The organism is Streptomyces sp. AK02-01A, from assembly GCF_033795305.1.
GTDB lineage: Bacteria > Actinomycetota > Actinomycetes > Streptomycetales > Streptomycetaceae > Streptomyces.
On record NZ_JARBAE010000043.1, the window covers coordinates 1 to 56,029 of the forward strand.

Consider the following 56,029-nt stretch of genomic DNA (forward strand, 5'->3'; position numbering starts at 1 on the left):
GCGCCCACCCGCACCCGCGTCCCGCGCGCCCCGCGCGCCCCCGTCCTACATTGGATGACAAGCCACCCGCTTCCCAGGCCCGGAGACAGCGATGCCGGTCGTCACCGAAACATCACGCGCGCCCTACGCACTGGAGCCCGACGCCCTGCTCCGGCAGGATCCCGAGATGGCCGAGATCATCCTCGGCGAGGTGCGCCGGCAGTCCGACAGTCTTCAGCTCATCGCCGCGGAGAACTTCAACTCGCCCGCCGTCCTCGCCGCTCTCGGCTCTCCGCTCGCCAACAAATACGCCGAGGGCTATCCCGGCGCCCGTCACCACGGCGGCTGCGAGCTGGTCGACGCCGCCGAGCGGATCGCCGTCGACCGCGCGAAGGCCCTCTTCGGCGCCGAGCACGCCAATGTGCAGCCCCACTCCGGCTCCTCCGCCGTCCTCGCCGCGTACGCCGCGCTGCTGCGGCCCGGTGACACGGTCCTCGCCATGGGCCTGCCGTACGGCGGCCATCTCACCCATGGCGCGCGCGTCAACTTCTCCGGGCGCTGGTTCGACTTCGTCGGCTACGGCGTCGACGAGGCGACCGGCCTGATCGACTACGCGCAGGTGCGGAGCCTGGCGCGCACGCACCGGCCCAAGGCCATCGTCTGCGGCTCGATCTCCTATCCGCGTCACATCGACTACGGCGCGTTCCGCGAGATCGCCGACGAGACCGGTGCCTATCTGATCGCCGACGCCGCCCATCCGATCGGTCTGGTCGCCGGGGGAGCGGCGCCCAATCCGGTGCCGTACGCCGATGTGGTGTGTGCGACAACACACAAGGTGCTGCGCGGGCCCCGCGGCGGGATGATCCTCTGCGGCGCGGAGTACGCCGAGCGCGTCGACCGCGCGGTCTTCCCGTTCACCCAGGGCGGCGCGCAGATGAACGCCGTCGCGGCCAAGGCCGTGGCCTTCGGCGAGGCGGCCGGGCCCGCCTTCACGGCGTACGCGCACCAGGTCGTCGCCAACGCGCGCATGCTCGCCGAGGCGCTGGCCGCGGAGGGCTGTCTGATCACCACGGACGGTACGGACACGCATCTGATCACCGCCGATCCCTCGCCACTCGGCGTGGACGCCAGGACGGCTCGTGGCAGGTTCGCGGCAGCGGGCATCGTGCTGGACACCTGTGCGCTGCCGTACGCCGGCGCGCGCGGAGTGCGTCTCGGCACGGCCGCCGTGACCACTCAGGGCATGGCAGAGGCGCAAATGGCGAGGATCGCGGTGCTCATGACCTCGGCGCTGCATGAGGGCGGCAGAAAGGCTCCTGCGGTCCGTGGCGAGGTACGGGAGCTGGTGGAGCGTTTTCCGCCGTATCGGACGCTTTCCTGAGTGAAACGCACGGCGGCGGGAATCCGTGCAACCATCTCGCTCGTCCCTCTGTCCTGGCTCATATGGTGACTCGGTATCCAACGGTGGGTCCGGCGCGGGCTAGTGTGTGGGGCTGAGATGGCCAGCGATTCCTGTGGGGCAGCCCGTGCGTGATTACCTGCTGACGCTCTGTGTGACGGCGGCGGTGACATACCTGCTGACCGGCCCGGTGCGGAAGTTCGCCATCGCGACCGGAGCGATGCCGGAGATCCGCGCTCGCGACGTTCACCGCGAGCCCACGCCGAGGCTCGGCGGCATCGCCATGTTCTTCGGGCTGTGCGCCGGACTGCTCGTCGCCGACAACCTGCAGAACCTCAACGGTGTCTTCGAGTTGTCCAACGAGCCGCGCGCGCTGCTCTCCGGTGCCGCTCTGATCTGGCTGATCGGCGTCCTGGACGACAAGTTCGAGATCGACGCACTGATCAAGCTCGGCGCGCAGATGATCGCCGCCGGTGTGATGGTGATGCAGGGTCTGACGATCCTGTGGATCCCGGTCCCCGGTGTCGGTACGGTCTCGCTGACCTCCTGGCAGGGCACTCTGCTCACGGTCGCGCTGGTCGTGATCACCATCAACGCGGTCAACTTCGTCGACGGTCTGGACGGCCTCGCGGCCGGCATGGTCTGCATCGCCGCCGCGGCGTTCTTCCTCTACACGTACCGGATCTGGTACGGGTACGGCATCGAGGCGGCCGCTCCGGCCACTCTCTTCGCCGCGATCCTGATGGGCATGTGCGTGGGTTTCCTGCCGCACAACATGCATCCCGCGCGGATCTTCATGGGCGACTCGGGATCGATGCTGATCGGCCTGGTGCTCGCCACGGCCGCGATCTCGGTGACGGGCCAGGTCGACCCCGACGCCCTGAAGATCTTCGAGGGCAGCACCCGGCAGGCCACGCACGCGGCGCTGCCCGTGTTCATCCCGCTGCTGCTGCCGCTGACGATCATCGCGATCCCGGTGGCGGACCTGGTGCTGGCGATCGTGCGCCGTACCTGGAACGGCCAGTCGCCGTTCGCCGCCGACCGCGGTCATCTCCACCACCGGCTGATGGAGATCGGGCATTCGCACAGCAGGTCCGTCCTGATCATGTACTTCTGGTCGGCGCTGATCGCGTTCGGTGTGGTCGCGTACTCGGTGCACTCGGCGTCGATGTGGATCGTGCTGATCGTCGTCGGGCTCAGCGCCGTCGGGCTGGTGCTTCTGCTGCTGCCGCGCTTCACTCCGCGGATCCCGCGCTGGGCGGAGTCGTTCGTGCCGCCGCGCTACCGGCGCCGCAGGCAGCCGCGGGAGACATACGAGGAGACCGTGTCCGGGCTCGGCGATGAGTCACACGAGCCCCAGCAGCCCCACGGAATCCCCGTCGAGCGCACGCCTGTTCCCGCCGGCGTCAACGGAGCGACGGCGCTCGGCGCTCGTTCGCGTTTTCCCGACCGCCGTAAGGCCGGTTCGAGGAACTGATTGTCAGGCCAATCTGCTCATTGAGGCCCAATACCAGACAAGAGCTACTGTTGTCTTGCACACGCGCGCGGAGTAACTCGCATGTGTGACAGTCAGCACACCTCCATGGTAAAGACCTCATCAAATAGTTTGTGATACTGTTCACGAGACCCGGCGACAGAGCCGAAGGACCGTAGTGCGACGGTTCGTTGGCCCGAGAAACCTTCTCTCGGACCGGGCCTACGCTCGTCCATGACGACACCATCTGCCCCACCCAGTCAGCGGAGCTGCCGCCATGCCGTCCAACGACGTCCGGAACCTCCTTCACGCCGCCGTGCCCACCGCTGCCGCCGGCGCGATCGCCGCTGCGGTCAGCGGAGTGGTCGCGGGTGGCAAGGGAGCTCTGGGAGCCGCCGTCGGTGCGCTGGTGGTCATGCTCTTCATGGGCATCGGGTTCGTGGTGCTCCAGCGAACGGCGCGGTCACTCCCGCAGTTGTTCCAGGCGATGGGGCTGATGCTCTACACCGCCCAGCTGTTGCTGCTCTTCGTCTTCGTGGCCCTGTTCAAGGACACCACGTTGTTCCATCCGAAAGCCTTCGCCATCACGCTCGTTGCGGCGACTCTCGTCTGGATCGCCGCTCAGACGCGCGCTCATATGAAGGCCAAGATCCTCTACGTCGAGCCCGAGTCCTCGAAGGCCGGTACGGCCGAGAAGACGGGGTCGTCAACGTGAGGAGTAGGGCCGGGATAAGTAGGCGTTCGAGATCCTGCTATCGTCCGGTGCCAACTGCGGCATTGCGGACGCGGGCATCCGAGCTGACGCCTGTCCTCACGCGAGGCTCAACGCCCGGCCGCCGTCCCCACATCCGTCACACCAGTCCAGTGCCGAACCGCGGCCGTGCGCCGCGCCGACACAACGAGGTTGCCGTACCTATGCGCCATGCTGAAGGAGCCCGCGGTGAGTGCTGACCCGACGCAGGTGCTCGCCTTCGAGACCGACTGTCACATCTTCGACGGGTGTGGCTTCCCGGCACCCGGCCTGCACTCGTTCCTGTTCGAGCCGTTGTTGGGCAACGCGGACAGCAATGTGTATTTCAACAAGCCGATGCTGCTGGCCCTGCTGGGCTCCGTCATCGTCGTGGGCTTCTTCTGGGCCGCTTTCCGTAAGCCGAAGGTGGTCCCGGGCAAGCTGCAGACGGTCGCCGAGATCGGCTACGACTTCGTCCGGCGCGGCATCGTCTACGAGACGATCGGCAAGCGCGAGGGCGAGAAGTATGTCCCGCTGGTGGTCTCACTGTTCTTCTTCGTCTGGATGATGAACCTCTGGTCGATCGTCCCGGTCGCCCAGTTCCCGGTGACGTCGATCATCGCCTACCCGGCGGTACTGGCGGCGATCGTCTATGTGCTCTGGGTCAGCCTGACCTTCAAGCGGCACGGCTTCGTCGGTGCCTTCAAGAACTTCACCGGTTACGACAAGACGCTGGGCCCGGTTCTGCCGCTGGCCATGACGATCGAGTTCTTCTCGAACCTCGTCGTCCGGCCCTTCACCCACGCGGTGCGACTCTTCGCGAACATGTTCGCGGGCCACACACTGCTGCTGCTGTTCACGCTGGCGAGCTGGTACCTGCTGAACGGCATCGGAATCGCGTACGCCGGCGTCTCGTTTGTGATGGTCATCGTGATGACCGCCTTCGAGCTCTTCATCCAGGCTCTTCAGGCGTACGTGTTCGTGCTCCTGACCTGCACCTTCATCCAGGGCGCGCTCGCCGAGCACCACTGATCGCTCCCGCTCCAGACCCCCAAGTCGTCCGGTGGCCAACCCCCATCGGTCCGTGAAAGAGAAGGAAGTTCCGGCATGTCCGCTGTCTCGAACCTCGCCGCTGTCACCGGTGACCTCAAGGCTCTCGGCTCCATCGGCTACGGTCTCGCCGCGATCGGTCCCGGCGTCGGCGTCGGCATCATCTTCGGTAACGGCACCCAGGCCCTGGCCCGGCAGCCCGAGGCCGCCGGTCTGATCCGCGCCAACCAGATCCTCGGCTTCGCCTTCTGTGAGGCGCTCGCCCTCATCGGTCTGGTCATGCCGTTCGTCTACGGCTCGTGATCACACGCCCAGCCCACTAGACGAAAGGCACTGATGTGAACCCCATGGTTCAGCTCGCGGCGGAGGCGGAGTTGGAAAACCCCCTCATCCCGCCGATTCCCGAGCTTGTCATCGGCCTGCTCGCCTTCGTCATCGTCTTCGGCTTCCTTGCCAAGAAGCTCCTCCCGAACATCAACAAGGTTCTGGATGAGCGTCGCGAGGCCATCGAGGGCGGTATGGAGAAGGCCGACGCCGCCAAGACCGAGGCCGAGAGCGTCCTTGAGCAGTACAAGGCTCAGCTCGCCGAGGCCCGTCACGAGGCCGCCCGGCTCCGCCAGGAGGCGACCGAGCAGGGCACCGCGATCATCCAGGAGATGAAGGCGGAAGGCCAGCGACAGCGCGAAGAGATCATCGCCGCCGGTCACACCCAGATCGAGGCGGACCGCAAGGCCGCGGCCAGCGCACTGCGCAGGGACGTGGGCAAGCTCGCCACCGAGCTGGCCGGCAAACTGGTCGGTGAGTCCCTTGAGGAGCACGCCCGCCAGAGCCGCACCGTCGACCGCTTCCTCGACGAGCTTGAGGACGGCGCTTCGAAGGCCGAGGCCACGCGATGAACGGTGCGAGCCGCGAGGCACTGGCCGCGGCGCGTGAGCGCCTCGACGCGCTGACCGACAGCCGTTCGGTCGACGCGGCGAAGCTCGCCGAAGAGCTGGCCGCCGTGACCGCGCTGCTCCACCGTGAGGTGTCGCTGCGTCGGGTCCTGACCGACCCGGCGCAGTCCGGCGAGGCCAAGGCCGATCTGGCCCGGCGCCTGCTGAGCGGCCAGGTGAGCGATGCGACCGCGGACCTGGTCTCCGGCATGGTGCGGTCCCGCTGGTCGCAGCCGCGCGACCTGGTCGACTCGGTGGAGGAGCTTTCCTCCCTCGCCGAGCTGACCGCCGCGCAGCGGTCCGGCGCGCTCGACGACGTCGAGGACGAGCTGTTCCGGTTCGGCCGGATCGTCGAGTCCAGCACCGAACTGCGGGCCGCGCTGACGGACCGGTCGGCAACGGCCGCCGCCAAGACCGCGCTGCTCCGGAGCCTGCTCGGCGGCCGGGCCAATCCGGCCACGGAACGCCTTGTAGTGCGTCTTGTGACACAGCCCCGGGGACGTAGCCTGGAAGCGGGTCTGGAGACCCTGTCCCGGCTCGCCGCGGCGCGCCGGGACCGCATGGTCGCCGTCGTGACCTCGGCGGTAGCGCTCACCGACGGACAGAAGCGGCGCCTCGGCGCCGCACTGGCGAAGCTGTACGGCCGCCCCATGCATCTGAACCTGGACGTGGACCCCGAGGTCCTCGGCGGGATCTCGGTGCGGGTCGGCGACGAGGTCATCAACGGCACGGTCGCGGCCCGCCTCGAAGAGGCGGAACGGCGGCTCGCCGGCTGACGGCCGGCGACAGAACAGAGCAAGAACAGCGGCCCGGTTGGGCCGTGCAGAGACTGCAGAAGATTCCTGGGGTCGCCCCCAGACCCCCAAAGAAACTTCGGGCCCAACAAGGAGAGCAGGGAACCCAGATGGCGGAGCTCACGATCCGGCCGGAGGAGATCCGGGACGCGCTGGAGAACTTTGTCCAGTCGTACAAGCCGGACGCGGCCTCGCGCGAGGAGGTCGGTACGGTCAGCGTGGCCGGCGACGGTATCGCCAAGATCGAGGGTCTGCCCTCGGCCATGGCGAACGAGCTGCTGAAGTTCGAGGACGGCACCCTCGGTCTCGCCCTCAACCTTGAGGAGCGCGAGATCGGTTCGATCATCCTCGGCGAGTTCAGCGGTATCGAGGAGGGGCAGTCGGTCACGCGTACCGGCGAGGTCCTCTCCGTCGCGGTTGGCGAGGGCTACCTGGGTCGCGTTGTCGACCCGCTCGGCAACCCGATCGACGGCCTCGGCGAGATCGAGACCGAAGGACGCCGTGCCCTGGAGCTCCAGGCCCCCGGCGTCATGATCCGTAAGTCGGTCCACGAGCCGATGCAGACCGGCTACAAGGCTGTCGACGCCATGGTGCCGATCGGCCGCGGCCAGCGTCAGCTGATCATCGGCGACCGTCAGACCGGCAAGACCGCTCTGGCCGTCGACACGATCATCAACCAGCGCGACAACTGGCGATCGGGCGACACCAACAAGCAGGTCCGCTGCATCTACGTCGCCATCGGCCAGAAGGGCTCCACCATCGCGTCCGTGCGCGGTGCGCTGGAGGAGGCGGGCGCGCTGGAGTACACGACGATCGTCGCCGCTCCCGCGTCCGACCCGGCCGGCTTCAAGTACCTGGCGCCGTACACCGGCTCGGCCATCGGCCAGCACTGGATGTACCAGGGCAAGCATGTCCTGATCATCTTCGACGACCTCTCGAAGCAGGCCGACGCCTACCGCGCCGTGTCCCTGCTGCTGCGCCGTCCGCCGGGCCGTGAGGCCTACCCGGGCGACGTCTTCTACCTGCACTCGCGTCTGCTGGAGCGCTGCGCCAAGCTCTCCGACGATCTGGGCGCCGGTTCGATGACGGGTCTCCCGATCGTCGAGACGAAGGCCAACGACGTGTCGGCGTTCATCCCGACCAACGTCATCTCCATCACCGACGGCCAGTGCTTCCTTGAGTCCGACCTGTTCAACGCCGGCCAGCGTCCGGCTCTGAACGTCGGTATCTCGGTCTCCCGAGTCGGTGGCTCCGCCCAGCACAAGGCCATGCGGCAGGTCTCGGGCCGGCTCCGGGTGGACCTCGCCCAGTACCGCGAGCTGGAGGCGTTCGCCTCCTTCGGCTCCGACCTGGACGCGGCCTCCAAGGCCTCCCTGGAGCGCGGCAAGCGCATGGTCGAGCTGCTGAAGCAGCCGCAGTACTCGCCGTACCCGGTGGAGGAGCAGGTCGTCTCCGTCTGGGCCGGCACCACCGGCAAGATGGACGACGTCCCGGTCGCCGACATCCGCCGCTTCGAGACCGAGCTGCTGGAGTACCTGCGCCGCGAGCGCAAGGAACTGCTCACCAGCATCGCCGAGGGCGGCAAGATGTCCGACGACACGGTGCAGGCCATCGGCGACGCCATCGCGGCCTTCAAGCAGCAGTTCGAGACCTCGGACGGCAAGCTCCTGGGCGACGACACGCCGGCCGCCAACGTCTCCAAGTGACGACGGAAGGGACCTGACTCATGGGAGCCCAGCTCCGGGTCTACAAGCGTCGCATCCGATCCGTCACCGCGACCAAGAAGATCACCAAGGCGATGGAGATGATCGCCGCCTCGCGCATCGTCAAGGCGCAGCGCCAGGTGGCGGCCTCGACGCCGTACGCGACCGAGCTGACCCGCGCGGTCACCGCGGTGGCGACGGGATCGACGACCAAGCACGCGCTGACCACCGAGGTGGAGTCCCCGGTCCGCGCCGCGGTTCTGCTCATCACGAGCGACCGCGGTCTGGCCGGCGGTTACTCCTCCAACGCCATCAAGGCGGCGGACCAGCTCACCGAGCGGCTCCGTGGTGAGGGCAAGGAGGTCGACTCGTACATCGTCGGCCGCAAGGGTGTCTCCTACTACGGCTTCCGCGAGCGCAAGATCGCGGAGTCGTGGACCGGCTTCACCGACAACCCGACGTACGCGGACGCCAAGAAGGTCGCGGCGCCGCTGATCGAGGCCGTCCAGCGGGACACGGCCGAGGGCGGCGTGGACGAGCTCCACATCGTCTTCACCGAGTTCGTCTCGATGCTGACGCAGACGCCGGTCCAGAACCGGCTGCTGCCTCTCAGCCTTGAGCAGGCGGCCGAGGAGTCCGGCACGAAGGGCGAGATCCTTCCGCTGTTCGACTTCGAGCCGTCGGCGGAGGACGTCCTCGACGCCCTGCTGCCGCGGTACGTCGAGAGCCGTATCTACAACGCGCTGTTGCAGGCCGCCGCTTCCAAGCACGCTGCCACCAGGCGCGCGATGAAGTCGGCGACCGACAACGCCGGGGATCTCATCAAGAGCCTCTCCCGGCTTGCCAACGCGGCCCGCCAGGCCGAAATTACCCAGGAAATCAGCGAGATCGTCGGAGGCGCCAGCGCCCTGGCCGACGCGACCGCGGGGAGTGAAAAATAATGACGACCACTGTTGAGGCGGCCACCTCGGGAAGCACGGCCACGGGCCGTGTCGCCCGGGTCATCGGCCCGGTCGTCGACGTGGAGTTCCCCGTCGACGCGATGCCGGACATCTACAACGCGCTGCACGTCGAGGTCTCCGACCCGGCCGAGGCGGGCAAGAAGAAGACGCTGACCCTCGAAGTCGCCCAGCACCTGGGTGACGGCGTGGTCCGCGCGATCTCGATGCAGCCCACCGACGGTCTGGTCCGCCAGGCCCCGGTGACCAACACGGGCAACGGCATCACCGTGCCCGTCGGTGACGTGACCAAGGGCAAGGTCTTCAACACGCTCGGTCAGATCCTGAACGTGCCGGAGGCCGAGTCTCAGATCACCGAGCGCTGGCCGATCCACCGCAAGGCCCCGGCCTTCGACCAGCTTGAGTCCAAGACCGAGATGTTCGAGACCGGCCTGAAGGTCGTCGACCTGCTGACCCCGTACGTCAAGGGCGGCAAGATCGGTCTGTTCGGTGGTGCGGGCGTCGGCAAGACCGTCCTCATCCAGGAAATGATCATGCGTGTGGCGAATCTGCACGATGGTGTTTCCGTGTTCGCCGGTGTCGGTGAGCGCACCCGTGAGGGCAACGACCTCATCGACGAGATGACCGAGTCGGGCGTCCTGGACAAGACCGCGCTGGTCTTCGGTCAGATGGACGAGCCGCCGGGCACCCGTCTGCGGGTCGCGCTGTCGGCCCTGACCATGGCGGAGTACTTCCGCGATGTGCAGAAGCAGGACGTGCTGCTCTTCATCGACAACATCTTCCGCTTCACCCAGGCCGGTTCCGAGGTCTCCACGCTGCTCGGCCGTATGCCGTCCGCGGTGGGTTACCAGCCGACCCTGGCGGACGAGATGGGTGTGCTCCAGGAGCGCATCACCTCGACCCGTGGTCACTCGATCACCTCGATGCAGGCGATCTACGTGCCGGCCGACGACCTGACCGACCCGGCGCCGGCCACGACCTTCGCGCACCTCGACGCGACGACCGTGCTGTCGCGTCCGATCTCGGAGAAGGGCATCTACCCGGCGGTCGACCCGCTGGACTCGACGTCCCGCATCCTGGACCCGCGTTACATCTCGCAGGATCACTACGACGCGGCCAGCCGCGTCAAGGGAATCCTCCAGAAGTACAAGGACCTCCAGGACATCATCGCGATCCTCGGTATCGACGAGCTGGGCGAGGAGGACAAGCTCGTTGTCCACCGTGCCCGTCGTGTCGAGCGCTTCCTGTCGCAGAACACCCACGCCGCCAAGCAGTTCACCGGCGTGGACGGTTCGGACGTGCCGCTCGACGAGTCGATCACCGCGTTCAACGCGATCTGTGACGGGGAGTACGACCACTTCCCGGAGCAGGCGTTCTTCATGTGCGGTGGCATTGAGGACCTCAAGGCCAACGCCAAGGAGCTCGGCGTCTCCTGAACCGGTTCGGTTCATGGAGGGGGGCGGGTTCGTCCCGCCCCCCTCCGACGCTCTCATCGACACCCCATAGAATTAAGCCCAACACCCGGCTGAACGGCCGGGTGGTGACCCGAGGAGCCACCCTTGGCTGCTGAGCTGCATGTCGAGCTGGTCGCCGCGGACCGTAGTGTCTGGTCCGGCGAGGCCACCCTGGTCGTCGCGCGCACCGCGTCCGGCGACATCGGCGTCATGCCCGGTCACCAGCCGCTGCTCGGTGTGCTGGAGTCGGGCCCGGTGACCATTCGTACGAGTGACGGTGAAACGGTCGTGGCCGCTGTGCACGGCGGTTTCATCTCGTTCGCCGACAACAAGCTTTCGCTGCTGGCGGAGATCGCCGAGCTTGCGGATGAGATCGACGCCCAGCGCGCGGAGCGTGCGCTGGAACGTGCGCGGTCGGGTGACGACGCCGCCGCCGAGCGGCGCGCCGACGTCCGGATGCGTGCGGTGGCGGTGCGCTAGCGCACCACTCAAAGGTGTGACAGCTGTGTGCCCGGCTTGACGGCCGGGGCCCGGGGTTTGCCCCTCGGGAAGGACACAGCACCCTCAGCCGCGGCCCTGGCTGGACTCTCCAGACCGGGTCGCGGCTGAGGCAATGCGGGTGCGGTTCCTGTTCCGGTACTGGATGAGGCGAGGAGGTCGGTGTTGATGATCCTCGCTCTGCTCGTGTGCGGACTGGTCGTCGTACTGGTTGCGGTGGGGCTCTTCGTCTTCGGTCTGCGCCGGCGGCTGATCCAGCGCTCCGGCGGGACGTTCGACTGCAGTCTGCGCTGGAATGTGCCGGAGGAGACGGATCTCTCCGGCAAGGGCTGGGTGTACGGCGTCGCCCGCTACAACAGCGACCGGATCAACTGGTTCCGGGTCTTCTCGTACGCTCCGCGCCCGCGCCGCACTCTGGAGCGCTCCGCCATCGAGGTGCTGTCGCGCCGTGCGCCTCAGGGCGAGGAGGAACTGGCCCTGCTCTCCGACGCGGTCATCCTCGGCTGCGCGCACCGGGGCGTCCGCCTTGAGCTGGCGATGAGCGACGACGCGCTCACCGGCTTTCTCGCCTGGCTGGAGGCGGCGCCGCCAGGACAGCGTGTGAATGTGGCCTGAGACGGCGCACATGACGACCTGAGCGGTGGACATGACGACCTGAGCAGGGATGAAGGGGGCGGCGCCCGAGCGCCGCCCCCTTCACCCGTCTCTCCGGCCGGATCCGGTCCGGGCTCTCCGGCCGGTCGTTACGCGAGCCTGACGGTTACGCGAGCCCGCTGTTGATCGCGGTCACCAGTTCGCCGTTGGCGGTGTCACCGGTGAAGTCCCAGAAGAAGGCGCCTCCCAGGCCCTGCTGCTTCGCCCAGCTCATCTTGCCCGCGATGGTGGCCGGGGTGTCGTAGCTCCACCAGTTGGTGCCGCAGTGGGCGTACGCGGTGCCGCCGACCGTGCCGGTGGCCGGGCAGGTGTTCTTGAGGACCTTGTAGTCCTCGATGCCCGCCTCGTACGTGCCGGGAGCGGCGCCGGTCGCGGTGCCGCCCGGCGCGGACTGCGTCACGCCGGTCCAGCCGCGGCCGTAGAAGCCGATGCCGAGCAGCAGCTTGTTCGCCGGTACGCCCTGCGCCTTGAACTTGGCTATCGCCTCGGCGGAGTTGAAGCCCGCCTGCGGGATGCCCGGGTACGAGGTGAGCGGCGAGTGCGGGGCCGTCGGGCCCTGCGCGGCGAAGGCGCCGAAGAAGTCGTACGTCATGACGTTGAACCAGTTCATGTACTGGGCCGCGCCCGCGTAGTCGACCGCGTCGATCTTGCCGCCGGCCGAGGCGTCCGCCGTGACGGCGGCCGTGACCAGGTTGTTGGCGCCGAACTTGGCCCGCATGGCCTGCATCATGTTCTTGAACGAGGCGGCGCCGCTGGTGTCACAGGACAGACCACAGGCGTTCGGGTACTCCCAGTCCAGGTCGATGCCGTCGAAGACATCGGCCCAGCGCGGGTCCTCCACCAGGTCGTAGCAGGACTGGGCGAACGCCGTCGGGTTCTTCACGGCGTCCGGGAAGCCGCCGGACCAGGTCCAGCCGCCGAAGGACCAGAGGACCTTGATGTTCGGGTACTGGGCCTTGAGCTTGCGGAGCTGGTTGAAGTTTCCGCGCAGCGGCTGGTCCCAGGTGTCGGCGACGCCGTCGACGGCCTGGTCGGCGGTGTACGCCTTGTCGGTCGCCGCGTAGGCGTCACCCATGGCGCACTTGCCGCCGGTGACATTGCCGAACGAGTAGTTGATGTGTGTGATCTTGGCCGCGGAACCGGAGCTCACCAGGTTCTTGACGTGGTAGTTCCGGTCGTAGACGCCCCACTCGGTGAAGTAGCCGAGCTTGACCTTGCTGCTGGGGCCGGGGTCGGTGCCGCCGCCGCCCGTGGTGCGGACCGCGCGGGCGCCGCTGACCGGACCGGTCTGGTCGGCCGTGTCACGCGCCTGGACCGTGTACGAGTAGTCGGTGCCCGCGGTGAGACCGGTGTTGGTGTACGTGGTGCCGGTGACCGTGGCGATCTTCGAGCCGCCCCGCAGGACGTCGTAGTTCTTGATGCCCTTGTCGTCCGTCGCCGCGGACCAGCTCAGCTTGACCGAGGTGTTGGTGATGTCGCTCGCGGTCGGAGTGCCCGGAGCGGACGGCGGGTTGTCGCCGGGGACGCTGGGTCCGCCGTCGCACGAGGCGCCGTTGAGCTTGCAGCCGGACGGCGCTCCGCCGCCGGCACCGTTGAAGCCGAAGCTCACCGAGGCGCCCGGAGCGAGCGTCCCGTTCCACGACTTGTTCTTGGCGGTCCAGTGGTTGGCCGAGCCGGTGATGTCGGCGTCCCAGCCCGAGGTGACGGAGGTACCGGAGGGGAAGTCCCACTCCACGGTCCAGGAGCTGAGGCTGGTGGTGCCGGTGTTCTTCACCGTCCACTTGCCCTCGAAGCCCGAACCCCAGTCGGACGTCTTGGCGTAGGTGGCCGTCGCCGAGGTGGCGGCCTCGGCGGGAGAGGCCAGCCCGACCATGGCGGCCAGCGGAAGCAGCAGCGCGGTGAGGCCCGCGACGGTTCTGGATCTGAAGCGGAATCTGTGGAGTGCGGATTGCGTGTTCAAGCGTGCTCCTCAGGTGAGTACCGGACAATCCGGGGGTGGTCCGTGACTGCTCACCCTGCGACGGCTCACCGCAGTGTGTGCGGTGAGAGTAGGAAGGTCTGGACCACTCGTCAATAGGTCCAGACCAAAGGTGGCCGTCCGGATCGGACGGCCAACTCCCGCGCGGGAAAGGCGGCTTGCGCCGCGGTGGTACTCGGAGCGTGGTCTCAGCGCTCGCCGCCCGGCACCCACAGCACGTCTCCGAGCTGCTTGTTGGCGGTACGGGCCAGGATGAACAGGAGATCGGAGAGCCGGTTCAGATACGTCGCCGTCAGCGCGTTCATCACGGCGCCGTGCGTGTCGAGCGCCGCCCAGGTCGAGCGCTCGGCGCGCCGTACGACGGTGCACGCCTGGTGCAGCAGCGCCGCTCCCGGTGTGCCGCCGGGCAGGATGAAGCTGCGCAGCTTCTCCAGGCCCTCCAGAAAGCTGTCGCAGTCCGCCTCCAGCTTGTCGATGTACGTCTGCTCGACGCGCAGCGGCGGGAACTCGGGCTTCTCCACCACCGGAGTGGCGAGGTCCGCGCCCACGTCGAAGAGGTCGTTCTGGACGCGGACGAGGACCTTGACGACATCCTCGGAGAGCTGTCCCAGCGCGATGGCCGTACCGATGACGGCGTTGGCCTCATTGACGTCGGCGTACGCGGCGATCCGCAGATCGGTCTTGGCGGTCCGGCTCATGTCTCCGAGCGCGGTCGTGCCCTTGTCGCCGGTGCGGGTGTAGATGCGCGTCAGATTGACCATACGGCCAGCCTAAGGTCTGTCCGGCGAGGACCGGGCAGGGCGCCGCCGGACCGGTGTGGCCGCCCGTAAGGGCGACCCGTACCGCGTCGGCCGGACAGCGGAAACCGATGGAGCGCCCACAAGCCGACCAGGGCTCAAGTACGCGGCGGGCGGAGCCTGATGGCGCACCCGGGTGTGATGTCCGTCATGTGAGACGTGACGCGCATCTCTTCACCGCCACACGGCCGTCCGTGAACGCTAACCTCCGGCAGAGCAGGCAAATGTAAACCCGGCGTTAAGGCCGGAGAGGGATCAAGGGGTGCGTCGTGGCCAGGAAGCTCGCCGTCATCGGGGCCGGACTCATGGGATCCGGGATCGCGCAGGTCTCGGCCCAGGCGGGCTGGGACGTGGTGCTGCGTGATGTCACCGACGCGGCGCTGGCCCGGGGGATCGACGGCATCAGGGCCTCGTACGGCAGGTTTGTCGCCAAGGGCAAGCTCGAAGAGGCCGACGCGGACGCGGCGCTCGCCCGTATCACCACGACCACCGACCTCGACGCCGTGGCCGACGCGGACATCGTGGTCGAGGCCGTCTTCGAGAAGCTCGACGTGAAGCACGAGATCTTCCGGGCGCTCGACAAGCTGGTACGCGACGAGGCCGTCCTCGCCTCCAACACCTCCGCCATCCCGATCACGAAGATCGCGGCCGTGACCGAGCGGCCGGAGCGTGTCGTCGGGACGCACTTCTTCTCGCCCGTGCCGATGATGCGGCTCTGCGAGCTGGTGCGCGGCTACAAGACGAGCGACGAAACCCTCGCCGCCGCCCGTGAGTTCGCGGAGTCGGTGGGCAAGACCTGCATTGTCGTCAACCGCGATGTGGCCGGTTTTGTGACCACCCGGCTGATCTCCGCCCTCGTCGTCGAGGCCGCCAAGCTCTACGAGTCGGGCGTCGCGTCCGCCGAGGACATCGACACGGCCTGCAGGCTGGGGTTCGGACACGCCATGGGCCCGCTGGCCACCGCCGACCTGACCGGGGTCGACATCCTGCTCCACGCGACCGGCAACATCTACACCGAGTCCCAGGACGAGAAGTTCGCACCGCCGGAGCTGATGCGCCGGATGGTGGACGCGGGTGACATCGGCCGCAAGAGCGGGCAGGGCTTCTACAAGCACTGAAGCCGCCTCGGCCGTACCGGTGTCACGTCACAGGGTGATTTCGGTATCGGTTCGCTTACGGACGGCAACTTCTCCGGCTGATCGGCCGTCAGTTGTTGAAAGAACCAAGACAGAACAGACACGGAGCACGAAAGCACTCTCGGGGAGCGCATATGCACATCAGGGGCGACCACGCCGAGCTGGTCGTCGAGGGCCGCCTCGACGTCCGCAGCGCGGCGGACGCCCGTACGGTCCTGCACTCGGCCGTCGACGACGGAGTCGGCGATCTCGTGCTCGACCTGACCGATCTGGATTCCTGGGACGCCACCGGACTCGGCGTCATCATGGGAGTCCACCGGCGTGCGGGGCGGTGTGGCCGCAGACTTGTGCTCCGCGGCGTCCCGCCGCAGATGCAGCGGCTGCTGGTCGCCACCCGATTGCACCGCATTCTCGCCATCGAGGGTGGAATCGCCGCAGAGTCCCTTCCGCGGGTCTGACCCGGTCCACACCGCCCAATCCTCACAAGAGTGTGACGTCTTGGACGGGGTGGCACCCCGGCTGTTCACGGACAACGTGCGGAGGTCTAGGGTTCGGGCCGTCTGCCGATTGACGGACCCACGGAGCAGGCACCGGACCAGAAGCGACAGATGGGCGTGCGAGGCCGGGGGGCAACGGCACGCCACGATCTGGGGGACTTTCACCATGGACCCGATGAGCCGGGGACCGGAAGAGAACAGCCGCGACGACGAACGCCTCGGCGAGGAGCGTCCCGGTGGCGAACGCGCCGACGAGAGCGGCGGACCGCGACGTCCGCCGCGCGTCATGATCACACCGGCGATCACAGCCGCGCTCTCACCCGCGCCCGCACCCGCGATCACACCCGCCCTGGGACATCTCAAGGGCGCCGGTTCCACCACGCCACCGCCCGCCCGCACGGTCGAGCTGATCTCCGGTGACTTCCTGCTGACCGTCAACCCGGTCGACGGCAGCGAGATCGAGCTCTGCCCGCCGGGCCGGCGAGCCGCCGCGCCCGCCCGGCGCGACGCCCAGGAGCGCGCCGATCTCCAGCGCGCCGGCCGGCCGCCCGTACCGCCGGGACCCGCCGCGCCGCCGCTCCCGCTGCTGGAGCGTCAGGAGGAACGCGCCCGGCTGACGGAACTGCTGGGACGGGGCCGCTCCGTACGGCTCACCGGCGCCGCCGGTTCCGGACGTACCGCGCTGCTCGAAGCCGTGGCGGCGGACTGCGCGGATCTCGCACCGGACGGAGTCGTACGCCTCTCCGGTCATCACCGCACCACCACCGAGCTGCTGTACGAGCTGTACGCCGCGGTCAACAAGTCCGCGCTCCGGAGGCCCGACCGCGCCGCACTGCTCGAACTGGTCCATGACATCGGCGCGGTCGTCGTCCTGGACGATCTGGAGCTGGGCGGAGAGGCGCTCGACGAACTGCTGCGCGCGACTCCCGAATGCGCCTATCTGCTCGCCGCCGGCCCCGACACCGACCAGCCCTCGGCGGACGCGAGCCTGGAGGAGGTCGCTCTCGGCGGACTGGGCCGGAGCGCCTCACTGGAGCTGCTGGAGCGTGCCGTCGAACGGCCGCTCACCGACGAGGAGGCGAACTGGGCGGGTGACCTCTGGTTCGAGTCCGAGGGCCTGCCGCTGCGTTTCGTCCAGGCGGGAGCCCTGCTGCGGCAGCGCGACCGGCTGCGCGGCAGGGCCGAGGCGTTCGACGAGTTCGAGCCCTTCGAGCGGCCCACCGGCGAGGCGCAGTTCGGCGTGCCCGGCGTGCCCGACGGATACGACATACCTCTGCCCTCTCTCGGAGAGGGCGCGGCGCCGGCCGCTCTGCTCGCCTCGCGGCTGAGCGAAGCCGCTCGCGCCACCCTGCGGTTCGCCGTCGCGCTCGGCGGTGAAGTCCCGCACCAGGCGCATCTGCCCGCACTGGTGGGTGACACGCACGCGGACGCCGCGCTCGGCGAACTGATGAACTGCGCGCTGCTGACGCCGGTCGGTCCGCGCTACCGGCTCGCTCCCGGCGTCGCCGCGCAGCTTGAGGAGAAGGGATACGGCGACGACGCCGTGGCCCACGCGCACACCGCCGCGCAGCACTACGCCTGGTGGACCGGACATCCCTCGGTCACACCCGAGCGCGTCACCGCCGAGGCGGACGCCATCCTCGCCGCGATGGCGCCGCTGGTGCCGGGCCAGGAGTCAGGACACCCGAGCGCGGCCGTACTGCTGGCCCGCAGCGCCGCTCCGGCCTTCCTGGCGGGCCTGCACTGGGGCGCCTGGGAGCGGGCCCTGCGAGTCGGCTCCGAGGCCGCCAGGCTCGCCGGAGAGGTCGCCGAAGAGGCGTACTTCCACCATGAGTTGGGCGTGCTCGCGCTCTGCGTCGGAAATCTGGACCGGGCCCGCGCCGAGCTGGAGGCATCGATCGGCATGCGCGGGGCCGTCGCCGACAAGAGCGGCACGGTCGCCGGACGACGGGCGCTGGCCCTGGTCGCGGACCGCGAGGGAGCGCGGCCCGGCGGCCGGCCGTCCGCTGCCGAGGACACCGCCGGACGGTTCGACACGCCCGTGTCGCCCTACGGCGGCGCACCGGCGACCGTCGGCGGCAACCTGCCCGCGCTGCCCGCCCTGCCCGGCTCCGGCGACGGCACGGCGCTGGTCACCCGGCGCGACACGCCCGCGCTCGGTGCCGCGCCCCGTACCACCACCGGCGCCCAGTCCGCCGTCAAACCACCGGTACCGGCTCGCCGTACCGCGCTCGGCGGCGCCCGCCGCAACCTGGTCGCGGCCGGCGCGGGCGCGGTGCTCGCGGTCGTACTCGGCACGGTGGTGACGCTCGGCGCGACCTCGGGCAACGACAGCGCGCAGTTGGACAAGATCAGGACGGACCAGTCCGCCGACCCGGACGAGGCCGACGGCGGCGACGGCGGACTGCCGGTGGACCAGCCCGCCGACAGCTCCACCCGGCATCCCGGCGGCAGTCAGTCCGAGCAGGGCCTGCCGGGGCCGGCGGACAGCGGCACTCCCTCGGGAACGGCCTCCGCCTCCGGCAGTCCCTCCGACGACGACTCGTCTCCCGGTGACAGCTCGTCGACACCGGGCACGCCGGCCGACCCGCCGACAAAGCCGACGAAGCCGACAAAGCCGTCGACGGGTCATCCCACGCCGTCCGGCACGCCGTCCTCGACTCCTCCCGGCGAGGAGCCGCCCTCGGAGGAGCCGACCGACCCGCCGTCGGAAACCCCGCCTCCGTCGTCGCCCCAGACCTCGGCGAGCGGTCCGGCCCCGAGCCTCAGCGCGAGCGCGCCCGAGTCCACCGGCGCGACGGTCTCCACGGCGCCGACGTCGTCCGGGAGCGTGTCGGCGTAAGCGTGTCGGCGTAGAAGCGCCGGCGCGCGGTCCAGAGAGGCCCGCACACAGGAACGGGACACCGCCGTGTGGCGGTGTCCCGTCGCCGTACGCGGTCCTGACGGCGCGTCGCGGTCAGAACAGGCGGAGCTTGTCGTCCTCGATGCCGCGCAGTCCGTCGTAGTCCAGGACGACACAGCCGATACCGCGGTCCGTCGCCAGGACCCGCGCCTGCGGCTTGATCTCCTGGGCCGCGAACAGGCCCTTCACCGGCGCGAGATGGGGATCGCGGTTCAGCAGCTCCAGATAGCGCGTGAGCTGCTCCACGCCGTCGATCTCGCCGCGCCGCTTGATCTCCACGGCCACGGTCACTCCGTCGGCGTTCCGGCACAGGATGTCCACCGGGCCGATGGCCGTGGGATATTCGCGGCGGATCAGGCTGTAGCCCTCGCCGAGTGTCTCGATACGGTCCGCGAGAAGCTCCTGGAGGTGTGCTTCCACGCCGTCCTTGATGAGGCCCGGGTCGACGCCCAGCTCATGGGAGGAATCGTGGAGGACTTCCTCCATGGTGATGATCAGTTTCTCGCCCGCTTTGTTCACGACCGTCCAGACACCGGCGTCCTCGCCCGCGCCCTCCTTCAGCGTGCACGGCGGCGACATCCAGTTGAGCGGTTTGTACGCCCGGTCGTCGGCGTGGATCGACACGCTGCCGTCGGCCTTGACCAGGATGAGACGGGGAGCGGAGGGCAAATGGGCGGTGAGCCGGCCCGCGTAGTCGACGGAGCAGCGGGCGATGACGAGACGCATGGTCCGCAACGCTACTCGACGGGCACCGCCGCGCGCGATTCGCCCCGGAAGCACCCTTCGTTTCTGGCCGGTTGTGTTCCCATTCTCCTGGTGCGGTCCGGACAGCGCGCCTAACGTGGATGCAGGAGGTCGCCGGTCGTGCACGCTGCGTCGTCGGCGCCTTCTTCCCTGCCCGTAAGGCCCCGCTTCCCGGGGTCGCGAGAGGAGAACCCATGTCGCTCGACGTCTCACCGGCGCTGTTGGACCAGGCCGAGCGAGGCGAGGTCGACGAAGCGGCTTTCGTCGACTGCGTCCGGACCTCCCTGCCCTTCGCATGGGAGATGATCAGCTCTCTGGTGGCACAGCTGAAGGTGGACGGTGGACAGTTCGCCGACAACCAGACGCCTCCGCCGGACGAGCATGCACGTGGACAACTGCTGCGTGCGCTCGCGAGTGATGCCATTCGCGGCGCGCTGCAGCGGCACTTCGGAGTGCGTCTCGCCTTCCAGAACTGCCACCGCGTCGCGGTGTTTCCGCTGGACTCCTCGGTCGATGAGCGGCTCGCCCGCTTCACCTCGGTGAGGGCCCAGCTTCTCAACCAGTCTCCAGAACTGCGGGACTGCTGACGTCGCTTGCTGCCGCTCCGCACCGCGAGAGATGCCCTGGGGTGCCGGAGCGGCAGCAACCCGTATCCGTACGAGCGCTGTGTGCCCCATCGGCGGGCGCACGGCTCCTGTCCGCACGACCACGGCCGGACCGGTCAGGTCAGCAGCGGCAGGACCTCGGTCCCCAGCCGCCGTACGTTCTCCTCCGTCGTCGCCAGATCGCCGGAGCCCTCCACGAGCAGTGCGAACCGGCTGATGCCGGTACGCTCCGCGGTGGCCGCGAGCCGGTCCGCGGCCAGCCGGGGCGGTCCGACGGGATGCAGACCGCACAGCAGGTCCGTGTACTCCACCGGGTCCCGCATCGACCTGGGCCTGCCGTCGACCGTCACATGAGCGCCGAGTCCCTGCCGCAGCCAGCCGGGCATCGCCTTGGCGAGAGACTCCGTCGCCTCGTCCCGGCAGTCCGCGATCTGCGCCACTCCGGCGGACACATGCGCGGCGTCCGCGATCTCCGGAGCCGTGCGACCCACGGCGCGGGCATGGGCCTGCCAGAGGCCGACCATCTCCGCCTTCTCGTCGTCGCCGCAGTGCATCCCCAGCAGCATCGGCAGGCCGAGTTCGGCGGCGAGCTTCACACTCTTCGGCGAGGTACAGGCCACGATCACCTCAGGACCGCCGCGGTCGCCGGCCGTGTCGATGGCGTCCGCGCGTGTGTCTATCAATTCGTCCGGCCGTGGCACGACGGCGACCTCACGGAAACGGAAGCGCTCACCGGAAGCCGACACCCGGCGCTCGCGCAGCCAGCGCAGCAGCAGCTCCAGCGCCTCGGGGAAATGCCGCTCGTAGGCGCTCAGACCGGTGCCGAAGACCTCCAGATCGACCCAGGGCCCGCCCCGGCCCACGCCGAGCGAGAACCGCCCGCCGGAGAGGAGATGGAGCAGCGCGGCCTGCTCGCCCAGCGCCACCGGATGTACGTTCGGCAACACGCTGACCGCCGTACCCACCCGGATGTGGCTGGTGCGTCCGAGGAGCACTCCGGCCAGTGTCACGGCCGACGGGCACACGCCGTACGGTACGAAATGGTGCTCGGCGACCCAGACCGAGTCGAGCCCCGATTCCTCGCCGAGCTCGGCGGTGCGCACCGCCCGGTGCAGCGCCTCTCCCTGTCCCTGGCCCGGGAACTGCGCCGCCAGTACAAAAGCTCCAACACGCATCGCCTGCTGCCTCCTTGCGGCTCACGCGACTCCCCCTACTGGCAACAACGCCTGACACGTGCCAAAGGCACGGGCGGAGCGTGAAGTTCTTGCGATTGTCCGGTAAGTGCCTTCTGTGGGTCGGGCGGTCTTGTCCGGAGCGGGACAGGTACCCACAGCTACGGGCCGTAGGCTGGAGAGGAACCGTGCTGTCTGCCCCGTGAGGTGTCCTGTGTCCCCGCGCCGCAACCGCCCCCGAGGCGGCGAGAAACCGATCGAGCGTGCCGGTGACGCGGGGGATCGGTACGGCGGCTTCCAGCGGTCGGAGTCCTGGCAGGGCGAGGAGTGGTCGGTCCGCCATGTCGCCGGAGCGAGCGCCGCCGGCAAGCGCTACCGCTGCCCCGGCTGCGACCAGGAGATCCCGTCCGGTGTGGCACATGTGGTGGCGTGGCCCGAGTACGGCGGAGTGGAGGACCGGCGCCACTGGCACCAGGCGTGCTGGAACGCGAAGGACCGCCGCACCTCACGGGTGCAGCGGTCCAGGAACGCGCCGAGATACTGAGCCGTCCGGCGCCGGGCGCCGGACAGGGCCCCGCGCGCTCACACGTCGCGCTTGTCGCCTACCAGGAAGGCGCACGCCATCGTGACGGCCGTCACCGCCAGCAGAATCCACAGCGGATCCCAGCCGGACGGCCCGGAGGACGGGCCGACGGTGTTGTCGTAGAACACCGCGAGCTGGTTCGGGATCGAGTACTCGAACAGCGCGTCCCGCAGTCCGGCGAGTGAGTTCGAGAACATGAACAGCGCCAGCACCAGCGGCAGCAGCACCACACCGATCATGATCGTGATCGCGCCCGCCGAGTGCCGGACCAGCGCGCCGACCGCCAGCGCCAGCAGCCCGAGCGTCGCCACATAGAGTCCGACGCCGACGGTCGACCGGAACCAGTCCGCGAGACCGGGCGCGGACGCGTCCAGGATCGCGGTCTGCAGCGCCGCCGTGACGGTGGTGGTCACCGTCGTGATCACCAGGACCAGCAGAAAGAAGACCAGCGACTTGGCGGCCAGCACCCGGGCCCGGCTGGGGCAGGCGGTCAGGGTCGTACGCATCATGCCCGTGCCGTACTCCGAGGCGATGGTCAGCACACCCAGCGTGATCACACAGATCGAGCCGAGCAGCACGCCGAAGAAGCCGAGCGCGAGCACCGGCTCGTCACCGGCGCCGGCCTCGGAGGTGGAGACGGCCACGGCCGCGAGCAGCCCGATGCCCAGCACCAGCACGATCATGACGCCAAGGGTCCACATCGTGGACCGTACGGAACGGAGCTTGGTCCACTCGGACGCCAGCGCGTCGCCGAGATGAGCGCGGCGGACCGGGATCGGCGAGGTGTAACCACCGGCCGGGCCGCCGGCCCACGGCGCCGGCCGGTGCGGGGCCTGTGGACGCGGGGCCTGCTGCTGGTACGGGGTCGTCATCGGGCGTCCTCGTTGCTGTCGCGCTTGGTCATGTCACCGGCGGGCGCCGGTACCGGTGCGGCCGGCGGTCCGGGCGCGGCGGGCGGAGCCGGCGGCGCGGCGGCCGGTGCCGCGCTCGCGTACGGGTTCTCTCCGGGCGGCGGCGGGGCGTACCAGGCCTGCTGCGGTACCTCGGCAGCGGCGGGCGGCGGGTATCCGGCCGGCTCCGGCCCGTATCCCGGTGGCGGCTGGAAGCCGGCCAGCGCGTCGGCCGTCGAGCGGTAGTCCACGGCGCCCTGCGTCATCCGCATATACGCCTCCTCCAGCGACGCCTGGTGCGGTGAGAGCTCCCAGAGCCGTACATCCGCCTCATGCGCCAGATCGCTGATCCGCGCCAGCGGCAGACCCGTGATCCGCACGGCGCCGTCCGGTTCGGACAGCACCCGGCCACCCGCCTCGGCGAGCGCCGCCATCAGCTTCTCCCGCTGAGCCGGCTCCGTTTCCGGTGTGCGCACCCGAGCGAAGTCGGCGGAGTTGGCGGAGATGAAGTCCTTGACGCTCATGTCGGCGAGAAGCTGACCGCGTCCGATCACGATGAGATGGTCGGCGGTGAGAGCCATCTCACTCATCAGATGCGAGGAGACGAAGACCGTACGGCCCTCGCTCGCGAGCTGCTTCATCAGATTGCGGACCCAGAGGATGCCCTCCGGGTCCAGACCGTTGACCGGCTCGTCGAAGAGCAGCACCTGCGGGTCACCGAGGAGCGCCGCCGCGATACCGAGGCGCTGGCCCATACCGAGCGAGAAGCCGTTCGAGCGGCGGCGGGCGACATTCTGGAGGCCGACGACACCGAGCACCTCGTCGACCCTGGCGGCCGGGATACCGGAGAGCTGGGCCAGCGAGAGCAGATGATTGCGCGCGCTGCGTCCGCCGTGCACCGCCTTGGCGTCAAGGAGCGCGCCGACCTGGCGCGGAGCGTTCGGCAGCAGCCGGAAGGGATGGCCGCCGACCGTCACGCGGCCCGCGCTCGGCCGGTCGAGGCCGAGGATCATCCGCATCGTCGTCGACTTGCCCGAACCGTTGGGGCCCAGGAAGCCGGTGACATGTCCCGGCCGTACCTGGAAGGAAAGGTTGTCCACGGCCGTCTTGGCGCCGTAGCGCTTCGTCAGGCCGACTGCCTCGATCATTCTCCAGCCCCATCGACAGGTGAGGTCGTCGGGGCAGTGGCCGCTGCCGGCCTAAGGCCCCCGTTAGAGTTAGGAGGATATCCATGCCTTGACGGTTCCGGCCAAGCCGTTCCGGCGGAGCGTCGGCCCGGAAAGCGTCGCGCGGCGCCGGGCGGGGCCCGGCGGTGGCCGCCGGACGAGACGGTCAGGCGTCGCGTTTCTTCAGGACGGCGTAGCCACCGACCAGCGCCGCCACCACCCACAGCACCAGGATCCCCAGCCCGCCCCAGGGACCGTACGGCGCCTCGCCCGAGTCCATGGCGTTCGGGACCACCTGAAGGATCTTCGAACCGGCCTGGTCCGGGAAGTAGCGCGCGACGTCCTTGGCGACCGGGACCGCCGACAGGATCTGGGAGACCAGGAAGAAGAACGGCATCAGGATGCCGAGCGACAGCATCGAGCTGCGCAGCATCGCCGTGACACCCATCGAGAAGACGGCGATCAGCGTCATATAGAGACCGCTGCCGATCACCGCGCGCAGCACATTCGGCTCGCCGATGCTCGTGCCGTGGTCACCGAGCAGCGCCTGGCCGAGGAAGAACGCCAGAAAGCCCGTCACCACGCCGACCACCAGCGCCAGCACTCCGGCCACCAGGATCTTGCTGAACAGGAACGTGGCGCGCTGCGGTACGGCGGCCAGCGAGGTGCGGATCATGCCGGAGCTGTACTCCGAGCCGACCACCAGCACACCGAAGACCACCATCGCGAGCTGGCCGAGGATCATCCCGGAGAAACTGGTGAGCGTCGGATCGAAGGTGACCCGCTGGGCCTGTGAGAGATCGTCGAACGTGGAGTTCAGCAGCGCGGAGAGCGCCGCGCCCAGGGCCACGGTCACGACCAGTGCGCTGATCAGTGTCCAGGTGGTGGACGAGACCGTACGGATCTTGGTCCACTCCGACCGGAGGACCGCTGGTACCGATGCCATCGTGTGTCAGGCTCCCTTGCCCTGGCGGTCCTGGCCCCATCCGGGCCCGGCGGACCGTTCCTCGGCGGCGCCCGAATGCGCGTGATACTCCACCGACTCCAGCGTCATCTGCATGAACGCCTCTTCGAGCGAGGCCCGCTGGGAGCTCAGCTCGTGCAGCACGATCTGGTGGTCCGCCGCGAGCTGGCCGAGCTCCTCGGTGGACGCGCCGTCGATTTCCAGTACGCCTTCGTCCGTCTCGGTCGTGGTGAAGCCGGCCTCGTGCAGGACGTCCTTCAGCCGCTCCCGCTGCGGTGAGCGCAGTCGCGCGTAACTGCGGGAGTTCTCCCGGATGAACTCGGCCATCGACGTGTTCGCCAGGAGTTTTCCCTGGCCAATGACGATCAAGTGGTCGGCCGTGAGGGCCATTTCACTCATGAGATGACTGGAGACGAAGATCGTCCGGCCCTCTTGGGCGAGATGCTTCATCAGATTCCGGATCCAGTGAATTCCCTCCGGGTCCAGACCATTGACCGGCTCGTCGAACATCAGGATCTCTGGATCACCGAGCAGGGCCGACGCGATTCCGAGCCGCTGGCCCATACCGAGCGAGTAACCCTTCGACTTCTTGTTCGCCACCGCGGACAGTCCGACCATGTCGAGGACTTCGGAGACACGGCTCGCCGGGATGCGATTGCTCTGTGCCAGACAGAGGAGATTGTTGTACGCGCTGCGGCCGCCGTGCATGGCCTTGGCCTCCAGCAGCGCACCTATGTGCTTGAGAGGTTCCGCGAGCTGACGGTAGTGCTTGCCGTCGATCCGCACCGAACCACTGGTCGGATTGTCCAGATCGAGCATCATCCGCATGGTGGTCGACTTGCCCGCCCCGTTGGGTCCGAGAAAGCCCGTCACCACCCCAGGTCGCACCTGGAAGGAGAGCTGATCGACAGCGACCTTGCGGCCGAAGCGTTTGGTGAGACCCTCGACCTCGATCATGCCGACAACCTAGAGGCGCGCGAAGCCCCTCGCCACCGGAGTGGCGAGGGGCTTGCGCGATCGTTATATACGGGGCCGGTTCCGCCGCGTCACCTGCCCCGCGGCGGGCCGGATCCGGCGGGACCCGACCGGCTCAGCGGGACTGCTGGGCCGGCACACCGCGGGAGATCGGCTCGTCGTCGGCCGGGCTGCTCGCGGCGGCCACCGCGGCACCGGTCAGCGTGGCCAGCATCTCGCGGACGTTGGTGAGCTGAGCGTTGATCGAGTCGCGGCGGTTGGTGAGCGCCGCCAGCTCGCGCTCCGACTCGCTGCGGATCCGGTCGGCCTTGGCGTTCGCGTCGGCCACGATGTCCTCGGACTGGCGCTGGGCCGTCTCGACCGTCTGACGGGCACGGCGCTCCGCGTCCGTACGCAGCTTCTCGGCCTCAAGGCGGAGCTGCTCGGCGCGGTGCTCGATCTCCGCCAGGCGCTTCTCGGCCTTCGCCTGACGCGACGCCAGGTCACGCTCGGACTGCTCACGCCGCTTGGCGAGGTTCGTCTCGAAGTCCGCGGCGGCCTGGGCGGCCTTGGCGCGGGTCTCCTCGAAGAGCGCGTCGGCCTCCTCGCGCTTGGACTGCGCGTCCTTCTGCGCCTCCGAGCGCAGACTGGACGCGTCCCCCTTCGCCTTCTCGACGATACGGACGCCCTCGTCCTCGGCCTTGGACTTGCGCTCCGAGGCGAACGACTCGGCGTCGTTGCGCACCTGCTGGGCGGCGGACTCGGCGAGCTCGCGGTGCTGCTCGGCCGCGCGACGTGCCTCCTCGCGCAGGTCCTTCGCCTCCTCCTCGGCGAGGCGGAGGATCTTTTCGACGCGGGCGCCGAGCCCGGCGTACGACGGCTCCGCGTCGCTGACCTGGGCCTGAGCGTTCTGCGTTTCGAGGTGGAGTTCCTCGATGCGCTTTTCCAGAGAGGTGATGCGGGCCAGGGCACTGTCACGGTCGGCGACGAGTTTGGTAATGCGGTCGTCCACCTGACCGCGGTCGTAACCACGCCGCACGAGCTCGAAGCCGAATGGGGAGGAAGTGTCGCTCATGGGGTTCCTGTCGAATGAGACCGGTGAGGTGATAGGGGGAATCCTAGGGGCCTAAGCGGCGTGTCATCGAGCGGATGCCGGTTTGGTCTGAAGAATGTCCAGCCTTTTGAGTGGCTAGCTCTCCGAGGACTTGCCGCTCGAACGGGTGGTCCCCGCCGTGGCGCCGGCTTTGACGGGGCTGTCCTTCGCGGGTGCGGAGGGTGCCTCAAATGACTCCAATGCTTCGAGTACGTCCTGCACACGGGAGATCTCGGCCTGGATGTCCTCGCGTCTGCGGACCAGGACATCCAGCTCGCGCTTGCCGTCCTCGACCGTCCGCTTCGCCTCCTGGGCGGCGTCGGCGCGCAGCTTCTCGGCTTCCTTGATCAATTCGGCCTTCTTCTGCGCGGCTTCCTTGAGGAGTCCTTCGGCCTTCCGCACCGCGGCGATCCGGACCTTGCTCGCCTCCGAGCCGGCGTCGGCGACCAGCTCCTTGGCCTTCGCCTCGGCCTCCGCCCGCTGCTCGGTGGCGGCCTTCATCAGCTTGTCGACACGCTCGCCGGCGGTCTTCATCTGCTCGGACGTCTCCCGGCGGGCCCGCTCATGGAGCTGCTCGACCTCGCTCTCGGCGCGCTCGCGCAGCTCCTCGGCCCGGTCCCGGATGGCCGCCGCGTCACGGCGCGCGCCGACGAGCAGCTCGTCCGCGTCCGTACGGGCCTTCTCCACCAGCGAGTTGCCCTCGATCGTCGCGTCCGCGGTGATGCGGTCGGCCTCCGAGCGGGCCGCGCCCACCATCGTGTCGGCCTGCTTCTCGGCCTCGGTGGCGGCGCGCAGCGCCTCCTCCTGGGCCTTGTTGATGAGCTGGTCGGCCTGGCCGGCGGCGTCGGCGCGACGCTTCGCCGCGTCCTTGCGCGCCTCGTCGAGGAGCCAGTCGGTCTCGTCCTGGGCCTCGGTCCGCAGCCGCTCCGCGGCGGCCTCGGTGTCGGCCTTGAGCTGAGCCGCCTCGGTCCGCAGCCGCTCGGCGGCCTGCTGCGCGGAGCCCACCGTCTCGGCGGCCTCGGCGCGCATCCGCTCGGACTCGCTCGTGGCCTCCCCGATGAGCCGGTCGGCCTGCGCGGCGGCGTCGCCGCGGATCCGGTTGGCGTCCTCGCGGGCCTCGGCGCGCGCGCGAGCCGCGTCGTGCTCGGCCGAGGCGAGCGAGTCCGACGCCTCGGTCCTGAGCCGCTGCGCGTACTCCGCGGTGTCGGCGCGCATCCGCTCCGCCTCGGCGATGGCCTCGCCGACCGTGCGCTCGGCGAGCGCCTGGGCCGCCTCGGACTCCTCCTGGGCCCTGGCACGGGTCCGGTTGGCGTCCTCGGTGGCGCGCTCCCGCTCGGCGTACGCGTCGGCGCGGACCCGGTCCGACTCCTCCTGCGCCTCGGTCCTGGTCCGGTCGGCGGCGTGCTCGGCGGCCGACCGCAGGCCCGCGATCTCCTGCTCGGCCTGGTCCTGGAGACCGGCGACGGAGTCCCGTACCTGCTGGGCGGTCTGCTCGGCGGCGGCCACCATCTCCGTGGCACGGCGGTCGGCCTCCTCGACCAGCCGCTGCGCCTCGGCACCCGCCTCCTCGACCCGCTTGCGCGCCGAGGCGAGCAGGTCCTCGCTCTGTTCGCGGGCCCGCTCGCGCTCCTGGTCCGCCTCCGTACGCGCGCTCGCGAGGGTCTCCTCGGCCTCCCGGCGGCGCCGGCTCGCCTCCTCCCGCGCGGCGTCCAGCGCCTCCGCCGCCTCCGCGCCGACCCGTTCGGCGGCGGCCGCCGCCTCCGACCTGATCCGGTCGGCGCTCTCCTGGGCCTCGGTCTTGAGCCGCTCCGCCTCCGTGGCCGCTTCCGTACGCAGTCGTACCGCCGCGTTCTCCGCCTCGGCACGCGACTCCGACGCGTCGGCGGCGGCCTCGGTACGCAGCCGCTCGGCCTCCCGCTCGGCCTGCGCCTGGAGCGTACGGACGCGCTCGGCGGCCTCGGTACGCAGCCGCTCGGTCTCCTCGGCGGCCTCGCGCCGGATCCGCTCGCTCTCGGAGCGTGCGTCGGTGAGCGCCTCCTCGGCGGAGGCGAGCCGCTGCTCGGCCTCCGTGTGCAGCCGGGTCAGCTCGCCGGCGGCCTCGGACTTGCGGGACTCGACACCGCGCTCGGTCTCCTCGCGCAGCCCGGCCGCGGCCTGCTCGGCGGCCGTCCTGGTCGCCTCGGCCTGCTCCTCGCCCTCGGCCCGGAGCCGCTCGGCCTCGGCGCGGGCGCGCTCCAGCGTCTCCTCGGCCTGCCGGCGCAAGGTCGTGGCGCGTTCTATGGCCTCGGTGCGGACCCGCTCGCTCTCGGCGGTCGCGCCGGAGCGCAGCTCGTCCGCGTCGGCCTTGGCCTTCGTCAGCAGTTCCTCGGCGGTCCTGGCCGCCTCCTCGATCTGCTGGACGGCCTCGCGCCTGGCCTCACCGCGGATCCGCTCGCCCTCGGCGACCGCGTCGGCCCGGAGCTGCTCGGCCTCGCCGCGCAGCCTGCGCGCCTCCTCCTGGAGCTCGACCGTCTTGGCGCGGTATTCCTTGGTGTCGTCCTTGGCCGCGCCCTTGAGCTGGTCGGCCTGCTCGGCCGCCTCGCCGCGCAGCCGGTCCGCCTCGGCCTCGGCCTCGTGCCGGATCCGCTCGGCTTCCTCACCGGCGGACCTGGTGGTGGCCTTGGCGTCGTCGGACGCCTTGGTCAGCACCTCCTCGGCCGTCCTGGCCGCCTTGGCGAGCTGGGCCGCGGCGTCCTCGGCGGCGGCGGCGCGGGCCTTCTCCGCGGCCTCCGCGACCAGCTTCTCGGCCTCTCCGCGGGCGTCGATGAGCGCCTGCTCGGCCTCGGCCTTGGTGGCCTCGGCCTCCTTCGTCGCCTCGCCCACCAGCCGGGCGATCTCCGACTTGGCCGTACGGGTGCGCTGCTCGTTCTGCGACTCGGCGCCGGCCAGCCGCTTGACCGCGGCCTCCTTGGCCTCCGTGACGACCTTCTCGGCCTCGGCGCGGGCCGCGCGCAGCCGCTCCTCCGCCTCCTGCATCCGCTGCTCGGCGGCGCGGCTCAGCTCGGCGGCCTGCTGGCGCGCCTGGTCGGCCTCGGCGGTCGTGGACATCCGGAGCTGCTCGGCGTGACCGGCGGCCTCCCGCGCCTGCGCGGAGGCGGCGTTGAGCATCCGCTCGGCGTCCCTGCGGGCCCGCAGCAGAAGCGCTTCCGCCTCGGCACGGGCCGCCTCGGCCTCCGAGCCCAGCCGGCGGCGGGCCTCCTCGGTGACCCGGGCCGCCTCCGCGCGGGCGGCGGCGAGCGACTGCTCGGCCTCGGCGCGGGACTCGTCGAGCAGTCTGCGGGCCTGGGACTCGGTACGGGCGCGGAGCTGCTCCGCCCAGGCGACGTTCTCGTTGACATGCGATTCGACGGTCTGGCGGCGCTCCGCCAGCTCCTGGTCGAGCCGCTGCCGGCGCTGGACGGCCTCGGTGTGCAGTTCGGCCTGGAGCCTGGCCTGGTGCTCGGCGTGCTCCTGGAGGATGCGCTGGGTCTGCGCGCGGGCCTCACGCAGCTCGCGTTCGGCGTCCGAGCGCATCTGCTCGGCCTGCATCTGGGCGTTACGGAGGTGCTGTTCGGCCTGGTAGCCGAGATCGGCGTTGTCATACGAGGGACGGGTGGCCAGGCTACGGCGTGCCTCGTGGAGCTTGGCGCGCAATACCTCGACCTGGTAACCGAGGTCCTCGGCGTGCTGGACGGCCTTCTCTCGCGCGGTCTTCAGCCGGTCCATCTCGGCTTCGAACCGCGAGAGGTGGTCGTCGTCAGCTCGGTGGCTCTCCTGGCGTTCGTAGCCCCGCACTGCGCGGTCCCATCCGTCCCCTGGTCGCAACTGCCCGATCGAGCACCGTTCGCGGCGAACGGCCCCCCGGGGAATGGTGTCAGATCAACTGCGGGCACACGGCCCCGACCCGGCCCCGGCCCGGAGCGGTCCACTGTACCGGGCCGGGAATCCTTAAGGTCAGTGCTCCCGGGCGGAGGTGACCAGTTCTGTGAGTACGCCGTGGCAGTCCTTGGGATGGAGGAACGTGATGCGGGAGCCCATGGAACCGGTGCGCGGCTCGTCGTACAGCACACGTACGCCCTTGTCACGGACCGCCTGGGCGTCTCCGTCCACGTCCGCCGTCCCGAACGCGATGTGGTGCACGCCCTCGCCGTTCTTGGCGAGCCACTTCCCAACGGCGGAATCCTCCCTGATCGGTTCGAGGAGCTGGAGATACGAAGCTCCGCCGTCGGACGTCTCGTTGATCTTGAGCATGGCTTCGCGTACGCCCTGCTCCTCGTTGACCTCGGTGTGGAATACCTCGAAACCGTAGGTGGCCCGGTAGAACTCGACAGTCGCGTCGAGGTCGAAGCAGGCGATCCCGATGTGGTCGATTCGCGTCAGCATGGATCCAGTGCAGCGGTACGCCGGTGATTACGCAACGTGCGCGCGATCACACGCGCCGCCCGGTGACCGGGAGCCGTACCGCTCAGTACATTTGAAGTGAACCCTCGTTCACTTCTCAGCCGCACGCAAAGGGGATCGCGTCTCATGTCGGATACGAACACCACCACTTCCGTGATCGTCGCGGGCGCCCGTACCCCGATGGGGCGGCTTCTCGGCTCGCTGAAGTCCTTCTCCGGCGCCGAGCTGGGCGGCTTCGCCATCAAGGCGGCGCTGGACCGGGCCGGTATCAGCGGTGACCAGGTGCAGTACGTGATCATGGGCCAGGTGCTGCAGGCCGGGACGGGACAGATCCCGGCACGCCAGGCCGCGGTCAAGGGCGGCATTCCGATGAATGTCCCGGCGCTGACCGTCAACAAGGTCTGTCTCTCCGGGCTCGACGCCATCGCGCTGGCCGACCAGCTCATCCGGGCCGGCGAGTTCGACGTGGTGGTCGCGGGCGGCCAGGAGTCCATGACCAACGCTCCGCATCTGCTTCCCAAGTCCCGCGAGGGCTACAAGTACGGCGCGGTCGAGATGCTCGACGCGATGGCGCACGACGGCCTGACCGACTCCTTCGAGAACATCGCCATGGGCGCCTCGACGGAGAAGCACAACACCCGGTTGCGCATCGCCCGGCCCGAGCAGGACGAGTTCGGCGCGCTCTCGCACCAGCGGGCCGCCGCCGCGCAGAAGAACGGCGTCTTCGAGGCCGAGATCGTCCCGGTGGAGATCCCGCAGCGCAAGGGCGATCCGCTGCTCTTCTCGCAGGACGAGGGCATCCGCGCCGAGACCACGGCGGAGTCCCTGGGCCGGCTGCGGCCCGCGTTCGCCAAGGACGGCACCATCACGGCCGGCACCTCCTCACAGATCTCCGACGGTGCGGCGGCGGTCGTGGTGATGAGCAAGGCCAAGGCGCTGGAGCTGGGTCTCGACTGGATCGCGGAGATCGGCGCGCACGGCAATGTGGCGGGCCCGGACAACTCCCTCCAGTCCCAGCCGTCCAACGCGATCCAGCACGCGCTGAAGAAGGAGGGCCTCGGGGTCGGAGACCTCGATCTCATCGAGATCAACGAGGCCTTCGCCGCGGTCGCGGTGCAGTCGATGAAGGATCTCGGCGTCTCTCCGGAGAAGGTCAATGTGAACGGCGGCGCCATCGCGCTCGGCCATCCGATCGGGATGTCCGGCGCGCGCCTCGTGCTCCATCTCGCGCTGGAGCTGAAGCGGCGCGGCGGCGGGATCGGCGCGGCGGCGCTGTGCGGCGGCGGCGGCCAGGGCGACGCGCTGATCGTGCGCGTGGCCGGCTGACCGTCGTACGTTTCCGAGGAACGGAGCCGCAGATGCAGGACGTCCCCGAGCTGGTGGCTCAGGCACGGGAGGGCCGGCCGCGGGCCGTGGCCCGGCTGATCTCGCTGGTCGAGGGGGCGTCGCCGCAGCTCCGTGAGGTGATGGCGGCGCTGGCACCGCTCGCGGGCAACGCCTACGTCGTCGGTCTCACCGGCCCGCCCGGTGTCGGCAAGTCGACCTCGACCTCCGCGCTGGTCTCCGCCTACCGGCGGGCGGGCAAGCGGGTCGCGGTGCTGGCCGTCGATCCCTCGTCTCCTTTCTCGGGAGGAGCGCTGCTCGGCGACCGCGTCCGGATGTCCGAGCACGCCTCGGACCCCGGCGTCTATATCCGCTCGATGGCGACCCGCGGCCATCTCGGCGGACTGGCCTGGGCGGCGCCGCAGGCGATCCGGGTGCTGGACGCGGCGGGCTGCGACGTGATCGTGGTGGAGACCGTCGGAGTCGGCCAGTCGGAGGTCGAGATCGCCTCGCAGGCCGACACCTCGGTGGTACTGCTGGCGCCGGGCATGGGCGACGGGATCCAGGCGGCGAAGGCCGGGATCCTGGAGATCGGTGACATCTACGTGGTCAACAAGGCGGACCGGGACGGCGCCGACGCGACGGCCCGCGAGCTGAACCATATGCTCGGCCTCGGCGAGAGCCGGGGCCCCGGCGACTGGCGGCCGCCGATCGTCAAGACCGTCGCCGCGCGCGGCGAGGGCATCGACGAGGTCGTGGAAGCGCTGGAGAAGCACCGGGCCTGGATGGAGGAGCACGATGTCCTGGCGCGGCGCCGGGCCGGGCGCGCGGCCCGCGAGGTGGAGACCATCGCGGTCACCGCGCTCCGCGAGCGCATCGGCGATCTGCACGGCGACCGCCGGCTGGACGCGCTGGCCGAGCGGATCGTGGCGGGCGAACTCGATCCGTACACGGCGGCGGACGAACTGGTCGCGGGGATCACGGGCCGGGACTGAAGCCGCTCGACGGCCGGTGGCCAGGGTCCGACGCGGACCGCCCGGCCGTGTGCGGCCGGGCGGTGTACGGGCTCGCTCGCGCCGGTCAGCCGTCCCGGCCGTCGTCGCCGCGGCCGGACCGGTCGTCGCGGTCGTCCCGGTCGTCCCGGTCGTCTTCGTGACGGCGGTCGTCGGCGCGTACGGCGCCGGTGACGGCGTCCACCTTCAGCTCGTGCCGGCGGTTGTCCGTGCCGAGGATCTCGACCTCCCAGCGGGCGCTCCGGCGCGGTCCGTCGTCGTCGAGCTCGACGGAGACCACGGAGCCGGGACGCTTCGTGAGCGCCGCCGCGGCGGCCTCGCTCGCGGTGAGGTCCCTGCCTCCGGCGCCGGTCCGTTCCCGCGAGCCGTCCGTCCCTTCCCGTGAGCCGTCCGGCCCGGAGCCGTCCGTCGCGTCCCGCGAGGCCGTCGGCGCCGTCACGGGCCCGGAGGACGCCGTGCTCGCCGTACCGCTCCGGTCGTCGTCGCCCATGGCGACCGCCGTATAGGTGCCGCCGCCGATCAGTGCCGCCGCCGTGATGGCCGCGATGACGAGATTGCGCTTCATGAGAGGTCCTCCCCAGTCGGTCGTCCGCGAACGACTTCAATGTGGCCCAGGGAAGCTGAAGGCAGCCTGAAGCCACCTGAAGAGATCTTCAGGTTCCCTTTGGGAGGGTGGGGCCATGCGCCTGTTGATCGTGGAGGACGAGAGGCGGCTCGCCGTCTCGCTGGCCAAGGGACTGACGGCCGAGGGCTTCGCCGTGGATGTCGTCCACGACGGCCGTGAAGGGCTCCACCGGGCCGGCGAGGGCGTCTACGACCTGGTCGTGCTCGACATCATGCTGCCCGGTCTGAACGGCTACCGGGTCTGTGCCGCGCTGCGCGCGGCCGGCAACGACGTGCCGATCCTGATGCTCACCGCCAAGGACGGCGAGTACGACGAGGCCGAGGGACTGGACACCGGCGCCGACGACTATCTGACCAAGCCGTTCTCGTACGTCGTGCTGGTCGCCCGGGTCAAGGCGCTGCTGCGCCGCCGCGGCTCGGCGGGTGCCTCGCCGGTCCTGTGCGTCGGCGCTCTCACCATCGACACGGCCGCCCGCCGCGTCTTCCGGGACGAGACCGAAGTGGCGCTCACCGTCAAGGAGTTCGCCGTGCTGGAGCAACTGGCGACCCGCGCGGGCGAGGTGGTCGGAAAGCCCGAGATCCTGGAACACGTCTGGGACTTCGCCTATGACGGCGACCCGAACATCATCGAGGTCTACATCAGCGCTCTGCGGCGCAAGATGGGCGCCGCCTGTATCCAGACGGTGCGCGGCGCCGGCTACCGGCTGGTCGCGGCATGAGACGCCGTTTCGCGTCCGTACGGGCCAAGGCGTCGCTCGGCGCGACGGCCGTGGTGGCGGTGGCGCTGCTCGCCGCCGGTGTCTCGGTCCTCCTCTCGCTGCGTTCGAACCTCACCGACCGCGCCGACCGGGAGGCGGATTCCGCGGCGCGCGAGGTCGCCCTGGACATCGCCTCCCGGGTCCCGGGGCGGACGGACTACGCCGGTCTGGCGCTGCCGGACGAGGAGGACCATCCGGTGCGGGTGGTCGACGAGAACGGCCGGCTGCTCGCGGCCGGCAAGGACCTGGAGCGGATCAGCGGCGCCGGACTGCCCGCCGTGACATCCGTGCCCAGTCCCACCGCCGGGGAGAGCACGGAGCCCGGCGGCGCGAGCGGTGGCGACGACGGCGACGACAGCGGCCATGGCCGTGGCCGGAGCGGTGATGACGACGATCCCACCGTCGGCGAGATCGGCCGCACCTCGTACGGTTCTGGAAGCGCGACGGTGGACGGTACGACGGACGACTACCGGTTCGCCACGGTCGAGGTGACCGACGGCACGGGCGCGACGGTCCTCGTCCACGCGGGCGCGTCGCTGGCCGCCCGGCAGAGCGCGGTCGGCACGGCCGCCGTGGCGATGCTGGTGGGCCTGCCGGTCCTGCTGCTGGTCGTCGGTGGAGTCACCTGGCTGGTGACCCGGCGGGCGCTCAGGCCGGTGGAGGGCATCCGGCGCGAGATGGCGGCCATCACCCGCTCCGAGGATCTCTCCCGACGGGTGCCCGAGCCCGGCACGCACGACGAGGTCGCGCGGCTGGCCCGGACGACCAACGAGACGCTCACCGCGCTGGAGGCCGCCGTCGAACGGCAGCGCCGCTTTGTCGCGGACGCCTCGCACGAACTGCGCAGCCCGATCGCCTCGCTGCGTACGCAGCTCGAAGTCGGCGACGCGCACCCGGAGTTGCTGGATGTGCCGGGCGCGGTCGCGGACACCGTACGGCTTCAGCGACTCGCCGCCGATCTGCTGCTGCTGGCCCGGCTGGACGCGGGAGAGGCACCGGGCCAGGCGCGGTTCGATCTGGCCGCGCTGGTCCGCGCGGAGGTCTCGCAGCGGACCACGGACCGGATCCCGGTCTCGCTCGATCTGGCGGCCGGGCTCGAAGTGACGGGATCACGCGGCCAGTTGGCCCGGGTGCTGGGCAATCTGCTGGACAACGCGCAGCGCCACGCGAAGGCGTCGGTCAGCGCGTCCGTGCGCCGGGAGGGCGGCCGGGCGGTGCTCGCGGTCGGCGACGACGGCTCCGGAGTGCCGGAGGCGGAGCGTGAGCGGGTCTTCGAGCGGTTCGTACGGCTCGACGAGGCCCGCGGCCGCGACGACGGCGGCGCCGGACTGGGGCTGGCCATCGCCCGCGATGTGGCCCGGCGCCATGGTGGGACGCTCACGGGCGGCCGGTCGCCGGCCGGCGGCGCTCTCTTCGAACTGCGCCTGCCGGTGGTCGAACCGCGCCTGCCGGCGGCGAACGCCGACGCCCGCTGAACACGGCGAACGGCGGCCGGGACCCGGCGCGGTCCCGTCGACCGCGCCCGTCCCGTCCTCGCCCGGCGGAGCGGCGCTCAGATCTTGCCGCGCTGCCCGCGCAGATGCTCCGCCACCGGCGTCAGCGACTGACTCAGGTCCGCGAGCGCCTCCGGCGAGAGCAGATCGATGAAGTGTCTGCGTACGGACGCGACATGCAGCGGCGCGGCCTTCTGCATGGTCTCCATGCCGTGATCGGTGAGGACCGCGAAGAGTCCGCGCCGGTCCGACTCGCAGTGCTCCCTGCGGACCAGGCCCGCGGCTTCCATCCGGGTGATCTGGTGGGAGAGCCGGCTCTTCGACTGGAGCGTCGCGCCCGCGAGGTCACTCATCCGCATGCGCCGCTCCGCCGACTCCGAGAGATTCACCAGGATCTCGTAGTCGTTTATGGTCAGGCCGAACGGCTGCAGGTCTTTTTCAAGCTGGTTTGTCAACAGGCTCTTGACATCCACATAGGTGCGCCACGCGCACTGCTCCGCATCGCTCAGCCAGCGGGTGGCTGTCTCGGTCTCCATAGAGGGATTCTACCTAAGAAGTTGAATTTTGGACGAAGTCTCCGGTTGTGACGCCGGGCACCACGCCGGCCGCCCGCGCCGGGCACCCGTTCGACGGAAGAGCGCAGGCGTTCGACGTCACCGTGTGCAGACTATCGCTCACAATCCGAATCGACGCTGGAGGTCTCCGAGCTGACCGGGAAGCCTCGGCGCGGCACCCTGCTGACCGCCGTGACCGCCGCCGGGCACGCCGCCGCCGGGCACGCCGCCGCCGGGCACGCCGTCCTGCCGAGGCGCCGCGCCGGTCGCCTGCTCCGGCATCAGCGTCTCCGTCGACTGGAGCAGCACCGTGCCGGCGCCGACGAACTCGAACTGGTGTTCCTCGCCGGAGGTTCCGCCGATCCCGGTCAGCGCCCGCAGGCCGCCCATCACTCCGGTCATATATCCGTGGTCGTAGTGGTGGCAGGGTGAGGGACAGTCCGCCCAGCCCACCAGCGCCTGCGGATCCACCCGGATCGGCGGCTCCATGAAGACCACGGGCCCGTTCGACGCCGCGACGAACTTGCCCGTACCGATCAGCGTCAGAAAGCCCGGCACGATCGACTGCTTCAGCGCGAGGCTCGGCTGGTACGCCAGCAGATTCCCGGAGCGGATCGTCAGATTCCCTTCCTCCAGGTCGAACGAGTTGACGTCGAAGGCCCGGTCGGCCAGCAGCATCTTGCCGCTGCCCTCGGCCACCACCCAGTCACCGGCGTGCAGCGGTGAGTGGAAGCTGGTGCGCAACAGCCGGTCGAAGCGGCCGAGGCCCACGCCGTTGAAGTCGATCCGCCCGTAGTAGGCGATCATCTTGCCCTTCTGCAGCAGCCACTGGCTGCCCTTGAGCTCCACACAGAAGGTGTACGGATTGACGTTGTCGTCGCTCGGCAGCGTCATCGGGTCGAACACCACGGGCGCGCTCACAGCTTCTCCTCCGACGCCTGGACGTACACCGCACCACTGCCGCTGAGCTCAAGCTGGAACGCCTCGCCCGAGCCGCGGCCCACCATGTCGCGCCAGCCGAGCGCGGTGGAGAGCTTGTTCCGTACGTCGCCGTGGTGCGCGACATACGCCTGCGGGTCCACATGGACGGACCGGCCCGGCGTGATGGGGATCTCGATCACACCGCCGTGCGCCATCACCGCGACCGCGCCATGGCCCCTGAGGGTCGTGGTGAACAGGCCCTGGCCCGTCACCTGGCCGCGCACCATGCCCATGACCCCGCCCTGCGAGCCCATGAACATCGTGCCCTGCTCCAGGGTCCCGTCGAAGGCGAGCAGCCGGTCGGCCTCGACATACAGCGTGTCACCGGCGAGGCCGATGACCTGGATGTGATGGCCGCCGTGGCCGAACAGCACCGTGCCGCTGCCCTCGACCGTCATCAGCGGAGTCGCCTCGTTGGCGACGCGCCGGCCGATCATCGACATCAGGCCGCCCTGTCCGCCCTGTGTGTTCGGCGTGAAGCTGACCTCGCCGCGGTACGCGAGCATCGCGCCGCGCTGGCTGTACATCTTCTGGCCGGGAAGCACCGTCGCCTCGACCATCTTCGAGTTGATCTCGCGGAACGGCATCAGACGTCACCGCCGACGGTGTTGCGCTCGCTCGGCTGTACGTACACGAGTCCGTCGCCCTCGAAGCGGATCTGGAAGGCCTCGCCGGAGCCCTCGCCGATCAGCGTCCGGAAGTTCACTCCGGACTGGAAATGCTGCTGGAGACCGCCCTGGTGCGCGATGTAGGCGCCGGGGTCGACCGACAGCGGGTACTGCGGGGTCACGCGCAGGATCACCGCCGGACCGTCCGACATGATCGCGGCCTGGCCGGTGCCCTCGACGGTGGTCGTGAACAGGCCGTTGCCCGTCGCGCCGCCGCGCAGCCCGGTGAAGGACGTGCCGGTTCTGAGTCCCGCGTCGGCGCAGAGCAGATTGCTCGCCTCGACGAAGAGCTTGTCGCCGTGCAGCGAGACAAGGTTGATCTCGCTCGCCCGGTCGGCGAAATAGCAGGTGCCCCGGCCTGTCACCTCCATCACGGTCATCTGTTCGCCGGTGAGCCGGCGGGTCACCATTCCGCGCAGGCCCTCACCGCCGCCGGACATCTTCTTGAAGGCCATCTGGCCGTCGTATGCGACCATCGAGCCGTTCTTCGCTTTGACGGCATCACCGGTCATATCGACGGCGAGCACCTTGCTGCCTTGGAGTCGGAACTGAGCCACGGATCGAAGGTAACCGGCGGCGGCATGCGCGAACAGAGGCATCCGTCCAGGATCGTCCCTGACCCGACCCTGATAACGGTCGGGCAAAGCCGGGCTGCCACAATGAACCGACGCTTGTGCACGCGTTCACAAGATCGCGTCACCAGATGCCGCGTCCGCGAGTCCGCACGCGCGGGATCCGCGTTCGCACGATCACCTCGCCCCCGATGACGAAAGTGCCTGCCTCGTGGACATCAAGACCGCCTCCTCCCTCCACCGCCTCCGTCTGGTCTCCGCGCCGGAGGCCGTGTCCTTCCTGCTGTTGCTGGTCTGCTCGGTACTCAAGCGCACGACGGAGTTCAACGCGGTTCCGGTCATGGGCGCGGTCCACGGCCTGCTCTTCGTCCTGTATGTGATCTTCTGGCTGGACGCCTGGAACCGCACCAAGTGGTCCTTCGGCACGGCCGCCCTCTACTTCGTCCTCTCCGTCCTGCCGACCGGCGGTTTCTTCGCCGAGCGCAAGCTCAAGCGGGCCGCCGAGGCCGAGGTCATCGCCTCCCGCGCCCGCCGCGAGGGTACGGTGAACGCATGATCGTCGCTTTTTCCGTGAGCCCGCTGGGTGTGGGCGAGGACGTCGGTGAGTATGTCGCCGACGCCGTACGCGTCGTCCGCGAGTCCGGGCTGCCGAACCGTACCGACGCCATGTTCACCTCGATCGAAGGTGAGTGGGACGAGGTGATGGACGTGGTCAAGCGGGCCGTCGCCGCGGTCGAGGCCCGCGCGCCGCGGGTCTCGCTCGTCCTCAAGGCCGATATCCGGCCCGGTGTCACGGACGGTCTCACCTCCAAGGTCGAGACGGTGGAGCGTCACCTCTCCGGCTGAACGCCCCGGTACCGCCGGCCGGGCGCGTCCGCCGCGCGCGACCGGCCGAGTACGCGCCTCAACTCCCGGGCCCGGCAGCGGTGTCGGGCCCGAGCCGGGCCCTCGGCCGGGTGTCCGCGCCGCTCCGTCCGCGGCCGCCGGCGCTACTCCAACGGCCTACACGAGGGCCCGCGACGGCAAAACCGCTCGCACGGACGCATCCAGTCGACATGCAGGTGAATCTCCCTTTCTGTGGTGATATCGACCTCGCTAGTGAGCTGGAGGCATCGTGCGGCCGGAAGGGTACGACTACGACACGTACAGCTGTCTGGCCGGTCCGCTCACACAGCCGGACCGCGCCACCACTCCCTATCAGGTGCAGTACCGGAGTCTGCTCTCGCGGGAGCCGCACCGAATACGGGCGGTACTGCTGATGACCCTGGCCCCGGTGCTCTCCGGTGGCCTGCTGGTCTATCTCGTCTGGCCCACTCACCGCACCGAACGGGAGGGCGCCGACCGCTGGCTGGTGGTCTTCGACCAGGTGATGCTCGCGTCGATCGGGCTCATCGCCTTCTTCATGCTGGTCAACGTGGCCTCGGTGGCCCACGCCACGCTGGTCGCCAGAGACCCGGTACCCGTGCCCGCCGAGCTCGGCACCCGGGTCGCGTTCCTCACCACCTATGTGCCGGGCAAGGAGCCTCTCGCCATGGCGCGGGCCACGCTCGAAGGCGCCGTACGGCTGCGCCACCACGGCCCGTTCGACGTCTGGCTGCTCGACGAGGGCGACGACGCCGAGGCCAGAGCCCTCTGCGCGGAGCTGGGCGTCCGCCACTTCACCCGCCACGGCGTACCGGAGTGGAACCGGGACAAGGGCGTGCACAAGGCGCGGACGAAGCACGGCAACTACAACGCCTGGCTCGCCATGCACGGCGCCGACTACGACTTCTTCGCCTCCGTCGACACCGACCATGTGCCGCTGCCGAACTACCTCGAACGGATGCTGGGCTACTTCCGCGACCCGGACATCGCCTTCGTCGTGGGCCCGCAGGTGTACGGCAACTACACCTCTCCGGTCACCAAGGCCGCCGAGTCCCAGCAGTTCCTGTTCCACGCGCTGATCCAGCGGGCCGGGAACCGCTACCACGCTCCGATGTTCGTCGGCACGAACAACGCCGTCCGGATCAGCGCGCTGCTGCAGATCGGCGGTCTGTACGACTCGATCACCGAGGACATGGCCACCGGATTCGAGCTGCACCGCAGAAGGAACCCGGACACCGGCCGGTACTGGCGCTCCGTCTACACACCGGACGTCCTGGCTGTCGGCGAAGGACCCGCGTCCTGGACGGACTTCTTCACCCAGCAGCTCCGCTGGTCCCGAGGGACGTACGAGACGCTGTTCAAGCAGTACTGGAAGGCGCCCTTCCGGGTGCCGCCGGGCCGGCTGCTCAGCTACACGCTGATGCTCGTCTACTACCCGATGACCGCGGTCAACTGGTTTCTCGGGATCCTGAGCTGCGCCCTCTTCCTCTGGCTGGGCGCCTCCGGCACACAGGTCTCGTCCTCGGTCCTGCTGATGCTCTACAGCGACGCCGCCGCTCTCCAGATCGGCCTCTACCTCTGGAACCGCCGGCACAACGTCTCGCCGCACGAGCCCGAGGGCTCGGGCGGCCTGGCCGGGATGGCGATGTCCGCGCTCTGCGCGCCCGTCTATCTGAAGTCGCTGGGATCGGCGGTGCTGCGCACCCATGGCCGCTTCGTGGTCACTCCGAAGGGCCGGGAGGCCAGCCCCGACCGGCTGATGACCTTCCGCCTCCATCTCTACTGGGCCGCGGTGCTCATCAGCTCCCTCGTCGCGTCCTCGTACCTCGGCCACACGCACGCCGCGATGCGCACCTGGGCCGTGCTGGCACTGGCCATCGCGCTCTCTCCGGTCGCCGTCTGGAGCTGGACCACGCTGCGGGAGCGAGGCGAGGCGAGGGCCGTCACCGTCGCCGCCGAGACAGGAGAGGAGCCGGAGCCCGCGTTCGCCACGACGACAGGAGGGAACTGAGCCATGTCCCACCCGTACACGCCGTCGAAGAAGTTCAAGAAGACGCTGCTGGGAGGCGGAGCGCTGGTGGTGCTCGCGGCTCTCAACGCCCCGGCGGCGTTCTCCTTCGCGGAGGAGACGTACCACGCGTACAAGATCGCGCAGCCCGGCTACAAACGGCAGTACGGCTCCTGGGAGCTGCTCGACGTCCCGAGTCAGTACCGTACGAACGCGATCCACGCGGCGCTGCTGCACACCGGCAAGGTGCTGATCATCGCCGGCTCCGGCAACAACCAGAAGAAGTTCGACGAGGGATCGTTCGACACGATCCTCTGGAATCCGGCGGACAACACCTTCAAGAAGATCCCCACTCCGGAGGACTTCTTCTGCTCGGGCCACGCTCAACTGCCGGACGGCCGGCTGCTGGTGGCCGGTGGCACGGCGCGGTACGAGGTGCTCGACGGCGAGGTCAGACGGGCGGCCGGCCGGATGCGGGTCAAGAACGAGAATCCGGACCGCGGCTACACGTTCAAGAAGGGCACGCGCTTCCGCTCTCCGTCGGGCATGGAGTACGTCAGCAAGTTCGACGTCACCGTGCCCAAGGCGCGGCGGCAGGTGAAGGTCGGATACGGCGAGGGCGGCCGGGTGCTGCCCTGGAAGACCAGGATGACCGCCGGTGAGGCGCGGGTGTTCGTCGAGGCCGCCAAAGAGGGACCCGGGTCGCTGACGACCCAGGCCGCGCAGTACGAGATCGTCGGCCTGCGGGGCCGGGAGGCGGACAACGTCTACGGCATCGCGCAGAAGATCACCACCGAGAAGCAGGACTTCCAGGGCATCAAGTCGGCGTACGAGTTCGACCCGAGGGCCGAGAAGTACATCCCGGTCGATCCGATGAAGGAGGCCCGCTGGTATCCGACGCTGGTGACGCTGGACGACGGCAAGGTGCTCGCGGTCTCCGGGCTGGACGACATCGGCGCCGTACTCACCGGGGACAACGAGCTGTACGACCCGAGGACCAAGAAGTGGTCCAAAGGGCCCACCCGCTACTTCCCGACGTATCCCGCGCTCTTCCTGACCAAGGGCGGGACGCTCTTCTACTCCGGCTCCAACGCGGGCTACGGGCCCGCGCTGAAGGGCCGGCAGCCGGGGCTGTGGGATCCGCGGACGAACACCTTCACCAAGGTCGGCGGGCTCACCGACGCCGACCAGACCGAGACCTCGGCCTCCTTGATGCTGCCGCCCGCGCAGGACCAGCGGGTGATGCTCCTCGGCGGCGGCGGGGTCGGTGAGTCGTCCAAAGCCACCGCGCGTACGGCGATCGTCGACCTCAAGGAGGACAGCCCGGCCTTCCGTGAGGGACCGCGGCTGCCGCAGGGCACGCGCTATCTGAGCAGTGTGCTGCTGCCGGACGACACCGTCTTCACCAGCGGCGGTTCCTCGGACTACCGGGGCCGCGGCGCCAGCGACATCCTGAAGGCGCAGTTCTACGACCCGCGGAGCAACAGCTTCCGGCCCGCCGCCGATCCGACCGTGGGACGCGACTACCACTCCGAGGCGCTGCTGCTGCCGGACGGCCGGGTGGTCACCTTCGGTTCCGACCCGCTCTTCGGCGACGCCGACAACACCAAGCTGGGGACGTTCGAGCAGCGCGTGGAGATCTACACGCCGCCGTATCTCCAGGGCTCGGGAACCGGCACGGTGGACCGGCCGGTGCTGGGATCGGGGCCCGGCGAGATCGTCCGGGGCGGCCGGGCGACCTTCAGGACGGCGGATCCCGGCCGGATCGTGAAGGCGCGGCTGATGCGGCCGAGCGCCGTCACACACACCACCGATGTCGAGCAGCGCTCGATCGAACTCTCGCTGAGCAGCGACCGGGACTCGGTGACGATGGAGGTCCCGGCGGACCGGGCCCTGGTGCCCGCGGGCTGGTACATGCTGTTCGTCACCGACGCGCGCGGTGTGCCGTCCGTGGCGAAGTGGCTGCTGGTGAAGTAGCGCGCGGACAGCGCGGATCACTGGTGCCGTGGGCGCCGGTGGCCTCAGAGCTTCGTTCTGCGGGCGAGCCCGAGAGCGTAGTCGGGCCACCAGGTGCCCGCCGCCGGGCCGCCGCGGCAGGGACCGTCCGATTCGCCGGGCCGCTTGATCCACAGATAGGCGTCGAGAAGCTCGTTGCCGGTGTTGGTGGTCGGCGGTGTGCCCAGTGCCCGGCCCGGCGGGTTGCACCAGGGCTGATTGCGGTCCTTCGGCAGCGGGCCCGCGCCGTTTCTGCTGGTGTCGACGGTGAAGTGGGCGCCGTCCAGCATTCCGGAGAGCCGCGTCCCGAACGCCTTGACCGTCTCGTTCGTCTGGAAGTTGGACACATTGAGCGAGAAGCCGTCGGCCGTTTTGACGCCGGCCCGCCGCAGCGGCTCGGTGAGCCTGGCCGGGTTGGAGATCCACTCCGGATTGCCGGCGTCCAGATAGACCCTGGTGTGCGGCAGCCGCTTCAGCCGGACGATCGCCTGGGAGAGCAGCTCGTACCGCTCGGCGTGGTGCTGCGCGGGCGTGCAGCCGTCCACGAGGTGCGGGACGGCGTCCGGCTCCAGGATGACGATGGCCCGCGCGTCTCCGATGGCGTCGGCGAAGGAGCCGAGCCAGTCGCGGTAGGACTGGGCGTCGCGGGCGCCGCCCGCCGAGTACAGCCCGCAGTCGCGGTGCGGGATGTTGTACGCGACGAGGACCACCGTGCGCTTGCCGGGCGCCGCGTGCCGCACGGCTCTTCTGATCTCCGGTACGGGATCTTCGTCGGCCGGCCAGTGCGCCACGGCGCGTTCGGAGATCCGCCTGAGCGCCTTCGCGTCGGCCGCGCGTCCCTGCTTCTCCCACAGCTTGACCTGCCGGGCCGCGTCGCTCTCCGGGTCGATCCAGAAGGGCGACGCGGCGCCGCTGTCGGCCGCGTCCGCCGGGGGACTGGCCTGACCGGCCGTGCTCCGGCCGGTCTGCCGCGCGGAGGCGCAGCCGAGTGCGGTGAGCGCGAGAACGGCCGCGACGGTGGCGGCGGCGACGGTGCGCGTCAGCCGGTACGCACCGAGCGCGCGCGACGTACGGAACGGGCGGTGCGGTCTGCGGCCGGACATCCCGCCCCCTCGGACGACTGCTGGTGAATCGATGGATTGGGCATATCGTTACATAACGGAAAGACGGCCATGAGGTACGACACCGGGCGGGCGGTCCCGGCGGCTTCCGTCCTCGCCTGCCGGACCGAAAGGCGAGACGGAGCTGACCGTCATATGACCAGTGGGTAAGGTCGATGCCGTGCCGAAGCCGCTCAGCCTTCCCTTCGATCCCATCGCACGCGCAGACGAACTCTGGCAGCAGCGCTGGGGTCCGGTGCCCTCGATGGGCGCGATCACCTCGATCATGCGCGCGCACCAGATCCTGCTCGCCGAGGTCGACGCGGCGGTCAAACCGTACGGGCTGACCTTCGCCCGGTACGAGGCGCTGGTGCTGCTCACCTTCTCCAAGGCGGGCGAGCTGCCGATGTCCAAGATCGGCGAGCGGCTGATGGTCCACCCGACGTCCGTCACCAACACTGTCGACCGGCTGGCGAAGTCGGGGCTGGTCGACAAGCGTCCCAATCCCAACGACGGCCGCGGCACGCTCGCCTCCATCACGGAGAAGGGCCGCAAGGTGGTGGACGCCGCCACCCGCGATCTGATGGACATGGACTTCGGTCTCGGGGCGTACGACGCGGAGGAGTGCGCGGAGATCTTCGCGATACTGCGCCCGCTGCGGGTCGCGGCCCGGGACTTCGAGGAGTGAGCGGGCGGCCCCCGCGGAGATCGCCCGGAACGTGCCGGTTACGCTCGACGGCATGAAGAAGAGCGTGCTGACCCGATACCGGGTGATGGCATACGTCACCGCCGTCATGCTGCTGCTGCTGTGCACCTGCATGGTGTTCAAGTACGGCTTCGACAAGGGCGAGGGCCTCACGCTCGTGGTCTCGCAGATCCACGGCGTGCTCTACATCATCTATCTGATCTTCGCCTTCGACCTCGGCTCGAAGGCCCGCTGGCCGTTCGGCAAGCTGGTCTGGGTGCTGCTGTCCGGCACCATCCCGACCGCCGCCTTCTTCGTGGAGCGCAAGGTCGTCCGCGAGGTCGAGCCGCTGATCGCCGACCCGGCGCCGGCCGCCGTCAAGGTCTGATCCCACCGCTCCGGCCCCGTCCCGGTCCGTATCGAGGCCGTCCGCACGAGACGCGGGCGGCTCATCGGTCGACATTTACTTGGACGTCCTAGTAAATTCGAGGTATGGACGGTGTAGGCAGGGACGGTATGGACTCGGACGCCATCGAAGAGGGCCGCCTGCGCTGGCAGGCCCGGTTCGACAAGGCACGCAAGCGCGACGCGGACTTCACGACGCTCTCCGGTGACCCGGTGGAGCCCGTCTACGGGCCCAGGCCCGGCGACACCTATGAGGGCTTCGAGCGGATCGGCTGGCCCGGCGAGTATCCCTTCACCCGAGGACTCCATCCGACCGGCTACCGCGGCCGGACCTGGACCATCCGGCAGTTCGCCGGCTTCGGCAACGCCCAGCAGACCAATGAGCGCTACAAGATGATCCTGGCGGCGGGCGGCGGCGGGCTCTCCGTGGCGTTCGACATGCCCACGCTCATGGGCCGCGACTCCGACGACCCGCGCTCGCTCGGCGAGGTCGGACACTGCGGCGTCGCCATCGACTCGGCCGCCGACATGGAGATCCTCTTCGGTGACATCCCGCTCGGCGATGTCACCACCTCGATGACGATCAGCGGCCCGGCGGTCCCGGTCTTCTGCATGTACCTCGTCGCGGCGGAGCGGCAGGGCGTCGATCCGGCCGTCCTCAACGGCACGCTCCAGACCGACATCTTCAAGGAGTACATCGCGCAGAAGGAGTGGCTCTTCCAGCCGGAGCCGCATCTGCGTCTGATCGGCGATCTGATGGAGCACTGCGCGCGCTCCATCCCGGCGTACAAGCCTCTCTCCGTCTCCGGCTACCACATCCGCGAAGCGGGCGCGACGGCCGCGCAGGAGCTGGCCTACACCCTCGCGGACGGCTTCGGCTATGTGGAGCTGGGCCTCAGCAGGGGCCTGGACGTGGACACCTTCGCGCCCGGTCTTTCCTTCTTCTTCGACGCGCACCTCGACTTCTTCGAGGAGATCGCGAAGTTCCGCGCGGCCCGGCGGATCTGGGCGCGCTGGATGAAGGAGGTGTACGGCGCGCGCACCGACAAGGCGCAGTGGCTGCGCTTCCACACCCAGACGGCCGGAGTCTCGCTGACCGCGCAGCAGCCGTACAACAATGTCGTACGGACCGCCGTGGAGGCTCTCTCGGCCGTCCTCGGCGGCACGAACTCGCTGCACACCAACGCGCTCGACGAGACGCTCGCGCTGCCGAGCGAGCAGGCCGCCGAGATCGCGCTGCGCACGCAGCAGGTGCTGATGGAGGAGACCGGCGTCGCCAATGTGGCCGACCCGCTCGGCGGCTCCTGGTACGTCGAGCAGCTCACGGACCGGATCGAGGCCGAGGCCGAGAAGATCTTCGACCAGATCAAGGAACGGGGCCTGCGGGCCCATCCGGACGGACGGCATCCGATCGGGCCGGTCACCTCGGGCATTCTGCGCGGCATCGAGGACGGCTGGTTCACCGGCGAGATCGCCGAGTCCGCCTTCCAGTATCAGCGCTCGCTGGAGAAGGGCGACAAGCGGGTCGTCGGCGTCAACGTCCACCACGGCTCGGTCACCGGCGACCTGGAGATCCTGCGCGTCAGCCACGAGGTCGAGCGCGACCAGGTCCAGGTCCTCGGCGACCGCAGGGCCGCGCGCGACGACGCGCGGGTGCGTACGGCTCTGGAGGCCATGCTGGCCGCCGCCCGCGACGGCTCCAACATGATCGCTCCGATGCTGGAGGCGGTCCGGGCGGAGGCGACGCTCGGCGAGATCTGCGGCGTCCTGCGGGACGAGTGGGGCACGTACACGGAGCCGCCCGGATTTTAAGGGCTGTCCCGACAGGGCCCGGGGTCGCGGAAGGCGCGGTGGAAAATCGGTGGCCAGAGGTGTGACGGTCCGGTAGGAAGGCTGCCATGACTGCCGCCTCCGCGCCTCCGCCCGCCACTCAGAGTCCTGTCGACCGGCGGACCTTTGTCCGCGCCACACTCGATCTGGGTGATGTGCTGCTGCGGCCGTGGGGTCCCTGGGGCGCCGAGCGGGAGGAGGTGCTGGACGGCCTGGTCTCCGCCGCGGCGGATCCGCTGATAGCCCTCTGGAACCCTCTCGCGACCGCCGACCGCGCCGCCGCCACGGCCTGGCTGGACGCCCGCGACCAGGGCTGGGAGCGCGGTGTCGGTGCCGCCTTCGCCGTGCTCGCCGCCGACGGCGCGCTGCTGGGCAGTGTCAGTGTGCGCTGGGTCGACCGCGCGGACGGGCTGGCGATGACCGGCTACTGGACCCTGCCGGAGGCGCGCGGCCGGCGGGTGGCGACCAGAGCGACCGCGGCGGCGACCGCCTGGGCCTTCGCGACGGCCGGCGCCCGCCGGATCGAGATCGCTCACGCGGTCGGCAACGAGCCGTCCTGCCGACTGGCTCTGCGCTGCGGTTACCCGGCGGAAGGCACGCTGCGCGACTCGCACCTCTTCGGTGACGGCGCCTACCACGACGAGCATCTGCACGCCCGCCTGGCCGCCGACCCGGAACCGGCCGGTCTCGCCGTGGAGGCGACCGCGTACACCGCGGTGACCAGCGGCTGACCGCCGCGCGCCGAGGGCACCTGTACCGCCGCCGGGCGTCCGGCGGCGGCTCCGGCAGACGCGTGCTGGCTCATACCTCTGAGTGAGAGCTAAAATGCTTGTATGTCCACGGAGGAGTTCCATGACTCGCTCGCCGGAGTGCTGGCCGGTGTCCAGCGGACGATCCGGCGGCGGCTGCGCGACGGTCTGACCACACCGCCGCTGCGTGGCGCACAGGTCGAACTCCTGAGACTGGTCACGGCCCGTCCCGGCATACGGGTCTCGGCGGCGGCCAAGGAGCTGTATCTCGCGGGCAATTCGGTCTCCACGCTGGTCAACCAGCTCAGCCGGGCCGGTTATCTGCGCCGCGAGACCGATCCGGACGACCGCCGCTCCGCGCTGCTGCTGCCGACTCCGGCGGCCGAGTCCCGGCTGCGCGCCTGGGAGACACGCCGCAGCGCGCTCATGCGTGAGCAGGTGGAACGTCTGACGGACGAGGAACGGGCGGCCCTCGCCGCGGCGCTCCCGGCGCTGCGCAGGCTCGCCCAGAACCTGCACCAGGAAGTGGAGGGCATATGAGCGAGGATGTGCCAACAGGACCCGAGCGCCCCGACGCGCCGGACGCCGTCACCTGCAGCGGCCTGAACTATCGGTTCGGCGAGACGAAGGCCGTCAACGACCTCGACCTCTCGGTGGGCGCGGGCGAGGTCTTCGGCCTTCTCGGCCCGAACGGCGCCGGCAAGACCACCGCGATCCGCTGTATCACCACGCTGCTGCCCGTCCCGGCGGGCATGGTGCGGGTGTTCGGCCACGACGCCGCGAAGGAGAAGATGGCGGTGCGCCGCCTGCTCGGTTACGTACCGCAGCAGCTCTCCGCCGATTCCGCGCTGACCGGCCGGGAGAATGTGACGCTGTTCGCGCGTGTCTTCGACGTCTCCCGCCGCGAGCGCGCCGAGCGCGTCGCGCAGGCGCTGGAGGCGGTCGATCTGACCGGCGCGGCCGACCGGATGGCCAAGACCTACTCCGGCGGCATGATCCGCCGCCTCGAACTCGCGCAGGCGCTGGTCAGCGCGCCCAGGCTGCTGATGCTGGACGAGCCGACCATCGGCCTCGACCCGATCGCGCGCACCAGCGTCTGGGAGCACATCAACGCCGTACGGAACGCCACGGGCATGACCGTCCTGGTCACCACGCACTACATGGACGAGGCCGACCAGTACTGCGACCGCGTCGCGCTGATGCACCACGGACAGATCCGCGCGCTCGGCACGCCGGAGGAGCTGAGGGCCGATCTGCGGGAGCGCCGCCGGGCCTCGGGAGCCAAGGATGCCGCGCCGACGCTGGAGGACGTCTTCCGCGATGTGGCCGGCAGCGGCCTCGACGAGGAAGGAGGCGACTTCCGTGATGTCCGAAGCACCCGCCGCACGGCGTCCCGCGTCGGCTGAGGCCCTGGATCCCGGCCGGCTGGATCTGCTTCTCGTAGCGCCGCGCGCGCGTACGGGCTGGCGCGTCCTGCCCGCCAGGGTCATCGCGATGTGTGTGGTCGAGCTCCAGAAGCTGCGCCACGACCGGACCGAGCTGTACACCCGGGCGATCCAGCCGGCCCTGTGGCTGCTGATCTTCGGTGAGACATTCACCCGGATCAAGGCCATCCCGACCGGCGGCATCCCGTACATCGACTATCTCGCGCCCGGCATCATCGCCCAGTCCGCGATGTTCATCGCGATCTTCTACGGGATCATGATCATCTGGGAGCGGGACGCGGGCATCCTCACCAAACTGCTGGTGACGCCGACTCCGAGAGCGGCGCTGATCAGCGGCAAGGCGTTCGCCTCCGGCGTCAAGGCGCTGATCCAGGCGGTGGTGGTGATCGTCATCGCCGCGGCCCTCGGCGTGGGACTGACCTGGAATCCGCTGAAACTGCTGGGAGTCGCCGTCGCGGTGGTCCTCGGCTCCGCCTTCTTCTCCTGTCTGTCCATGACGATCGCGGGCATCGTGCTGACGCGCGACCGGCTGATGGGCATCGGCCAGGCCATCACCATGCCGCTCTTCTTCGCCTCCAACGCCCTCTATCCGGTGGCGATCATGCCGGGATGGCTCCAGGTGGTGAGCAAGATCAACCCGCTGAGCTATCAGGTCGACGCCCTGCGCGGGCTGTTGCTCGGGACGTCCTCGCACCTTCTGCTCGATTACGGCGTGCTGCTCGCGGCCGCGGCGGCCGGTATCGCGGCGGCCTCGTCGCTGCTGGGACGCCTGGCGAGATGAGCCGGTCCGGCCGCCGGTCCGCGAGTCCGCCGGTCCGCCGGTCCGTCAGAGAGGCGGCGCGGCGACCGGCGGCGGCGTCGACGCGGCGGTGGCCAGGCCGCCGAGCAGCAGCGCGGTGAAGCCGCGCGCCCACTGCCGGTCCACCGGTTCGGCGCTGACCAGCGAGCGGTGTACCACCGCGCCGGCGATCACATCGAAGATCAGATCCGCGCTGCGCGCCGCGGTCGTCTCGTCCGGCTCGCGCGGGAGTTCACCACGGAGCTGGGCACGTTCCCGTCCGAGCAGCACCAGCCGCTTCTGGCGGTGCACGATCGAGTCGCGGATCCGCCGCCGCAGCGCCTCGTCCCGGGTCGACTCCGCGACCACCGCCATCAGCGCGGTCTTGGTCTCCGGCAGCTCCAGCAGCGCTCCGAACTGGAGCACCACTCCTTCGACATCGGTGGCCAGGCTGCCGCTGTCGGGGAGTTCGAGCTCGTCGAAGAGGACCGCCACCGCGTCGACCACCAGCTCGCTCTTGCCGGCCCAGCGCCGGTAGAGAGTGGTCTTGGCGACGCCCGCGCGGGTCGCCACATAGCCCATCGTCAGCCTGGACCAGCCCAGTTCCACCAGCGCGGCCCGGGTCGCCTCCAGGATCGCGGAGTCGGCCGCGGCGCTGCGCGGACGGCCCGTACGGCTCGCGTCGGACCCGCGTGCGTCGGACATCCCCGCGTCGGACATAGGGCCTCCGTCGGGGCGGGTGCGGCTACACATGAACGCGACCATACCGGCCAGTAGGCGATCCGCTGTGATCCAGTTCACCGGGAGAATCTCGCGCGCGTACCGGAAGGTGAAGTTACGCTACGACCCGTAGCGAAAGCCGTGACCGGCTCACAGCGACGACCACTGACGTCCGGGTGGGGACCCGGCGTCGACCTCGGGACCGCGTCTGTCCGTACACCTCGCACACCGGCGGGGACGGCCGGACAGACCGCTTTCCTTACGGCGCGGGCGCATCGCTTTCCTGAAGTGTGCGCCGAAGGGGGAGGATGTACTCATGCAGCCTAGGAACATGTCCATGAGCGGCGTCGTCGACCTCGCCGCGGTGAAGGCGGCCGGTGAGGCCAAGGCCAAGGCCGAGCAGGCCCGCGCGGAGGCGGCCCGTCACGGTGGCACCGGTGCCGTACCTCCCTCCAGCCTGGTGATCGATGTCGACGAAGCCGGCTTCGAGCGCGATGTCCTCCAGCGGTCCACCGAGGTCCCGGTCGTCATCGACTTCTGGGCCGAGTGGTGCGAGCCGTGCAAGCAGCTCAGTCCGGTACTGGAGCGGCTGGCGCGGGAGTACAACGGCCGGTTCGTCCTCGCCAAGATCGATGTCGACGCCAACCAGATGCTGATGCAGCAGTTCGGGATCCAGGGCATTCCCGCGGTCTTCGCGGTGGTGGCCGGCCAGGCGCTGCCGCTCTTCCAGGGCGCGGCCCCGGAGACCCAGATCCGCCAGACCCTCGACCAGTTGATCCAGGTGGGTGAGGAGCGCTTCGGGCTCACCGGCATCGCCGTCGACGCCGGCGCGGAGGCGGACACGGACGAGGAGCGGGAAGCCGTCGTCCCCGAAGGACCGTACGACGCCCTGCTGGAAGCGGCCGTACAGGCCCTGGACGCCAATGACTTCGCGGGTGCCTCGCGGGCGTACCGGAACGTGCTCGCGGACGACCCCGGCAACACCGAGGCCAAGCTGGGTCTCGCGCAGGCCGAACTGCTCGCGCGAGTACAGGGCATGGACCAGCAGCAGGTGCGCAAGGACGCGGCGGAGAAGCCGGAGGACGTCCAGGCGCAGATCGCCGCGGCGGACCTCGATCTGGTCGGCGGACATGTGGAGGACGCCTTCGGCCGGCTGGTGGAGGCCGTGCGCCGTACGTTCGGCGAGGACCGCGACGCGGCGCGGCTGCGGCTGCTGGAGCTGTTCGAGGTCATCGGCGGCGACGACCCGAGAGTGACGGCGGCGCGGTCGGCCCTGGCGCGCGTTCTCTTCTGATCCGCCGGCGCGCCGGGCATGCCGGGCACGCGGCGACCGCGGGCGTGTCGTGCGTGCCCGGCGCGCCGAGGGCTTGGTGGCGCGCCGCGAATTTGGCGGCAGAGTGACAACAGCGGCCACACTTTGCCAAAACTTGGCAAACGCGGCTGCTGTTACTCGCAGTAAATCAACCCTGCCGATCTGTCCCTCTATGGCGGGCAACCGCCGTTAATGTCGCGCGAGTTGACGGCACCCTGTGTGGCCGCCCGGTACCGGCGCGTCGACGGCTGGTTATCGGGCCGTTACTAGCCAGTAACGAACCCCCTTGTGTCATGGGCGTGAATGCACCACGATCGTCGACGCTCGGTCCAATACCGCACCAGCACGGCAGCCGGTCGCGCCGTCGGTCCTGGGTCCCCACCGAGCGGACCGGCGGCAGCGCCGCCGGCCCGGACAGGGGGGTTCCTGCCTACGGGCAGGGCCTGTCCAGAGGTTGCGCGAAGGCGTGGCCAGTGGTTGTCGCTCGGGGGTGATCGCCGGTGGTTCCGGGCGCGCCTCGCGCCTCCGGAACAGGCGCTCTCCTTCCCGAGGACGTAGCACTTCTCCCATCCCAGGACGGGCTCCGGCCCGGTCCGGAGATGTACGTCCGAGAAGGAGGAAATTCATGGAGTCCCAAGTCCGTGGCGGAACCAGATGGAAGCGGTTCGCTGTCGTCATGGTGCCCAGCGTGGCCGCGACGGCAGCGATAGGTGTCGCCCTCGCACAGGGGGCGCTGGCCGCGTCGTTCAGCGTGTCGGGCCAGAGCTTCAAGGTGAGGGCCGACAAGCTGGTCGGTCACGATTTCGTGCAGTACGGCGGAGTCGCCAAGGGCACCGACCTGGAGGGCAAGGAGGCCATCCACCCGGTGGCCGTCTCCGGCTTCAAGCGGGCCGAGATCACGAACATGTGCCAGTCCGTGGTCACTCCGCTGCCGCTGCTCAACACGAGCGTGACGCTGGTCCTGAGGGCCGGCGACAAGGGCACCGATATCACGGCGGAGAACCTCTACCTCGATGTCGAGTCGCTGGACGCCGACGCTGTGTTCAAGAACATCGACATCGGTGTCGCGGCCGGCCAGAACAAGTCCCCGGGCATCCAGAAGGGGACGGAGGCAAACCCGTACGGCTTCGCCCAGCAGGCCGAGAAGGCCACGCTGACCGATGTGAAGCAGACGGCCTGGGCAACCACCGCGGGCACCTTCAGGCTTCCTGACCTGAACCTGAGGCTCAACGTCGGTGATCCCAAGAAGTACGAGTGCTACTAGGGTCTTTCGTCTGGATCGGCCCGGCGAGATCCGGACGAGAGGCCCTGTGCACGACCCTCGGGCGGGCCGGACGTGTTCGTAGGACTGTCCGGCCCGCTCGGCCCCCTGTTCTCTTTTCGCGACACCGCTTTCCAGGGAGCTGTTTTCCATGAGCGCCGAGTCCACAGGTTCCCGCGGATTCACCTACTGGCGGCTTCGGTTCCGTGCCTGGCGAGGCGCCCGGCCGTTCTGGGCGGGCCTGTTCACTCTTTTCGGCGGGCTGCCGATCGCCTACTTCCCTTACGCGCAGCTCCACCTCGGCAATCTCACACTGGCCATGTCCACCACGGCCGGCGCGGGTTCGCTGATCATCGGCGTACTGCTGGTGACACTCGGGCTGACGATGTGGTTCCACAGCATTGTCCGGGTCTTCGCCGGTGTCGCGGCCATTCTGCTGGCGCTGGTCTCGATCCCGGTCTCCAATATCGGCGGCTTTCTCGTGGGCTTCCTGTTCGCTCTGCTCGGTGGCGCGCTCTCCATCTCGTGGGCACCGGGCAGGCCCGTCGAACCGGCCGCCGAGCACGACACCCCCCACCAGGCACCGGAGCCCAGCGGCGACGGTGACTCCTTCTTCCCCGCACCGCGCGACGGGGAGGACCCGAACGTGACGGATATGACTGCCCACGCCAACGGCGGGAGGAACAGTGCGGGGTGACGAAGCGCAGCGGATCGCGGCCGGACGCGAAGATTCCCGGGTGAGAAGAGGGCCGCGCCACGCGGCTCCGAGGAAGTCGCTCCTGACCAAGCTGCAGATACCCGCCGGCAAGGCGATGGCTCTGGCCGCGATGCCGACGGCGGTCTTCGTGGGCATGGGGCTCACTCCCCGGCTCGCGCTGGCCGACGACAGCAGGGACATCCCGTACGCGCCGGGCCCGTGCGTGACCCGCTCGGACGATCCGGACGCGTCCGCGTCGCCGTCCGCGTCGGAGTCACCGAAGCCCGGCGAGTCGCCGTCGGCGACACCGGCGCCGTCCGCGAGCGGTACGGCCGGACCGGGCGGGGACGGTACGGGGCCACGGCCGCCGGGCAGTTCGGCCCCGGAGCCGCCCGGGTCCACGCCGCCGGACGCGCCCGCCGATCCCGGGCCGACGCCGACGAAGACCAGGAATCCGCTGGACCCGCTGGGGCTGGGAGACGCGCTCGGGGATCTGCTCGGCCTTCCCGGTGAGAAGCCGGCGAACGCTCCGGCGTCCGGCGCTCCCGCCGCCGGGAAGCCGGGCGAGAAGCCGGCCGGGAAACCGGCGGCCGGGCAGGAGCCGGACCGTCCGGTGGGCGACGCGGTGGACGGGGCCGTCGACGGGGCGGCGGACGCGACCAAGGACG

General features: G+C 69.8%; 54 protein-coding genes (1 of these 54 cut by a window edge). 36 read left to right on the forward strand and 18 right to left on the reverse strand.

The features are described from left to right. The first annotated feature begins 91 nt into the window (after positions 1–91). From glyA to PV679_RS29285, 12 genes are all read left to right on the forward strand, one after another. Positions 92–1,360 (forward strand): serine hydroxymethyltransferase, encoded by a 1,269-nt coding sequence (gene glyA, locus PV679_RS29230; RefSeq protein WP_319683516.1) that lies wholly within the window; start codon positions 92–94, stop codon positions 1,358–1,360. 145 nt (positions 1,361–1,505) lie between these two features. Further along, on the forward strand, positions 1,506–2,855 hold the full coding sequence (locus PV679_RS29235; protein ID WP_319683517.1) for an MraY family glycosyltransferase: 1,350 nt from the start codon (positions 1,506–1,508) through the stop codon (positions 2,853–2,855). Between the two features lie 274 nt (positions 2,856–3,129). Further along, positions 3,130–3,567 (forward strand): hypothetical protein, encoded by a 438-nt coding sequence (locus PV679_RS29240; RefSeq protein WP_319683518.1) that lies wholly within the window; start codon positions 3,130–3,132, stop codon positions 3,565–3,567. 210 nt (positions 3,568–3,777) lie between these two features. Then, positions 3,778–4,614 carry a F0F1 ATP synthase subunit A gene (gene atpB / locus PV679_RS29245; protein ID WP_319683594.1) on the forward strand — a complete coding sequence of 279 codons (837 nt, stop codon included), beginning with the start codon at positions 3,778–3,780 and terminating at the stop codon, positions 4,612–4,614. A 75-nt stretch (positions 4,615–4,689) separates the two neighbouring features. Beyond that, positions 4,690–4,935 carry a F0F1 ATP synthase subunit C gene (locus PV679_RS29250; RefSeq protein ID WP_319683520.1) on the forward strand — a complete coding sequence of 82 codons (246 nt, stop codon included), beginning with the start codon at positions 4,690–4,692 and terminating at the stop codon, positions 4,933–4,935. 35 nt (positions 4,936–4,970) lie between these two features. Continuing rightward, positions 4,971–5,528, forward strand: a complete 558-nt coding sequence (locus PV679_RS29255) for a F0F1 ATP synthase subunit B (RefSeq protein WP_319683522.1) — start codon at positions 4,971–4,973, stop codon at positions 5,526–5,528. After that, entirely contained in the window at positions 5,525–6,340 is an 816-nt protein-coding gene (locus tag PV679_RS29260) for a F0F1 ATP synthase subunit delta (protein WP_319683523.1), read from the forward strand. The genes PV679_RS29255 and PV679_RS29260 overlap by 4 nt, the downstream gene beginning before the upstream one ends. Positions 6,341–6,468: 128 nt before the next feature. Next, entirely contained in the window at positions 6,469–8,064 is a 1,596-nt protein-coding gene (atpA, locus tag PV679_RS29265; RefSeq protein ID WP_319683524.1) for a F0F1 ATP synthase subunit alpha, read from the forward strand. A 20-nt stretch (positions 8,065–8,084) separates the two neighbouring features. Then, positions 8,085–9,002 carry a F0F1 ATP synthase subunit gamma gene (locus PV679_RS29270; protein ID WP_319683525.1) on the forward strand — a complete coding sequence of 306 codons (918 nt, stop codon included), beginning with the start codon at positions 8,085–8,087 and terminating at the stop codon, positions 9,000–9,002. Continuing rightward, complete coding sequence (gene atpD, locus PV679_RS29275) at positions 9,002–10,456, forward strand: F0F1 ATP synthase subunit beta (RefSeq protein WP_319683526.1); 1,455 nt, start codon at positions 9,002–9,004, stop codon at positions 10,454–10,456. The genes PV679_RS29270 and atpD overlap by 1 nt, the downstream gene beginning before the upstream one ends. Positions 10,457–10,579: 123 nt before the next feature. Continuing rightward, on the forward strand, positions 10,580–10,954 hold the full coding sequence (locus PV679_RS29280) for a F0F1 ATP synthase subunit epsilon (protein ID WP_319683527.1): 375 nt from the start codon (positions 10,580–10,582) through the stop codon (positions 10,952–10,954). A 186-nt stretch (positions 10,955–11,140) separates the two neighbouring features. Continuing rightward, on the forward strand, positions 11,141–11,587 hold the full coding sequence (locus PV679_RS29285) for a DUF2550 domain-containing protein (RefSeq protein ID WP_319683528.1): 447 nt from the start codon (positions 11,141–11,143) through the stop codon (positions 11,585–11,587). Positions 11,588–11,732: 145 nt separating this feature from the next. Here the strand turns inward: PV679_RS29285 and PV679_RS29290 are convergent, their stop codons facing one another. Together PV679_RS29290 and PV679_RS29295 are read right to left on the reverse strand one after the other, a co-directional pair. After that, entirely contained in the window at positions 11,733–13,499 is a 1,767-nt protein-coding gene (locus PV679_RS29290; protein WP_319683595.1) for a glycoside hydrolase family 18 chitinase, read from the reverse strand. A 293-nt stretch (positions 13,500–13,792) separates the two neighbouring features. Beyond that, entirely contained in the window at positions 13,793–14,365 is a 573-nt protein-coding gene (locus PV679_RS29295; protein WP_319683529.1) for a cob(I)yrinic acid a,c-diamide adenosyltransferase, read from the reverse strand. A 305-nt stretch (positions 14,366–14,670) separates the two neighbouring features. Between PV679_RS29295 and PV679_RS29300 the strand changes: the two genes are divergently transcribed. From PV679_RS29300 to PV679_RS29310, 3 genes are all read left to right on the forward strand, one after another. Next, positions 14,671–15,519, forward strand: a complete 849-nt coding sequence (locus PV679_RS29300) for a 3-hydroxyacyl-CoA dehydrogenase family protein (RefSeq protein ID WP_319683531.1) — start codon at positions 14,671–14,673, stop codon at positions 15,517–15,519. 152 nt (positions 15,520–15,671) lie between these two features. Next, positions 15,672–15,995, forward strand: coding sequence for an STAS domain-containing protein (locus PV679_RS29305; RefSeq protein ID WP_319683533.1), 324 nt, complete (start codon positions 15,672–15,674; stop codon positions 15,993–15,995). A gap of 205 nt (positions 15,996–16,200) precedes the next feature. Then, positions 16,201–18,876: an ATP-binding protein gene (locus PV679_RS29310; RefSeq protein ID WP_416069832.1), complete on the forward strand. Its 2,676-nt coding sequence runs from the start codon at positions 16,201–16,203 to the stop codon at positions 18,874–18,876. Between the two features lie 114 nt (positions 18,877–18,990). Here PV679_RS29310 and nucS read toward each other — a convergent pair whose 3' ends face one another. After that, positions 18,991–19,662, reverse strand: coding sequence for an endonuclease NucS (gene nucS / locus PV679_RS29315; RefSeq protein WP_319683536.1), 672 nt, complete (start codon positions 19,660–19,662; stop codon positions 18,991–18,993). 212 nt (positions 19,663–19,874) lie between these two features. Here nucS and PV679_RS29320 point away from each other — a divergent pair, with 212 nt between their 5' ends. Continuing rightward, complete coding sequence (locus PV679_RS29320; protein WP_319683537.1) at positions 19,875–20,267, forward strand: SCO5389 family protein; 393 nt, start codon at positions 19,875–19,877, stop codon at positions 20,265–20,267. Positions 20,268–20,401: 134 nt separating this feature from the next. Here the strand turns inward: PV679_RS29320 and PV679_RS29325 are convergent, their stop codons facing one another. Then, positions 20,402–21,460 carry an LLM class flavin-dependent oxidoreductase gene (locus PV679_RS29325; protein WP_319683538.1) on the reverse strand — a complete coding sequence of 353 codons (1,059 nt, stop codon included), beginning with the start codon at positions 21,458–21,460 and terminating at the stop codon, positions 20,402–20,404. Between the two features lie 211 nt (positions 21,461–21,671). On the opposite strand from PV679_RS29325, the gene PV679_RS29330 reads away from it, so the two are divergent. After that, complete coding sequence (locus PV679_RS29330; RefSeq protein WP_319683539.1) at positions 21,672–22,001, forward strand: ATP/GTP-binding protein; 330 nt, start codon at positions 21,672–21,674, stop codon at positions 21,999–22,001. Positions 22,002–22,039: 38 nt separating this feature from the next. On the opposite strand, the gene PV679_RS29335 is transcribed toward PV679_RS29330, so the two are convergent. The 7 genes from PV679_RS29335 to mce all read right to left on the reverse strand — a co-directional run bounded on the left by PV679_RS29335 (position 22,040) and on the right by mce (position 31,508). Next, on the reverse strand, positions 22,040–22,912 hold the full coding sequence (locus PV679_RS29335) for an ABC transporter permease subunit (RefSeq protein ID WP_319683541.1): 873 nt from the start codon (positions 22,910–22,912) through the stop codon (positions 22,040–22,042). Then, the gene (locus tag PV679_RS29340; protein ID WP_319683542.1) at positions 22,909–24,078 is read right to left on the reverse strand and encodes an ABC transporter ATP-binding protein; all 1,170 of its coding nucleotides are present in this window, start codon (positions 24,076–24,078) and stop codon (positions 22,909–22,911) included. Before PV679_RS29340 ends, PV679_RS29335 begins: the two co-directional genes overlap by 4 nt. A gap of 184 nt (positions 24,079–24,262) precedes the next feature. Then, entirely contained in the window at positions 24,263–25,042 is a 780-nt protein-coding gene (locus tag PV679_RS29345) for an ABC transporter permease subunit (RefSeq protein ID WP_319683544.1), read from the reverse strand. Positions 25,043–25,048: 6 nt separating this feature from the next. Beyond that, complete coding sequence (locus PV679_RS29350) at positions 25,049–26,017, reverse strand: ABC transporter ATP-binding protein (protein ID WP_319683546.1); 969 nt, start codon at positions 26,015–26,017, stop codon at positions 25,049–25,051. 133 nt (positions 26,018–26,150) lie between these two features. Next, complete coding sequence (locus PV679_RS29355; RefSeq protein WP_319683548.1) at positions 26,151–27,089, reverse strand: cellulose-binding protein; 939 nt, start codon at positions 27,087–27,089, stop codon at positions 26,151–26,153. A gap of 114 nt (positions 27,090–27,203) precedes the next feature. Further along, positions 27,204–30,920, reverse strand: coding sequence for a polarized growth protein Scy (gene scy, locus PV679_RS29360; RefSeq protein ID WP_319683549.1), 3,717 nt, complete (start codon positions 30,918–30,920; stop codon positions 27,204–27,206). Between the two features lie 159 nt (positions 30,921–31,079). After that, on the reverse strand, positions 31,080–31,508 hold the full coding sequence (gene mce, locus PV679_RS29365) for a methylmalonyl-CoA epimerase (protein ID WP_319683550.1): 429 nt from the start codon (positions 31,506–31,508) through the stop codon (positions 31,080–31,082). Between the two features lie 144 nt (positions 31,509–31,652). Between mce and PV679_RS29370 the strand changes: the two genes are divergently transcribed. Together PV679_RS29370 and meaB are read left to right on the forward strand one after the other, a co-directional pair. Continuing rightward, positions 31,653–32,852 carry an acetyl-CoA C-acetyltransferase gene (locus tag PV679_RS29370; RefSeq protein WP_319683551.1) on the forward strand — a complete coding sequence of 400 codons (1,200 nt, stop codon included), beginning with the start codon at positions 31,653–31,655 and terminating at the stop codon, positions 32,850–32,852. Between the two features lie 32 nt (positions 32,853–32,884). Then, positions 32,885–33,844, forward strand: a complete 960-nt coding sequence (gene meaB, locus PV679_RS29375; protein ID WP_319683552.1) for a methylmalonyl Co-A mutase-associated GTPase MeaB — start codon at positions 32,885–32,887, stop codon at positions 33,842–33,844. Positions 33,845–33,929: 85 nt separating this feature from the next. Here meaB and PV679_RS29380 read toward each other — a convergent pair whose 3' ends face one another. Further along, positions 33,930–34,427: a PepSY domain-containing protein gene (locus PV679_RS29380; protein WP_319683554.1), complete on the reverse strand. Its 498-nt coding sequence runs from the start codon at positions 34,425–34,427 to the stop codon at positions 33,930–33,932. A gap of 115 nt (positions 34,428–34,542) precedes the next feature. Between PV679_RS29380 and PV679_RS29385 the strand changes: the two genes are divergently transcribed. Then, positions 34,543–35,205 carry a response regulator transcription factor gene (locus tag PV679_RS29385; RefSeq protein WP_319683556.1) on the forward strand — a complete coding sequence of 221 codons (663 nt, stop codon included), beginning with the start codon at positions 34,543–34,545 and terminating at the stop codon, positions 35,203–35,205. Then, on the forward strand, positions 35,202–36,719 hold the full coding sequence (locus PV679_RS29390; RefSeq protein ID WP_319683557.1) for a HAMP domain-containing sensor histidine kinase: 1,518 nt from the start codon (positions 35,202–35,204) through the stop codon (positions 36,717–36,719). Before PV679_RS29385 ends, PV679_RS29390 begins: the two co-directional genes overlap by 4 nt. 77 nt (positions 36,720–36,796) lie before the next feature. Here the strand turns inward: PV679_RS29390 and PV679_RS29395 are convergent, their stop codons facing one another. The 4 genes from PV679_RS29395 to PV679_RS29410 all read right to left on the reverse strand — a co-directional run bounded on the left by PV679_RS29395 (position 36,797) and on the right by PV679_RS29410 (position 39,539). After that, complete coding sequence (locus PV679_RS29395) at positions 36,797–37,273, reverse strand: MarR family winged helix-turn-helix transcriptional regulator (protein ID WP_319683558.1); 477 nt, start codon at positions 37,271–37,273, stop codon at positions 36,797–36,799. 138 nt (positions 37,274–37,411) lie between these two features. Beyond that, positions 37,412–38,212 carry an AIM24 family protein gene (locus PV679_RS29400; protein WP_319683559.1) on the reverse strand — a complete coding sequence of 267 codons (801 nt, stop codon included), beginning with the start codon at positions 38,210–38,212 and terminating at the stop codon, positions 37,412–37,414. Further along, positions 38,209–38,859 (reverse strand): AIM24 family protein, encoded by a 651-nt coding sequence (locus tag PV679_RS29405; RefSeq protein ID WP_319683560.1) that lies wholly within the window; start codon positions 38,857–38,859, stop codon positions 38,209–38,211. Before PV679_RS29405 ends, PV679_RS29400 begins: the two co-directional genes overlap by 4 nt. Continuing rightward, positions 38,859–39,539: an AIM24 family protein gene (locus PV679_RS29410; protein ID WP_319683562.1), complete on the reverse strand. Its 681-nt coding sequence runs from the start codon at positions 39,537–39,539 to the stop codon at positions 38,859–38,861. Before PV679_RS29410 ends, PV679_RS29405 begins: the two co-directional genes overlap by 1 nt. Before the next feature lie 184 nt (positions 39,540–39,723). Here PV679_RS29410 and PV679_RS29415 point away from each other — a divergent pair, with 184 nt between their 5' ends. The 4 genes from PV679_RS29415 (at position 39,724) to PV679_RS29430 (ending at position 44,361) form a co-directional block, all read left to right on the forward strand. Then, entirely contained in the window at positions 39,724–40,068 is a 345-nt protein-coding gene (locus PV679_RS29415; RefSeq protein WP_319683563.1) for a DUF3817 domain-containing protein, read from the forward strand. Beyond that, positions 40,065–40,358 (forward strand): MTH1187 family thiamine-binding protein, encoded by a 294-nt coding sequence (locus PV679_RS29420; protein ID WP_319683565.1) that lies wholly within the window; start codon positions 40,065–40,067, stop codon positions 40,356–40,358. The genes PV679_RS29415 and PV679_RS29420 overlap by 4 nt, the downstream gene beginning before the upstream one ends. Before the next feature lie 268 nt (positions 40,359–40,626). After that, positions 40,627–42,387 (forward strand): cellulose synthase catalytic subunit, encoded by a 1,761-nt coding sequence (locus PV679_RS29425; protein ID WP_319683567.1) that lies wholly within the window; start codon positions 40,627–40,629, stop codon positions 42,385–42,387. A 3-nt stretch (positions 42,388–42,390) separates the two neighbouring features. After that, a complete protein-coding gene (locus PV679_RS29430; RefSeq protein WP_319683569.1) occupies positions 42,391–44,361 on the forward strand; it encodes a kelch motif-containing protein in 1,971 nt (656 codons plus the stop codon). A gap of 44 nt (positions 44,362–44,405) precedes the next feature. Here PV679_RS29430 and PV679_RS29435 read toward each other — a convergent pair whose 3' ends face one another. Further along, a complete protein-coding gene (locus tag PV679_RS29435; RefSeq protein WP_319683570.1) occupies positions 44,406–45,482 on the reverse strand; it encodes a glycoside hydrolase family 6 protein in 1,077 nt (358 codons plus the stop codon). Positions 45,483–45,660: 178 nt separating this feature from the next. Here PV679_RS29435 and PV679_RS29440 point away from each other — a divergent pair, with 178 nt between their 5' ends. From PV679_RS29440 to PV679_RS29470, 7 genes are all read left to right on the forward strand, one after another. Next, a complete protein-coding gene (locus PV679_RS29440) occupies positions 45,661–46,167 on the forward strand; it encodes a MarR family transcriptional regulator (RefSeq protein WP_319683572.1) in 507 nt (168 codons plus the stop codon). 52 nt (positions 46,168–46,219) lie between these two features. Continuing rightward, positions 46,220–46,552: a DUF3817 domain-containing protein gene (locus PV679_RS29445; protein ID WP_319683573.1), complete on the forward strand. Its 333-nt coding sequence runs from the start codon at positions 46,220–46,222 to the stop codon at positions 46,550–46,552. Between the two features lie 128 nt (positions 46,553–46,680). Continuing rightward, the gene (locus PV679_RS29450) at positions 46,681–48,381 is read left to right on the forward strand and encodes a methylmalonyl-CoA mutase (protein ID WP_319683596.1); all 1,701 of its coding nucleotides are present in this window, start codon (positions 46,681–46,683) and stop codon (positions 48,379–48,381) included. Between the two features lie 86 nt (positions 48,382–48,467). Beyond that, entirely contained in the window at positions 48,468–49,130 is a 663-nt protein-coding gene (locus PV679_RS29455; protein WP_319683575.1) for a GNAT family N-acetyltransferase, read from the forward strand. 102 nt (positions 49,131–49,232) lie between these two features. Further along, positions 49,233–49,688, forward strand: coding sequence for a MarR family winged helix-turn-helix transcriptional regulator (locus tag PV679_RS29460; RefSeq protein WP_319683577.1), 456 nt, complete (start codon positions 49,233–49,235; stop codon positions 49,686–49,688). Next, positions 49,685–50,554 (forward strand): ABC transporter ATP-binding protein, encoded by an 870-nt coding sequence (locus tag PV679_RS29465; protein ID WP_319683578.1) that lies wholly within the window; start codon positions 49,685–49,687, stop codon positions 50,552–50,554. The genes PV679_RS29460 and PV679_RS29465 overlap by 4 nt, the downstream gene beginning before the upstream one ends. Then, positions 50,514–51,374 (forward strand): ABC transporter permease, encoded by an 861-nt coding sequence (locus PV679_RS29470; RefSeq protein WP_319683580.1) that lies wholly within the window; start codon positions 50,514–50,516, stop codon positions 51,372–51,374. Before PV679_RS29465 ends, PV679_RS29470 begins: the two co-directional genes overlap by 41 nt. Positions 51,375–51,419: 45 nt before the next feature. Here the strand turns inward: PV679_RS29470 and PV679_RS29475 are convergent, their stop codons facing one another. Continuing rightward, positions 51,420–52,091 carry a TetR/AcrR family transcriptional regulator gene (locus PV679_RS29475; protein WP_319683581.1) on the reverse strand — a complete coding sequence of 224 codons (672 nt, stop codon included), beginning with the start codon at positions 52,089–52,091 and terminating at the stop codon, positions 51,420–51,422. Positions 52,092–52,407: 316 nt separating this feature from the next. Between PV679_RS29475 and PV679_RS29480 the strand changes: the two genes are divergently transcribed. The 4 genes from PV679_RS29480 to PV679_RS29495 form a co-directional block, all read left to right on the forward strand. Further along, the gene (locus PV679_RS29480) at positions 52,408–53,385 is read left to right on the forward strand and encodes a tetratricopeptide repeat protein (protein ID WP_319683582.1); all 978 of its coding nucleotides are present in this window, start codon (positions 52,408–52,410) and stop codon (positions 53,383–53,385) included. 643 nt (positions 53,386–54,028) lie between these two features. Beyond that, the gene (locus tag PV679_RS29485) at positions 54,029–54,667 is read left to right on the forward strand and encodes a DUF6230 family protein (protein ID WP_319683584.1); all 639 of its coding nucleotides are present in this window, start codon (positions 54,029–54,031) and stop codon (positions 54,665–54,667) included. Between the two features lie 148 nt (positions 54,668–54,815). After that, positions 54,816–55,361 (forward strand): DUF6114 domain-containing protein, encoded by a 546-nt coding sequence (locus PV679_RS29490; RefSeq protein WP_319683585.1) that lies wholly within the window; start codon positions 54,816–54,818, stop codon positions 55,359–55,361. Continuing rightward, a protein-coding gene (locus tag PV679_RS29495) for a hypothetical protein (protein WP_319683586.1) crosses the window boundary here: on the forward strand, positions 55,351–56,029 show its 5' portion. It continues 602 nt past the right edge of the window; the window shows 679 of its 1,281 coding nt (coding positions 1–679); it begins with the start codon at positions 55,351–55,353; the stop codon falls past the right edge of the window. The genes PV679_RS29490 and PV679_RS29495 overlap by 11 nt, the downstream gene beginning before the upstream one ends.

Excerpts from the sequence above, each read along its gene's own strand:
- glyA (WP_319683516.1), top strand. The coding sequence starts at position 92 with ATGCCGGTCGTCACCGAAACATCACGCGCGCCCTACGCACTGGAGCCC.
- PV679_RS29240 (WP_319683518.1), top strand. The coding sequence starts at position 3,130 with ATGCCGTCCAACGACGTCCGGAACCTCCTTCACGCCGCCGTGCCCACC.
- PV679_RS29250 (WP_319683520.1), top strand. The coding sequence starts at position 4,690 with ATGTCCGCTGTCTCGAACCTCGCCGCTGTCACCGGTGACCTCAAGGCT.
- PV679_RS29260 (WP_319683523.1), top strand. The coding sequence starts at position 5,525 with ATGAACGGTGCGAGCCGCGAGGCACTGGCCGCGGCGCGTGAGCGCCTC.
- atpA (WP_319683524.1), top strand. The coding sequence starts at position 6,469 with ATGGCGGAGCTCACGATCCGGCCGGAGGAGATCCGGGACGCGCTGGAG.
- PV679_RS29270 (WP_319683525.1), top strand. The coding sequence starts at position 8,085 with ATGGGAGCCCAGCTCCGGGTCTACAAGCGTCGCATCCGATCCGTCACC.
- atpD (WP_319683526.1), top strand. The coding sequence starts at position 9,002 with ATGACGACCACTGTTGAGGCGGCCACCTCGGGAAGCACGGCCACGGGC.
- PV679_RS29285 (WP_319683528.1), top strand. The coding sequence starts at position 11,141 with ATGATCCTCGCTCTGCTCGTGTGCGGACTGGTCGTCGTACTGGTTGCG.
- PV679_RS29290 (WP_319683595.1), bottom strand. The coding sequence starts at position 13,499 with ATGGTCGGGCTGGCCTCTCCCGCCGAGGCCGCCACCTCGGCGACGGCC.
- PV679_RS29295 (WP_319683529.1), bottom strand. The coding sequence starts at position 14,365 with ATGGTCAATCTGACGCGCATCTACACCCGCACCGGCGACAAGGGCACG.
- PV679_RS29305 (WP_319683533.1), top strand. The coding sequence starts at position 15,672 with ATGCACATCAGGGGCGACCACGCCGAGCTGGTCGTCGAGGGCCGCCTC.
- PV679_RS29310 (WP_416069832.1), top strand. The coding sequence starts at position 16,201 with ATGGACCCGATGAGCCGGGGACCGGAAGAGAACAGCCGCGACGACGAA.
- nucS (WP_319683536.1), bottom strand. The coding sequence starts at position 19,662 with ATGCGTCTCGTCATCGCCCGCTGCTCCGTCGACTACGCGGGCCGGCTC.
- PV679_RS29320 (WP_319683537.1), top strand. The coding sequence starts at position 19,875 with ATGTCGCTCGACGTCTCACCGGCGCTGTTGGACCAGGCCGAGCGAGGC.
- PV679_RS29325 (WP_319683538.1), bottom strand. The coding sequence starts at position 21,460 with ATGCGTGTTGGAGCTTTTGTACTGGCGGCGCAGTTCCCGGGCCAGGGA.
- PV679_RS29335 (WP_319683541.1), bottom strand. The coding sequence starts at position 22,912 with ATGACGACCCCGTACCAGCAGCAGGCCCCGCGTCCACAGGCCCCGCAC.
- PV679_RS29340 (WP_319683542.1), bottom strand. The coding sequence starts at position 24,078 with ATGATCGAGGCAGTCGGCCTGACGAAGCGCTACGGCGCCAAGACGGCC.
- PV679_RS29345 (WP_319683544.1), bottom strand. The coding sequence starts at position 25,042 with ATGGCATCGGTACCAGCGGTCCTCCGGTCGGAGTGGACCAAGATCCGT.
- PV679_RS29350 (WP_319683546.1), bottom strand. The coding sequence starts at position 26,017 with ATGATCGAGGTCGAGGGTCTCACCAAACGCTTCGGCCGCAAGGTCGCT.
- PV679_RS29355 (WP_319683548.1), bottom strand. The coding sequence starts at position 27,089 with ATGAGCGACACTTCCTCCCCATTCGGCTTCGAGCTCGTGCGGCGTGGT.
- mce (WP_319683550.1), bottom strand. The coding sequence starts at position 31,508 with ATGCTGACGCGAATCGACCACATCGGGATCGCCTGCTTCGACCTCGAC.
- PV679_RS29370 (WP_319683551.1), top strand. The coding sequence starts at position 31,653 with ATGTCGGATACGAACACCACCACTTCCGTGATCGTCGCGGGCGCCCGT.
- meaB (WP_319683552.1), top strand. The coding sequence starts at position 32,885 with ATGCAGGACGTCCCCGAGCTGGTGGCTCAGGCACGGGAGGGCCGGCCG.
- PV679_RS29380 (WP_319683554.1), bottom strand. The coding sequence starts at position 34,427 with ATGAAGCGCAATCTCGTCATCGCGGCCATCACGGCGGCGGCACTGATC.
- PV679_RS29385 (WP_319683556.1), top strand. The coding sequence starts at position 34,543 with ATGCGCCTGTTGATCGTGGAGGACGAGAGGCGGCTCGCCGTCTCGCTG.
- PV679_RS29390 (WP_319683557.1), top strand. The coding sequence starts at position 35,202 with ATGAGACGCCGTTTCGCGTCCGTACGGGCCAAGGCGTCGCTCGGCGCG.
- PV679_RS29395 (WP_319683558.1), bottom strand. The coding sequence starts at position 37,273 with ATGGAGACCGAGACAGCCACCCGCTGGCTGAGCGATGCGGAGCAGTGC.
- PV679_RS29405 (WP_319683560.1), bottom strand. The coding sequence starts at position 38,859 with ATGCCGTTCCGCGAGATCAACTCGAAGATGGTCGAGGCGACGGTGCTT.
- PV679_RS29410 (WP_319683562.1), bottom strand. The coding sequence starts at position 39,539 with ATGCCTCTGTTCGCGCATGCCGCCGCCGGTTACCTTCGATCCGTGGCT.
- PV679_RS29420 (WP_319683565.1), top strand. The coding sequence starts at position 40,065 with ATGATCGTCGCTTTTTCCGTGAGCCCGCTGGGTGTGGGCGAGGACGTC.
- PV679_RS29430 (WP_319683569.1), top strand. The coding sequence starts at position 42,391 with ATGTCCCACCCGTACACGCCGTCGAAGAAGTTCAAGAAGACGCTGCTG.
- PV679_RS29435 (WP_319683570.1), bottom strand. The coding sequence starts at position 45,482 with ATGTCCGGCCGCAGACCGCACCGCCCGTTCCGTACGTCGCGCGCGCTC.
- PV679_RS29445 (WP_319683573.1), top strand. The coding sequence starts at position 46,220 with ATGAAGAAGAGCGTGCTGACCCGATACCGGGTGATGGCATACGTCACC.
- PV679_RS29450 (WP_319683596.1), top strand. The coding sequence starts at position 46,681 with ATGGACTCGGACGCCATCGAAGAGGGCCGCCTGCGCTGGCAGGCCCGG.
- PV679_RS29455 (WP_319683575.1), top strand. The coding sequence starts at position 48,468 with ATGACTGCCGCCTCCGCGCCTCCGCCCGCCACTCAGAGTCCTGTCGAC.
- PV679_RS29460 (WP_319683577.1), top strand. The coding sequence starts at position 49,233 with ATGTCCACGGAGGAGTTCCATGACTCGCTCGCCGGAGTGCTGGCCGGT.
- PV679_RS29465 (WP_319683578.1), top strand. The coding sequence starts at position 49,685 with ATGAGCGAGGATGTGCCAACAGGACCCGAGCGCCCCGACGCGCCGGAC.
- PV679_RS29470 (WP_319683580.1), top strand. The coding sequence starts at position 50,514 with ATGTCCGAAGCACCCGCCGCACGGCGTCCCGCGTCGGCTGAGGCCCTG.
- PV679_RS29475 (WP_319683581.1), bottom strand. The coding sequence starts at position 52,091 with ATGTCCGACGCGGGGATGTCCGACGCACGCGGGTCCGACGCGAGCCGT.
- PV679_RS29480 (WP_319683582.1), top strand. The coding sequence starts at position 52,408 with ATGCAGCCTAGGAACATGTCCATGAGCGGCGTCGTCGACCTCGCCGCG.
- PV679_RS29485 (WP_319683584.1), top strand. The coding sequence starts at position 54,029 with ATGGAGTCCCAAGTCCGTGGCGGAACCAGATGGAAGCGGTTCGCTGTC.
- PV679_RS29490 (WP_319683585.1), top strand. The coding sequence starts at position 54,816 with ATGAGCGCCGAGTCCACAGGTTCCCGCGGATTCACCTACTGGCGGCTT.